Below are 56,147 nucleotides of genomic sequence, written 5' to 3'. Positions count from 1 at the left end.
CCGCGTCATGACCGACACCTTCGAGCCCGGCTCGACCTTGAAGCCGTTTACGGTCGCGCTGGCGCTCGACAGCGGCCGCGTCAAGCCGACCACGCTGATCGACACCGGCGCCGGCCGCTACACCATCGCCGACCGCACCATCACCGACACCAAGGCGCACGGCGTCATCAACGTCTCCGAGATCATCGAGCAGTCGTCCAACATCGGCACCTCGAAGATCGCGCTGAGCATGCCGTCGCAGGAAATGTGGGAAATGTTTACCAAGGTCGGCTTCGGCCAGCAGCCGAAGTTCGGTTTTCCCGGCGCCGTCGCCGGCCGCGTGCGCCCGTATAAATCCTGGCGCCCGGTCGAACAGGCCACCATGAGCTACGGCAACGGCATCTCGGTTTCGCTGATCCAGCTGGCGCGCGGCTACATGATGTTCGCCCGCGACGGCGACACCATTCCACTGTCGTTCCAGAAGGTCAGCGAGCTGCCGGCCGGGCAGCAGCTGATCAAGCCGAAGACCGCCGCCGACATGCGCGCCATGCTGGAACTGGTGGTGTCGGGCGAGAAGGGCACCGCCAAGCAGGCCCAGGTCGCCGGTTACCGCGTCGGCGGCAAGACCGGCACCGCCTACAAGGTTGAAAACGGCCGCTACGCGATGCCGCGCAAATACATCGGTTCCTTCGTCGGCATGGTGCCGATGTCGGCGCCGCGCTTCATCATCGCCGTCATGATCGACGAACCGACCAGCGGCGGCCACTACGGCGGCCAGGTCGCCGCGCCGACCTTCGCGGCGGTGGCCACCAACGCGCTGCGCGCGATGAATATACCGCCGGACTCCTCCGTCACCGAAATCGTTATCCCGGCCAACGCCGGTCCGGAGTCAATGTAATGTCCGACATGACCATACCAGAAATCAGTTTGTGGATCGCCCAGGCGGCGCCCGGGGGCCAGCTGGCCTCCGATTCGCGCCGCATCAAGGCCGGCGACGTGTTCTTCGCCTATCCGGGCGACGCCGGCGACGGCCGCGGCTTCATCGCCGCCGCCATCGCCCAGGGCGCCGCCGCCGTCGTCTACGAGGGCGCCGACTTCGCCTGGGACGCCGCCTGGGGCGTGCCGCACTTGGCGCTGGCCGGGCTGAAACGCCTGGCCGGTCCGATCGCGCACGCCCGCTACGGCATGCCCGACGCCGCCATGTTCAGCGTCGCCGTCACCGGCACCAACGGCAAGACCTCCAGCGCGGTCTGGCTGGGCCAGGCCCTGGCGCGCGTGGGCGTGGCCACCGCCGTCATCGGCACGCTCGGCGTCGGCCTGGCCAAGCCGCGCGGCGAAGTGGCCTTCGACGCCACCGGCTACACCACGCCGGACGCGGTGCTGCTGGCGCGCACCCTGGCCGAGATGCGCGACGCCGGCGCCGGCGCGGTGGCGATCGAGGCTTCCTCGATCGGCCTGGAGCAAGGCCGCACCGCCGGCATGCACTTCGACGTCGCGCTGTTTACCAATCTGACCCGCGACCATCTGGACTACCACGGCGACATGCCGTCCTACGAGGCCGCCAAGACCATCCTGTTCGACTGGCCCGGCCTGCAAACGGCGGTGCTGAACCTGGACGACGAGATGGGCCCGCGCCTGGTCGCACGCCTGCGCGGCAAGCCGGCCGGCGCGTTGCCGCTGATCGGCTACACCCTGCGCGACGCGGCGGCCCAGCCGGACCTGGACGGCGTGTGCATGCTGCGCGCCAGCCAGTTCCGTAGCCGCCACGCCGGCACCGATTTCCACCTCGACTGCCAATTCGGCTCGGCGCTGGTGAAAACCCGCCTGGTCGGCCATTTCAATATCAGCAACGCGCTCGGCGTGATGGGCGCGCTGCTGGCCAAGGGCGTCGGCCTGCGCGCCGCCATCGAGGCCATCGAAGCCTTGACGCCGGCGCCGGGACGCATGCAGCAGGTCGGCGGGCAGGACGCGCCGATGGTCGTGGTCGACTACGCCCACACCCCGGACGCGCTGGAAAAAACCCTGGCCGCGCTGCGCCAGGTGGCGCAGGAACGCGGCGGCCAGCTGTGGTGCGTGTTCGGCTGCGGCGGCGACCGCGATCCGGGCAAGCGGCCGCAGATGGGCGCCATCGCGCAAATGGCCGACCACGTCGTCGTCACCAGCGACAATCCGCGCAGCGAAGACCCGCACAGCATCATCGCGCAGATCGTCGCCGGCATGGACCCGCGGCATCCGGCTTCGGTCACGCAAGCCATCGAGAACCGCGCCAGCGCGATCCTCTCGGCGGTCAAGCACGCCGCCAAGGCCGACGTGATCCTGTTGGCCGGCAAAGGCCACGAGGCCTACCAGGAAATCAAGGGCAAGAAGCTGTCGTTCTCCGACACCGACCACGCCCAACTGGCGTTGTCGGCGCGGCTGACCATGATGAGGACCAACTGATGCGCGCGACACTGGCCCAGTTGGTGGCGGCGATTCCGGGCGCGGTACTGGCCCCGGGCCCGGCGGCGCAGTCCGAGCTGGCCTTCGACGGCGTCTCGACCGACAGCCGCAAGGTGCGGGCCGGCGCGCTGTTCGTCGCGCTGCGCGGCGACAGCTTCGACGCCCACGACTTCCTGGCCCAGGTGGCCGGGCAGGGCGCGGCCGCCGTGGTGGTCGAGCGGCTGCCGCGGGGCTGGACCCTGCCGGCCGTCGTCGTGCCGGACACGCTGGTGGCGCTGGGGCGCATCGCCAACCTGTGGCGGCGCCAGTTCGCGCTGCCGGTCATCGGCGTCACCGGCAGCAACGGCAAGACCACGGTCAAGGAAATGCTGGCCTCGATTCTGGCGGCGGCCTACGGCGAAGACGGCCGCCTGGCCACCCGTGGCAACCTGAACAATGAAATCGGCGTGCCGCTGACCCTGTTCCGCCTGGCGGCCGGGCAGCGCGCCGCCGTCGTCGAACTGGGCATGAACCACCCCGGCGAAATCGCCCGGCTGACGGCGATCGCCGAGCCGACGCTGGCGCTGGTCAACAACGCCCAGCGCGAACACCAGGAATTCATGCACACCGTGGAAGCGGTGGCGCGCGAAAACGGTGCGGTGCTGGCCGGCTTGCCGGCCGACGGCGTGGCGGTGTTCCCGCACGGCGACGAGTTTACCGAATTGTGGCGCGCCCTGGCCGGCGCGCGCCGCTGCATCACCTTCGGCCTGGGCAAAGACGCCGACGTCAGCTGCACGCACCGTCCGGCCGAGGACTTCGGCAGCGACATGTTCGTCAGCGTGCGCGCCGGCGCCGACCTGCCTATGCTGCAATTTTTCGTCGGCCTGCGGGCGGCCGGCGAGCACAACGTGCGCAACGCGCTGGCGGCGGCGGCCTGCGCCTTCGGCGCCGGCGTCGCGCCGGAGGCGATCCGGCGCGGCCTGGAGGCGTTCGCGCCGGTCAACGGCCGCCTGCAGAAAAAGCGCGCGGCCGGCGGCGCCACCGTCATCGACGACAGCTACAACGCCAACCCGGACTCGGTGCGCGCCGCCGTCGACGTGCTGGCGCAAGCCCGGGCGCCGCGCATCCTGGTGCTCGGCGACATGGGCGAAGTCGGCGGCCAGGGCCGGCAATTCCATGAAGAGATCGCCGACTACGCGCTCGCCAAGGGCATCGAGCACGTGCTGGCGACGGGCGAACTGGCGCGCCATCTGCGCGGCGCCAACGTGGAGCATTTTGAACTGTTCGACGATTTGCTGGCGGCGCTAGATGTACATCTTGCGCGTCTGGCGGCTGGTCCGGACGCAACGATATTGGTCAAGGGCTCCCGCTTCATGAAGATGGAACGGGCCGTGCAGCATTTGATTGGATCACAAAACAACAACAAGGAAGCCCACTAATCATGCTGCTCTGGCTCGCTCAATACTTTCAACAAGACCTAGGCCCGCTGCGGGTCTTCAACTTCATCACCTTCCGCGCCGTGTTCGCCACGATGACGGCGCTGGTGATCGGCCTGGGCGCCGGTCCGGCCGTGATCCGCATGCTCACGCGCATGAAGGTCGGCCAGGCGGTGCGCGCCGACGGCCCGCAAACGCATTTGATCAAGCACGGCACCCCGACAATGGGCGGCCTGCTGATCCTCATTTCCATCGGCGTCTCGACGCTGTTGTGGTGCGACCTGTCGAACCGCTTCATCTACCCGGTGCTGGTGGTGACGCTCGGCTTCGGCGCCATCGGCTGGGTCGACGACTACCGCAAGGTGGTGCGGCAGGACCCGAACGGCATGGCCTCGGGCGAAAAATACTTTTGGCAGTCGCTGATCGGCCTGGGCGCCGCCTTCTACCTGGCGTTCTCGGTCTCGGTCTCGGAGCCGAACGCGAGCAACGTGTGGAACCTGATCTACGCCTGGGTGCAGTCGGGCTTTTCGATGGACTTGCCGCCGAAGGCCGACTTGATCGTGCCCTTCTTTAAAACCGTCAGCTACCCGCTGGGCGTGTGGGGTTTCATCGCGCTGACCTATTGCGTCATCGTCGGCACCAGCAACGCCGTCAACCTGACCGACGGCCTGGACGGCCTGGCCATCATGCCGACCGTGATGGTCGGCACCGCGCTGGGCCTGTTCGCCTACCTGACCGGCAGCGCCACCTATTCGAAATACCTGTTCATCCCGCACATTCCGGGCGCCGGCGAGCTGATCATCTTTTGCGGCGCGATGGCCGGCGCCGGCCTGGCCTTCCTGTGGTTTAACACCCATCCGGCCCAGGTCTTCATGGGCGACGTCGGCGCGCTGGCGCTGGGCGGCGCGCTCGGCACGCTGGCCGTCATCGTGCGCCAGGAAATCGTCCTGTTCATCATGGGCGGCATCTTCGTGGTCGAGACCCTGTCGGTGATCGCCCAGGTGACCTGGTTCAAATTCACCAAAAAACGCTTCGGCACCGGTCGCCGGATTTTCCTGATGGCGCCCTTGCACCATCATTTTGAACAAAAAGGCTGGCGCGAAACCCAGGTCGTGGTGCGCTTCTGGATCATTACGATGATGCTGGTCCTGTTCGGTCTCTCCACTTTGAAATTACGCTAATGATCTATTCGGGCAAACACGCATTGGTTTTGGGGCTCGGCGAATCCGGGCTGGCGATGGCGCAATGGCTGGCGCGCAGCGGCGCCTCGGTGCGCGTGGCCGACACGCGCGAGCAGCCGGCCCGCCTGGCGGCGCTGCGCGCCGCGGTGCCGCGGGCCGAATTCGTCGGCGGCGCCTTCCACGCCGGCCTGGTCGAGGGCTTTGATTTCATCGCCGTCAGCCCCGGCCTGGCGCCCGGGGGCGAGCTGGCCGCCATCATTCCGGCGGCGGCCGCCAAAGCCATCCCGGTGTGGGGCGAGATCGAGCTGTTCGCCCAGGCCCTGGCGGCGCTGAAGGAAGAGCGCGGCTATGCGCCGAAGGTGATCGCCATCACCGGCACCAACGGCAAGACCACCGTCACCAGCCTGGTCGGCCTGCTGTGCCAGCGCGCCGGCCTGAGCGTGCGCGTGGCCGGCAACATCAGCCCGGCGGCGCTGGACGTGCTGCGCCAGGCGCTGGAACAGGACCAGCTGCCGCAGGCCTGGGTGCTCGAACTGTCCAGCTTCCAGTTACACACGACTTTTAGTTTGCAAGCCGACGCCGCGACGGTGCTGAACCTGTCGCAGGACCACCTCGACTGGCACGGCGACATGGCGTCGTACGCGCGCGACAAGCAGCGCATCTTCGGCGCCCACACGGTGCGCGTGCTCAACCGCGACGACGCCGCCGTGATGCGCATGGCCGATCCGGACGCCACCGTGGTCACCTTCGGCACCGGCGAGCCGACCGAGGTCGACAGCTTCGGCCTGGAGAACGCCCGCGGCGTGTTCTGGCTGACGGCCGCGGCCCCGGCCGAGGACCTGCCCGAGCGCAAGCGCAAGAAAAACGAGCCGCCGGCGCCGATTCCCTTCATCGCCAAGCACATGATGCCGGCCGACGCGCTGAAAATCCGCGGCCAGCACAACGCCGCCAACGCGCTGGCCGCGCTGGCGCTGTGCCGCGCCATCGGGCTGCCGTTCGCGCCGCTGCTGTACGGCCTGCGCGAATACCAGGGCGAGCCGCACCGGGTCGAACTGGTGGCCGCCATCAACGCCGTCGAATACTACGACGACAGCAAGGGCACCAACGTCGGCGCCACGGCGGCGGCGCTGAACGGCCTGGGTAAAAGCTTCGGCGGCGCCGAGCAGCGCCTGCTGCTGATCGCCGGCGGCGAGGCCAAGGGCCAGGACTTCGCCCCGCTGGCCGAGCCGGTGGCGCGCTACGTGCGCGCGGTGCTGCTGATCGGCCGCGACGCGCCGGCCATCCGCGCCGCGCTGGCGCAGACCGGGGTCGAGCTGATCGACTGCGAAACGCTGCCGCTGGCGGTGCGCCGCGCGCGCGAGCTGGCGCAGGCCGGCGACGCCGTGCTGTTGTCGCCGGCCTGCGCCAGCTTCGACATGTTCAAGAACTACGGCCACCGGGCCGAGGTCTTCGTCGACGCCGTGCGCGAGATCGCGCTGGAACAGGGACAGGATATCTGATGCCCCTGCAACTGCCATTCAGCTTTTCTGGATCGTCGGCGAACAAGCCGATGGACAGTCACGCCCGGCAGTCGAAGATGATGGAGTACGACCAGCCGCTGGTGTGGGTGACCCTGCTGCTGATGCTGCTGGGCATGGTGATGGTGTATTCGGCGTCGATCTCGCTGCCCGATTCGCCCAAGTTCTCGAACTACAAGAACTCCTACTTCCTGACGCGCCAGGCCACCTTCATCGCCATTTCGCTGATGACCGGCTTGTTCGTGTTCCGCATCCGCATCGCCACCTGGCAGCGCGCCGCGCCCTACCTGTTCATCGGCACCCTGGTGCTGCTGGTGCTGGTGCTGGTGCCGGGCATCGGCGTGGCGGTCAACGGCGGGCGCCGCTGGTTGTCGCTGAAGGTGTTCAACGTGCAGCCGTCCGAGCTGATGAAGGTGGTGGCGGTGTTGTACGCCGCCGACTACACGGTGCGCAAGCAGGAGTACATGCACAAGCTGACCAAGGGCTTCATGCCGATGGCCGGCGCGGTCGGCCTGGTCGGCCTGCTGCTGCTGCTGGAACCCGACCTGGGCGCGTTCGGCGTGATCGTCTGCATCGCCATGGGCATCCTGTTCCTGGGCGGCATCAACGCGATCTGGTTCGGCGGCATCGGCGCGGTGCTGGTGTCGGTGTTCGTCGCCATCGTGGCGCTGTCGCCGTTCCGCCGCGAGCGCTTTTTCGCCTACCTGAACCCGTGGCAGGAGGACAACGCGCTGAACAAGGCCTACCAGCTGACCCATTCGCTGATCGCCTTCGGCCGCGGCGAACTGTTCGGCGTGGGGCTGGGCGGCAGCGTCGAGAAGCTGCACTACCTGCCGGAGGCGCACACCGACTTCCTGCTGGCGGTGATCGGCGAAGAGCTGGGCCTGGCCGGCGTGCTGGTGGTGATCGCCATGTTTTATTGGCTGGTCAAGCGCGCCTTCGACATCGGCCGCCAGGCCATCGCCATCGACCAGACCTTCGCCGGCCTGACGGCCAAGGGCATCGGCATCTGGGTCGGCGTGCAGACCTTTATTAATATGGGCGTCAACCTTGGCCTGCTGCCGACCAAGGGTCTGACCCTGCCGCTGATGAGCTATGGCGGTTCGGGCGTGTTGTTCAATTGCGTCGGCCTGGCGATCCTGCTCAGGATCGACTACGAGAACCGGGTGCTGATGCGTGGTGGCAGATTATGAAACGATTGATGATTATGGCGGCCGGCACCGGCGGCCACATTTTCCCCGGCCTGGCGATCGCCCAGACCATGCGCGCGCGCGGCTGGCAGGTAAGCTGGCTGGGCACTTCGCACGGCATGGAGCGCGAGCTGGTGCCGCGGCACGGCGTCGAGATGGACGCCATCGAGTTTTCCGGCATGCGCGGCAAGGGCTTGCGCCACACGTTGACCGGCGCCTTCAAGATGCTGGCCAGCTTCTTCGCCTGCTTCGGCTACATCGGCCGGCGCAAGCCGGACGTGGTGCTGGGCATGGGCGGCTACGTGACGGTGCCGGGCGGCCTGATGGCGCGCCTGCGCGGCGTGCCGCTGGTGCTGGTGAACGCCGACGCGGCCCTGCTGCTGTCGAACAAAACCCTGGTGCCGCTGGCGCAGCGGGTCTGCTTCGGCTTCCCCGCCGATTTCGGCAGCGCCGCCGGCAAGGCCAGCGTCACCGGCAACCCGGTGCGCCGCGAAATCCTCGACCTGGCCGGCCCGCAGGCGCGCTTCGAGGGCCGCACCGGTGCGCTGCGCATCCTGGTGGTCGGCGGCAGCCTGGGCGCCAAGGCGCTCAACGACAACCTGGCGCCGGCGCTGGCGCTGATCGCGCCGGAGCGGCGCCCGCTGGTGACGCACCAGTCGGGCAAGAAGAACATCGAGGCGCTGCGCGGCGCCTACGCGCAGGCCGGCGTGCGGGCCGAGGTGGTCGACTTCATCGACGACATGGCGGCGGCCTACGCCGGCGCCGACCTGGTGATTTGCCGCGCCGGCGCCATTACGCTGTCGGAACTGACGGCGGCCGGCGTGGCCAGCGTGCTGGTGCCGCTGGTGGCTTCGACCACCAGCCACCAGCGCGACAACGCGCAATGGATGGCGCAACAACACGCGGCGATCCACCTGCCGCAAACGGAAATGAACCCGGCCGCGCTGGCGGCGCTGCTGCAAAAGCTGACGCGCGGCGCCTGCCTGGAGATGGCGCTGGCGGCGCGCGCGGTCGGCAAGCGCGACGCCAACGACGCCATCGCCCTGGTATTGGAACAACTAGCATGAGACTCGATTCGTGAAACATAAAGTAAAAAACATCCATTTCGTCGGCATCGGCGGCAGCGGCATGAGCGGCATCGCCGAGGTGCTGGTCAACCTGGGCTATAACGTCTCCGGTTCCGACCTGGGCAGCAACGCCGCCACCCAGCGCCTGGCAAGCCTGGGCGCCAAGGTGCTGCTCGGCCACGCCGCCGAGAACGTCGGCAACGCCGACGCCGTCGTCACCTCCGGCGCGGTGCCGCAGGACAATCCGGAAGTCGCCGCCGCGCGCAGCCGCAAGATTCCGCTGGTGCCGCGCGCGGTCATGCTGGGCGAGTTGATGCGCCTCAAGCGCGGCATCGCCATCGCCGGCACGCACGGCAAGACCACCACCACCAGCCTGGTGGCGTCGGTGCTGGCGCAGGGCGGCATGGACCCGACCTTCGTCATCGGCGGGCGCCTTACCAGCGCCGGCGCCAACGCCAAGCTGGGCGCCGGCGACTACCTGGTGGCCGAGGCCGACGAGTCCGACGCCTCCTTCCTGAACCTGTCGCCGATGATCGAGGTGATCACCAACATCGACGCCGACCACATGGAAACCTACGAGCACGACTTCGAGAAATTGAAGGCGGCCTTCGTCCAGTTCACCCAGCGCCTGCCGTTCTACGGCCGCGCCATGTTGTGCATCGACGACCCGCACGTGCGCGACATCATTCCGATGATCTCGAAACCGATCACCACCTACGGCTTCCACGAGGACGCCGAGGTGCGCGCCGTGAACGCCCGCGCGGTCGGCCTGGAGATGCATTTCACGGTGATCCAGGAAGGCTATCCGGCGCTGGACGTGGTGTTGAACCAGCCCGGCATGCACAATGTGCAGAACGCCTGCTCGGCCATCGCCATCGCCCGCGAGATCGGCATCGACGATACGGCCACCCAGCAGGGCCTGGCCGAGTTCGCCGGCGTCGGGCGCCGCTTCACCCGCTACGGCGAGGTGGCGTTGGAAACCGGCGGCAGCTTCGCGCTGGTCGACGATTTCGGCCACCACCCGGTCGAGACCGCGGTGACGGTGGCCGCCGCGCGCGCCGCCTACCCGGGCCGCCGGCTGGTGCTGGCGTTCCAGCCGCACCGCTACACCCGCACCCGCGACCTGTTCGAGGACTTCGTCAAGGTGCTCGGCAGCGTCGACGTGCTGCTGCTGGCCGAGGTGTACGCGGCCGGCGAGGCGCCGATCGTCGCCGCCGACGGCCGCGCGCTGGCGCACGCGCTGCGCGCCCGCGGCAAGATCGAGCCGATCTTCGTCGAACTGATGTCCGACATGCCCGACACCATCATCAGCGTGGCGCGCGACGGCGACGTCGTCGTCACCATGGGCGCCGGCTCGATCAGCGGCGTACCGCACAAACTGACCACTTTTCCAAAGGCCGCTGAATTATGAGCCCTACATTGAGCCCTACATTGAGCCCTACCATGAGCCCGACCACAGCCATCGACGTGGGCGCCTTCGGCAAGGTCGGCGTGCTGTTCGGCGGCCGTTCGGCCGAGCGCGAAGTGTCGCTGATGTCCGGCGCCGGCGTGCTGAAAGCCCTGCTTAGCCGCGGCGTCGACGCGCACGCCTTCGACACGGGCGAGCGCGGCCTGGCCGAACTGGCCGGCGAAAAATTCGACCGCGTCTTCATCGCGCTGCACGGCCGCTTCGGCGAGGACGGCAGCCTGCAGGGCGCGCTCGAGCAGCTCGGCGTCGCCTACACCGGCAGCGGCGTGATGGCCTGCGCGATCGCCATGGACAAGGTCTACACCAAGATGATCTGGCTGGCGCACGGCCTGCCGACGCCGAAGTACGCGGTGCTCGACGCCGGCTCCGACCTCGACGCGGTGGCCGTCGAACTGGGCCTGCCGCTGATCGTCAAACCGCCGCACGAGGGTTCCAGCATCGGCATCACCAAGGTCGTCGAGGCCGGCGCCTTGCGCGCCGCCTACGACATCGCCGCCGCGCTGGACGACGCGGTGCTGGCCGAGGAGTTCGTGACCGGGCGCGAGTTCACCGTCGCCGTGTTGGGCCAGGGCGCCGGCGCGCGCGCGCTGCCGCCGATCGAGATCGTCGCCCAGGGTGGCAACTACGACTACCAGAACAAGTACTTCACCGACACCACCGAGTATTTCTGTCCGCCCGAGCTGGACCCGGCCGACCGCGCCGAGATGGAGCGCATCGCCGTGGAAGCCTACCGCGGCCTCGGCTGCGAGGGTTGGGGCCGCGTCGACGTGCTGCTGCGCGCCTCCGACAAGCAGCTGTTCCTGATCGAGGCGAACACCTCGCCCGGCATGACCAGCCACTCGCTGGTGCCGATGGCGGCGCGCGCGCTGGGCATCAGTTACGAGGACCTGTGCCTGGAAATCCTGGCGTCGGCGCGCCTGAAGATGGCCAAAGGGCGGGGCTGAGACGAGCATGTGGCAAGACGCTAAATCCCTGAACGCGACCGCCAGCGGCATTTTTGCCGTGGTGATGCTCGCGTGCGTGGCCGCCGGCGTCTGGTGGGTGTCGCAATGGCCGATGTTCACGCTGCAGGCGATCAGCGTGGAGAGCATCGACCAGGAGGAGCTGCGCCACGTCAACCACCTGACGCTGCGCAACGGCACCCGCGGCCGCATCAAAGGCAATTTTTTCACGGCCAACCTGGACGCGGTGCGGCTGGCCTTCGAGTCGGTGCCGTGGGTGCGCCGCGCAACGGTGCGGCGCGAGTGGCCGAACCAGCTGGTGGTGGCGCTGGAAGAGCACGACGCGCTCGGCACCTGGGGCGAGGACGGCCGCCTGCTGTCGGTCAAGGGCGACGTCTTCACCGCCAACCTGGCCGAGGCCGAGGACGACCACGAGCTGCCGCAGTTTTCCGGCCCCGACGGCAGCGAGAAGGAGGTGCTGGCCCGCTACGCCGAGCTGCACGCCTGGTTCGCGCCGATCGACCTGGTGCCGCAGGCGCTGTCGCTGTCGGGGCGTTACGCCTGGACCGTCAAGCTCGACAACGGCATGAGCGTGGCGCTGGGGCGCGAGCAAAGCAAGACCACATTGAAGGAGCGGGTCGACCGGCTGACCGGGATCTACCCGCAACTGGCGAGCCGGCTGCAGAACATCGACACGATCGACATGCGTTATCCGAACGGCCTGGCCCTGAGTTCCGCCGGCCTGGTGATCCCGCCCGAGGGGAAAAAACCGGGCACCGCAGCAAAGAAAAAACCGAATAATTCAACGCCCATCAGCAGGCTCACACAGTAGGCACAGAAATGACAAAAGACGCGAAAAACCTGATCGTCGGCCTCGACATCGGCACCTCGAAAGTGGTGGCGGTGGTGGCCGAGGTGATGCCCGACGGGCGCCACGAAGTGATCGGGCTGGGCCAGCACGAATCAAAGGGATTGAAGAAGGGCGTCGTCGTCAACATCGAGGCGACCGTCGAGTCGATCCAGCGCGCGCTCGAGGAAGCCGAGCTGATGGCCGACTGCAAGATCCGCAACGTCTACGCCGGCATCGCCGGCAGCCATATCCGCAGCTTCAATTCGAGCGGCATGGTGGCCATCAAGGACAAGGAAGTGACCGCCGCCGACGTGGCGCGCGTCATCGAAACGGCGAAAGCGGTTAACATACCGACCGACCAACAGTTACTCCACACGGTGCCGCAGGAATTCATCGTCGACAGCCAGGAGGACGTGCGCGAGCCGATCGGCATGAGCGGCATCCGCCTCGAGGTGAAGGTGCACATCGTCACCGGCGCGGTGTCGGCGGTGCAGAACATCGTCAAGTGCGTGCGCCGCTGCGGCCTGGAAGTGTCGGACCTGATTTTGCAGCCGATGGCCTCGGCCGACGCGGTCCTGACGCCGGACGAAAAGGAGCTGGGCGTGGTCCTGATCGACATCGGCGGCGGCACCACCGACGTGGCGGTGTTCTCGGACGGGGCGATCCGCCACACCGCCGTGATCCCGATCGCCGGCGACCAGATCACCAACGACATCGCGATGGCGCTGCGCACGCCGACGTCGGAAGCCGAGGAGATCAAGATCCGCTACGGCGTCGCCAAGCAGGTGCTGGCCGACCCGGGCGAGTCGCTCGAGGTGCCGGGGCTGGGCGACCGCGGCCCGCGCAACCTGTCGCGCCAGGCGCTGGCGGCGGTGATCGAGCCGCGCGTCGAGGAGCTGTTCGCGATGGTGCACCAGGTGGTGCGCGAATCCGGCTACGAGGGCGTGCTGTCGTCGGGCATCGTGCTCACCGGCGGCACCGCGATCATGCCGGGCATGGTGGAAATGGCCGAGGATATTTTTCTCAAGCCGGCCCGCCTGGGCACGCCCGAGTACCGCGGCCAGCTGGCCGACGTGGTGCGCAGCCCGCGCTACGCGACGGTGTTGGGCCTGCTGCTGGAAGCGAAAAAACAATACCTGCGCGGCCATATCGTGACGCGTCAGGACGGTTCTGTGAAGGCGGTCTGGCAGCGCATGAAGGAATGGTTTTTAGGGAATTTTTAAGGCGCTGGTTTGGCGCCGGCAGCGGAATAAGAATAAGCACAATAAGCACAACAAGCATTCAGGAACACACACGATATTTTATATTTAACCGCAGTTTTCAATCTCCAGCTCTCCTATTCGTATGAGGCCTGGCGCCTGGAAACGGCACACTGATAGGAGCACATCATGGAATTCGATATGGTCGATAACGCAGCTGTAGGCACGGTCATCAAGGTCGTCGGCGTCGGCGGAGCAGGTGGCAACGCGGTTCAACACATGATCAACAAGGGCATGTCGGGGGTCGAGTTCATCGCCGCCAACACCGACGCGCAGGCGCTGTCGACCTCGAAGGCCGACAACATCATCCAGATCGGCGAGACCGGCCTGGGCGCCGGGATGAAGCCGCAAGTGGGCCGCCAGCTGGCCGAAGAGTCGCGCGCGCGTATCGAAGACGCGCTGCGCGGCGCGCACATGGTCTTCATCGCCGCCGGCATGGGCGGCGGCACCGGCACCGGCGCCGCGCCGATCGTCGCGGAAATCGCCAAGTCGCTGGGCGCGCTGACGGTGGCCGTGGTGTCGAAGCCGTTCTCGTACGAAGGCCAGAAGTGCATGGACATCGCCGACGAGGGCCTGGAGCAGCTGTCGCTGCACGTCGACTCGCTGATCATCATCCTGAACGAAAAACTGGAAGAGATCTACGAGGACGAAAGCATGCTGGAGTGGATGCAACACGCCGACGACGTGCTCAACAACGCGGTCGCCGGTATCGCCGAGATCATCAACGTGCCGGGCCATATCAACGTCGACTTCAACGACGTCAAGACCATCATGGGCGAGCAGGGCAAGGCCATGATGGGCACGGCGACCGCGTCCGGCGTCGACCGCGCGCGCATCGCCGCCGAGCAGGCGGTGGCCTCGCCGCTGCTGGACGGTATCGACCTGTCGGGCGCGCGCGGCGTGCTGGTCAACGTCACCGCCAGCCGTGGCCTGAAGGGTAAGGAAATCAAGGAAGTCATGGCCGCCGTGCGCGCGTTCGCGGCGCCGGACGCCTCGATCGCCCAGGGTATCGCCTACGACGACAACATGGGCGACGACATCCGCGTCACCGTGGTGGCTACCGGCCTGGGCCGCGCCAAGAAGTCGATCCAACTGGTGCCGCAGCAGATGCTGCGCACCGGCACCCACAACGGTCCGCTGACGCCGTCGGCGGCTATGGGCGGCGTCGGCGGCGCCGGCAGCACCACGGTCGGCATGGCCGTGCCGGGGCAAGCGTTCGACGGCATGAAGGCGCCGGCGGTATGGCGTCGCGAATCGGCTTCCGAGCAGGTGCGCGCGATGGAAAAGAACGGCATGGAAACCTACGACATCCCGGCCTTCCTGCGCAAGCAGGCGGACTAAGCGGCGCAGGTTTTGTAGGCCGGCTTAGCCCATTGGGTGTAACCCGACAACCTTGGCCTGGAGCGGCGTGCCTCGCTTCGGCCAACGTTGTCGGATGACGCTTCGCGAATCCAACCTACATGACATTGGGTTCGGCGTGTTTCCTGCACAAACGAAAAGACTCAGGCATACTGCTGTCCAGTGCTTGGGTATGCCGCGCCCCGCGCGGCTTTTTTATGCCCCGGCCACCCCCATAACCCCCTATACAAGGAGTCAAGCATGACTATCAAAATCGGCGATGCCCTGCCAGAAGGCACCCTGTCGGAATTCATCGAATCCGAAACCGAAGGCTGCGCGCTGGGTCCAAACACGTTCAAGGTTGAAGAGCTGACCAAGGGCAAGAAGATCGCCATCTTCGGCCTGCCGGGCGCCTATACCCCGACCTGCTCCGCGCAACACGTGCCGGGCTACGTCCAGCACGCGGAAGAATTGAAAGCCAAGGGCGTCGATGAAATCTGGTGCATCTCGGTCAACGACGCCTTCGTCATGGGCGCCTGGGGCCGCGAACTGAAAGCCACCGGCATCGTGCGCATGATGGCTGACGGCAACGCCGCCTACAGCAAGCTGCTGGGCCTGGACGCCGACTTCAGCAAGTTCGGCATGGGTACGCGCTCGCAGCGCTACTCGCTGCTGGCCGAGAACGGCGTCGTGACGCAGTTGAACGTCGAGCAGGGCGGCAAGTTCGACGTGTCGAACGCGGAAACGCTGCTGGGCCAACTGGCTTAAGCTGCGCCCGTATCGGCAATGGAAAACGGCGCCGCGGCGCCGTTTTTGTTGCCCGCATGCGCCGTTTGGCAACGCGACGCCTTAGCTTTCCCGCTGACCCCGCATATCGTGCGACTCGACGTAGTCACGCAAGGCATCGTTGATGCGGGTTTGCCATCCTTGGCCAGTCATCTTGAACGCATTCAGGATATCCAGGTCAAGGCGAAGGCTGATGGCAACTTTGGTCACGTCTGAAGGGGGACGGCCGCGGCGCCGTGTGAATTGGGCCAACTCCTCCGGCGTTGACGGTAGCGCGTCCGGATCACTCAGGGCGGCCGCCGTGATTGCCGCCTGTTCTTCATCTGTGGAGCGGATGAATGGAGTCGAGCGGGGGTTGCGCTTCATACTGGCTTGCATATTCATCCTCCTCCGTTTGCGTTGCTTTGCGCAGGCTAATAATACGCAGGACATCACCGCGCTCGACATAGATGACCTTGTACAAATGGCTGCCTATCGTACCAATACCAGCTTCCCTGTCTTCGCCATAGTCTTCGCGGCGATCTAATTTCCACAGGAAGTCTTGCCAGTTGAAGTGCTCTGCCTCTGCCAGCGACACCCCATGCTTGTTACGGTTCAGTCTGTCTTTTTCCGGGTCAAATGTGATCTTCATTTAGTGTATGTACAAAAAAAAGAGAAGTCAATCGGGTTTGACACCGCGTCGCCGTCAACGCAGTGCGACTATCGCTTCGGTTCATTCTTTATAAAAGCGGCCGCGTCATCCCCCGATACTGTTTTTTGTCTAATTCTTGCCAGTTTTGATGGATCTCAAGACCGCGGCAATGCGCCGCTTTTCTCTTAGACGCGTCTCTTCACGGTGTGAAAATTGCCCGCCAAACACGGTTGGCAACGCCTTGCTATAATTCCCGCACAACATTGGTGCACATTCATCAAGCGGCTTTTGCTGGCTGGGGATATCTATCCCGCGCGCACCCCGCCGCGGGGACCACCAGCGAGGAGCCCGCTTTGACACCCCAAGCCCAAAACCTGCGCAGCATTTATGCGATGCTCATCGCCGTCGCCATGTTCTCGCTGATGGACACGGCGATGAAGCTGCTCTCGGCCACGTATCCGGCGATGCAGGTGACGGCGCTGCGGGCGCTGTCGTCGCTGCCGCTGGTGTGCATTTACGTCGCCTGGCGCGGCGCGTTCAAGGGCGTGCTCAAGGTGCGCTGGCCGCTGCACCTGCTGCGCGGCTTGCTCGGCATCGTGATGATTACCACCTTCGCCTACGGCCTCAAACTGCTGTCGCTGGCCGAGGCGTATTCGATCTTCTTCATCGCGCCGACGCTGATCACGGCCTTGTCGGTTTTCATCCTGAAGGAAAAAGTCGACGCGGCGCGCTGGTGCGCGGTCGCCGTCGGCATGGGCGGCGTGCTGGTGGTGCTGCGGCCGAACGGCGGCGATTTCTTTTCAATCGGCGGGCTGGCGGTGCTCGCTTCGGCGGCCTGCTACGCCGTCTCGGCCATCACCGGGCGCGTGCTCAGCCGCAGCGACGCCAGCGAAAGCATGGTGTTCTGGCTGATGCTGATGATGGCAATCGGCGGCGTGGCGCTGTCGGCGCACGAGTGGGTGGCGATCCGCGAGCAGGACTGGCTGTTGCTGGCCGGCCTGTCGCTGAGCGGTTTCCTGGGGCAGTTGGCGATCACCGAGGCGTTCCGGCTGGGCAAGGCGTCGAGCGTGGCGCCGTTCGAATATTCGGCGCTGGCCTGGGGCATGGGGCTGGACTGGATCCTGTGGCAGGTGCTGCCCGACCAGTACACCTTGCTGGGCGCGGCGATCATTATCGCCAGCGGCGTGTATCTGATCCGGCGCGAGGCGGTGCACGCCGAGTCCGAACATCCCTGAGCCGGCGACGCAGGCTTGCTGTTGCCAGCGGACGGGATCTGTGATGCCGCGGCGAAACGGTTTCGCCGCAAGTTGATATAATCTTCGGATGTTAAAACAACGCACCATCAAGAAACTGGTCCGCACCGTCGGTGTCGGCCTGCACTCCGGCACCAAGGTGGAGCTGACCCTGCATCCGGCCGCGCCGGACACCGGTATCGTGTTCCGCCGCGTCGATTTGCTGCCCATCGTCGAATTCCCCGCCAGCGCCGGCATCGTCGGCGACACCCGCATGGCCTCGGTCCTGGTCAAGGACGGCGCCCGCGTCTCCACCGTCGAGCATTTGATGTCGGCCGCCGCCGGCATGGGCATAGACAATATGGTGGTCGATATCAGCGCCGAGGAAATTCCGATCATGGACGGTTCCGCCTCGTCCTTCGTGTTTCTGCTGCAGCAGGCCGGCGTGCAGGAGCAGCCGGCGGCGAAGAAATTCATTCGCCTGCTGAAGCCGGTCGAAGTGCGCCAGGGCAAGGGCGATGCCGAGAAATGGGCCGGGCTGAGCCCGTACAACGGCTTCAAGCTCGATTTCTTCATTGAGTTCAACCATCCGGCGGTCGACGGCACCACCCAGCGCGCCTCGGTCGATTTCGGCGACGTGTCGTATGTGCACGACGTGGCGCGCGCCCGCACCTTCGGCTTCATGCAGGACGTCGAGAGCTTGCGCGGCATGGGCCTGGCCCGCGGCGGCTCGCTGGAAAACGCCATCGTGATGGACGAGTACCGTATTTTGAATTCGGACGGCTTGCGCTACGACGACGAGTTCGTGCGCCACAAGATCCTCGACGCGATCGGTGATTTGTATCTGATCGGCCATCCGCTGCTGGCCAGTTACACGGCGCACAAGTCGGGCCACGCGCTCAACAACCTGTTGCTGCTGGCGCTGCTGGAGCGGCCGGACGCGTACGAAATCGTCTCGTTCGACACCAACGCGGCGGCGCCGCCGTCGTATCTGCGCCAAATGGCCAGGGAGTGGGCGCTGACTTAAGGCGTCTATGCACCGGTCTTGCGTGCCGCCGGCCGCGTCGCGGCGACTTAGCCGCCCGGTTCGCGGCGCCGCTGCACCATCGCCCGCAGCGCGGCGATCAGGCCGTTGTTTTGTTTCGACTCGGGCAGGCTGTTGCTCAATTCGTCGAAGGCCGACACCGCCATGCTCGGCAGCAGCAGTTGGCGCGTGTGGACCACCGGCGCGATGCTTTTCGTCACCTGCACCTTGAGTTTGATGCCGCGCACCTGCCAGCCGCGCTTTTCCAATTCCGCCTGTAATTTCGGCAATTGCTGCTTCAGCTTGGCCGCCACCGCCGACGTCGGCGTCGCCAGCACCAACTGGCCGTCCTCGAACTGCAGGATATCGCAGTTGTGGAACATGGCCGGCAGCGCGCCGGCGCAATCCTTTTGCAGCGCCATCATGCGGTTCACCGCCGGCATCAGGGACGCCATCGTGGCGTTGCTGCGCAGGAAGTCCGTGGCGCCGGGCAGCGCCGGACCCGAGCGGGCGCGGCTTGCTTGGTAGAAGGTGTGGGATCGCATTTGCCGAAACATATCACAGCCGGGGCCGCGTGGCGAGTCCGGCGCGCGCGCGGGGAAATATTTGGCGGAAAGCCGCATCTGCGCCGGTTTTCGCGACATTGTTTATCATTTAGCTATTGTGATACAAGTCAATAACCCAATCTTCGCCACATCGCATGATAAAATCACCGTCTTTTGCCATATTCGAACTCCGTGCGGTAACGCGATGTAACCAACAGAGCTTTTTTTAACGGCGTTTTTTCAAGAATTCAAGCATGTCATTACTGACCCAGATTTTCGGTAGCCGCAACCAGCGGCTGCTCAAGCAATACCAAAAAACGGTACGCGAGATCAATGCGCTCGAGCCGTCCATCGAAAAGCTGTCGGATGCGGAGCTGCAAGCGAAAACCCCCGCCTTCAAGGAGCGCATCGCCAAGGGCGAAACGCTGGACGCGCTGCTGGTGGAGGCGTTCGCCGTGTGCCGCGAGGCCAGCCGGCGCGTGCTGCGCATGCGCCACTTCGACGTGCAGCTGATCGGCGGCATGGTACTGCATTACGGCAAGATCGCCGAAATGGGCACCGGCGAGGGCAAAACCCTGATGGCGACCCTGGCCGCCTATTTGAACGCGCTGTCGGACAAGGGCGTGCACATCGTCACCGTCAACGATTACCTGGCCCAGCGCGACGCCGACACCATGGGCCGCCTGTATGGCTGGCTGGGTCTGTCGACCGGCGTCAACCTGTCGCAGATGGAGCACGATACCAAGCAGCGCGCCTACGCCGCCGACATCACCTACGGCACCAACAACGAATTCGGTTTCGACTACCTGCGCGACAATATGGTGTTCGAGTCGCGCGAGCGGGTCCAGCGCGCGCTCAACTTCGGCATCGTCGATGAAGTCGACTCGATCCTGATCGACGAGGCGCGCACGCCGTTGATCATCTCGGGCCAGGCTGAAAACCATACCGACCTGTATCACAAGATCAACGAATTGCCGGGCATGCTGACCCTGCAAGTCGGCGAGGAAACGCCGGACGGCAAGGGCAAGATCGAGGTGCCGGGCGACTACACGAAGGACGAGAAGGCGCACCAGGTGCTGCTGACCGAAGCCGGCCATGAAAAGGCCGAGGGCATCCTTACCCAGATGGGCCTGCTGCCGGAAGGCGCCTCGCTGTACGACTCGGCCAACATCACGCTGGTGCACCACCTGTACGCGGCGCTGCGCGCGCACGCGCTGTACTTCAAGGACCAGCACTACGTGGTGCAGAACAACGAGGTGGTGATCGTCGACGAATTCACCGGCCGCCTGATGACGGGCCGGCGCTGGTCGGACGGCCTGCACCAGGCGGTCGAGGCGAAGGAGGGTGTGAAAATCCAGAACGAGAACCAGACGCTGGCCTCGATCACCTTCCAGAACTATTTCCGCATGTACGGCAAGCTGGCCGGCATGACCGGCACCGCCGACACCGAGGCCTACGAGTTCCAGGAAATCTACGGCCTGGAAACGGTCGTGATTCCGCAAAACCGGCCCTTGCAGCGCAAGGACCGCCAGGACCAGGTCTACAAATCGGCCGAGGAAAAGTATGGCGCGATGCTCAAGGATATCGCCGACTGCTGCGAACGCGGCCAGCCGGTGCTGGTCGGTACCACCTCGATCGAGAATTCCGAGCTGTTGTCGGGCATCCTGACCAAGGCCAAGCTGCCGCATAACGTGCTGAACGCCAAACAGCATGCGCGCGAGGCGGAAATCATCGCCCAGGCCGGCCGTCCGAAAGCCATCACCATCGCCACCAACATGGCCGGCCGCGGCACCGACATCGTTTTGGGCGGCAACGTCGAAAACCAGATCAAGGTCATCGACGCCAACGCCGCGCTGTCGGACGCCGACAAGGCGGCCCAGGCGCAGACCCTGCACGACGAATGGCAGTCGCTGCACGACCACGTCGTCAACGCCGGCGGCCTGCACATCATCGGCACCGAACGCCACGAATCGCGCCGCGTCGACAACCAGTTGCGCGGCCGCGCCGGCCGCCAGGGCGATCCGGGTTCGTCGCGCTTCTACCTGTCGCTCGACGACGCGCTGCTGCGCATCTTCGCCGGCGACCGCGTGCGCGCCATCATGGACCGGCTGAAAATGCCGGAAGGCGAACCGATCGAGGCGGGCATCGTGTCGCGCTCGATCGAATCGGCCCAGCGCAAGGTCGAGGCGCGCAACTTCGACATCCGCAAGCAACTGCTCGAATACGACGACGTCGCCAACGACCAGCGCAAGGTGATCTACCAGCAGCGCAACGAGCTGCTGGAGACGACCGACGTTTCCGAGCTGATCGCCTCGCTGCGCCACGGCGTGTTCACCGACCTGGTGCGCGTCAACGTGCCGGAAGAATCGGTCGAGGAACAGTGGGACATCAAGGCGCTGGAGGCGACCCTGGCCGCCGAATGGCAAATCGACCTGCCGCTGCAGGCGATGATGGCGGCCGAGACCAACCTGACCGACGAGGACCTGCTCGAGCGCGTCATCGGCGCGGCCGACGCGGTCTACCAGTCGAAAATCGACATCGTCGGCAAGGAATCGTTCGGCGGCTTCGAACGCAACGTTATGCTGCAGGCGGTCGACAGCCATTGGCGCGAACACCTGGCGGCGCTGGACCATCTGCGCCAGGGTATCCACCTGCGCGGCTACGCCCAGAAGAATCCGAAGCAGGAATACAAGCGCGAAGCGTTTGAACTGTTCGGCCAGATGCTCGACATGATCAAGAACGAAGTGGTCAAGCTGGTCATGACGGTGCGCATCCAGTCGCGCGAGGAAATCGACGCGGCCGAGTTGGCGATGCAACAGTCGCACGTGGAAAACCTGCACTACGAGCACGCCGACTTCAACCCGAACGCGGCGCCGGAGGATTTGCTGGCGCCGAGCGCGGCGCCCGGCGAGGTGGCCGAGGGCATGCGCGTCGGCCGCAACGACCCTTGTCCTTGCGGCAGCGGCAAGAAGTACAAGGCTTGCCACGGCAAGCTGGCGTAAGCCGCGAGGCTGAATGGAAAAGGGCGGAGAATGCGAATTCTCCGCCCTTTTTTGCGTTAACAATGCGCGCCGCGACACCGAAAAAACCAGCGGCGAAGAGCCGGGGGCCGGCCCTCTCGCCTTGCCGCGGGGGGGGGGGGCTGGCCCCAGGGTTGCGCCCCTGGTCTTTGGATGCGCCGCCGCCTACACGGCCAGCGCCGCCGCCGTGCTCTTCTTGGCGCCGTCGCGCAGCGGCGCCGTGCGCGGCATGACGATGCGGATCGTCGTGCCCCGGTCCGGCGCGGTGGTGACGTTGATGCGCCCGCCCAGCACGCCGGTGACGATGTTGTAGACGATGTTCATGCCCAGGCCGGTGCCGCCCTGGCCCATCTTGGTGGTGAAGAAGGGGTCGAAGACGTGGCGCAGCACCTCGTCGCTCATGCCGTTGCCGTCGTCGCCGAACTGCAGCGCGATCTGGCCGTCGCCGATGTCGCAGGCCTGTATCGTGATGGCGCCCGAGGCGCGCCGGTCGAAGCCGTGCACCAGGGCGTTGTTGATCAGGTTGTTGAGTACCTGGTACAGGCTGCCCGGGTACGAGTCCATCGTCAGTCCCGGCGGAATCTCCAGGCGGGCCACGCAGTGGGCCCGGCGCAGGCGCGGCAGGTAGGTCGCCAGCGTATCCTGCAGCACCAGCAGCAGGTCGAAGCTGCGGCGCTGGTCGTTGGTCTGGTCGACCGCCACCTGCTTGAACGAGGAGATCAGGTTGGCGGCCTTTTGCAGCGAGCCGGAGATCAGGCCGGCGGCCTGCTTGACCTCGTCCAGGTGCGCCACCAGCGCCGAGCGCCGCAGCGCGCCGCCGGCGATCACCCGGTCGAATTCGACGACCCGGTCCGACAGCGTCGTCGAGGCCAGCAGGCTGTTGCCGATCGGCGTGTTGAGTTCGTGCGCGATGCCGGCCACCAGCGAGCCGAGCGAGGCCATTTTCTCGGCCGCCAGCAGGTCGTGCTGGGTGCGCTGCAGCGTGTCGAGGGCGTCGCTAAGGTCGCCGTTGGCGCGCTCCAGTTCGGCCGAGCGCTCGCGCACCCGGCTCTCCAGCGAGGTGTTGAGTTCCTTCAGTTCGCCCTTGGCGTTGAGTTCCTCGGTCAGGTCGAGCAGCGCCCAGATGATGGCGGTGGCGCCGTCCAGCGACAGCGACGAGGTCCAGATCGCCACGCTGCCGGCGCGGCCGTCGGCCAGCCGCACCCGGGCGATTTCACCGTCGACGGCGCCGTCGCGGGCCTGGATCGCCATCACCCGGCGCGGTTCGGCGGCGTCTTCCCAAAACGAGATGTCGGTGGCGTTCTTGCCGACGATGGCGCCGGCGCCGGCGTTGAAGGTGCGTTCCAGCGCCAGGTTGGCGGCGATGATGGTGCCGTCGCGGTCGGTCACGCTGAGCGGCACCGGCGCCACGTCGAACAGGATCTTGAAGCGCGCCTCCGACTCCGACAGGCGCCGCTCGGCCTGCTCGAGCTGGGCGATGCGGGCGCGCAGCGCCAGGTTCATCGTGTTCAGCGAGCGCGACACCACTTCGATCTCGTCGCCGCCGTGCTCGGGCAGCAGGGCGCCGTAGTCGCCCTGCACCAGGCGCTGCGACTGCGCGTTCAAGCCGTCCAGGCGCCGGCCGATGCCGCGCGTGAAGGCGTAGAACAGCAGCAGGCCGATGCCGAAGCCGACGATCGAGATCACGCTGCCCTGGCTGAGCACCTCGTCGCGCGCCTGCGCCAGGTCCGAGGTCGACAGGCCGAAGTGCAGCGAGCCGACCTGGTTGTCCTTCAACAGCAGCGGCGCGCGCGCGTGCAGCATGGCGTCCACCAGCAGCGTTTTCAAGCCCTGGTTGGTGCGCACGCCGGGCCGTTGCAGCAGCGCCGGCAGCTTCGGCGGCACGCTGCCGGCGACGATGATGGGCAGCTCGTCGCGGTCGAGCACGACGATGTAGCGCACGAAGCTGTCGGCCGGATCGGCCAGCATTTCGTTGAGGTAGGAGCGCAGTTCGGGCAGCCGGCCCTTGCTGGCATAGGCGCCCAGCGACAGGTTCAGCGTGACCGCGTATTCGTGGGCGACGCGGTCGGCGTTGTTGCTGACGGCCTGGTCCATGATGCGCATATTGTTCCAGATCAGCAGGCCGACCACCAGCGCCTGCACCACCGCGCTGAGTATCAGGAATTTCGCCCGTAGCGACAGGTTCACGCTGCTCTCCCCACTGTCCGGCCGACGCCGGTGTACCAATCGGATGCCTTCGGCCGCGGCCGCAGGCGCTGTGTCGCCGTCGCCGCCACGGCGGCTCAATGCACGATCAGGACCACCCTGACGGTATCGTCGACGGCGGCCTTGTCGATGTAGCCGATCGCGCCGCTGTCGGCGGCGACGGCTTTCTTGACGTCGGCCGGGCTATTGTATTCCTTGGGCGGAAAGCCGCGCCCGGTGAAGACGATCTTCGACCAGATCGCCTTCACCTGGTCCTGGTCCTTGCCGGCGATTTTTTGGTAGAAGTCGCTGCGGGTGGCCGAGTTGTCGGCCAGGTCGATCGGCGTCAGCTGGTTTGATTTGCCAAGGAAGATCTGGGCCGCCTGGTCGCTGACGATGCGGGTGGCGGTGTTGCGCGCGCTGACGATGATGGCGGTGGCGGCGCACGCCGGCGCCACCGGCGCGCTGAACAACAGCGCGAGCAACAGCGTGAGGGCGGACGGTGTTTTCATCGCGCCCCCTTAAAACACGGCGTCGAGCGCGAACGCCACGACCACCACAGGGTGCTTCAGGCCGTCCGCGGGGCCGTTGATCAGGCCGCCGGATTTGCGCGTCGGCCGGAGCCGGTCGATCTGCACCTTCAGCGCGCGCGCCTTGGCGAAATTCCAGCGCAGGCCGAGCAGGTCGGAGTGTTGCTCGGCCGCCGTCAGGTAGCCGAAGTCGACGCGCCGCGCCAGCGCCCCGCCGGCGGGGAAGTTGGCCGGCAGCGTCACCGAGCGGCCCTTCTGCCACACCGCCGCGTGGGCGTAGTAGGGCAGCAGCGCGCCGACCCGGTAGCCGGCCATCACATAGTAGGCGTCGTTGTCGGGAATGTAGACCGGCTCGTTGGCCTGGCGCCGGCCGTATTCGCCCTGCAACAGCAACTGCTGCCAGTCCATGGTCGCGCCGACCGAACTGAAGCTGATCTTCTTGCCGCCCACCAGCGTCAGCTCGCGCGCCAGCGCCGCGAAGCCGGCCTGCTGCAGGCGCGCCGTCAGGGTGTTGAGCATGCGGAAGTCGCGGCTTTCCAGCTCCGTCGTCAGGCGGCTCAGGCGCAGCGTGAACGGGCCGTTTTCCAGCGCCAGGTTGAGCGCGTAGAGCGGCGCGCGGATGGTGGCGATGGAACCGCCGCCGCCGGCGACGAACAGCTTGCCGTGGCTGACGCCGGCGGCCAGCTGGGCCGTCACGGTGCTGGCGCCGAAGGAGCGCTGGTACGTCAGGTCGGCGCCGTCGATGTGCTCAATCGCCGCCAGGCCGTACATCTCCAACGGCGGGCGCATCATCGTGTTGGCGTAGCCCACGTTCTGGTAGTCGGACATCATGAAGCTGGGCACCACCACCCGGCCCGCGCGCAGGCTCAGCTCGTCGCGCAGCTGATACTTTAGAAAGGCCCAGCTCAGTTCGGGGGCGTAATGGGTGCTGGTGTATTGGCGCGTGAGCACCTGCGCCGTGGCCGACAGCTCCGGCGTGAACTTGTAGCTCGCCTGCAAGCCCAGGTTGCTGTCGGTGCCGCTGTTAACGCCCGAATCGACGCCCTCGGCCTGGTTGTAGCGGACGAATTGGGCCTCGTCGCTGTTGGTGCGCGCCATGCCGAAGGTGGCGAAGCCGCTCAGGCTCAACTTGCCGTCGGCCGGCAGGCCGTCGGCGCAGGCGGGCGCGACGGGCAAGCCAGCCAGCAGCAGCGCCAGGATTCGTGGATTCATCGTGCTCTCGTCATGTGTTGTCTTTCATATGCGTAAGTTGTCACTCCGCAATTGATAGTTCCGTAACATAACGCGATTTGCTATGGAGGGGGAAGGAAATATGCCATTTCAGTGATATGAGGCCGATCTGTTGTTTTTTTGACTCGATTGCCATCGCCGCCGCCGCGTCGATCCCGCGCGCGATTCCAGCCGCCGGCGCTGCGCCGCGCCCGGAGGCATTACAATAGCGGCTCCCATTTCCCTACCAGAAAAACTCATATGGCCGTCAATTCCCCCAAGCCCGTCGCCGCAGACTTGAAAGCCGTCGCCGGCATCGACATCGGCGTTGCTGAAGCCGGTATCAAGAAACCGAACCGCAAGGATGTGCTGGTGTTGGCGCTGGCGCCGACGGCGTCGGTGTCGGGCGTGTTCACGCTGAACCGCTTCTGCGCCGCGCCGGTGCAGGTGTGCAAGGCCAACCTGGCGGCCGTGGCCGCCGGCGCCGCGCCGATCCGCGCGCTGCTGGTCAACACCGGCAACGCCAACGCCGGCACCGGTCCGTCCGGCCTGGCCGACGCCCACGCCAGTTGCGCCGCGCTGGCCGACCTGCTGGGCTGCGCGCCCGGCCAGATCCTGCCGTTTTCGACCGGCGTGATCCTTGAACCGCTGCCGCTGCAGCGCCTGGTCGCCGGCCTGCCGCGGGCCGTCGGCGCGCTGAGCAACGACAACTGGTTCAGCGCCGCCGAGGCCATCATGACCACCGACACCCAGCCCAAGGCGGCCTCGCGCAGCGTCGTCATCGACGGCCACACGGTCACGCTGACCGGCATCAGCAAGGGCGCCGGCATGATCAAACCGAACATGGCGACCATGCTCGGCTTCCTGGCGTTCGACGCCACCGTGGCCCAGCCGGTGCTGGACCAACTGGTCAAGCAGGCGGCCGACAAGTCGTTCAACTGCATCACCATCGACGGCGACACCTCGACCAACGATTCCTTCATCGTCGTGGCCACCGGCGCCGGCACGCTGAAGGTCGATTCGCTGGACACGCCGCAGTACGCCGCGCTGGCGGCCGCCGTGACCGAGCTGTCGACCTTCCTGGCGCAGGCCATCGTGCGCGACGGCGAGGGCGCCACCAAGTTCATGACGGTCACCGTGGAAGCCGGCCGCGACGCCGGGGAATGCCGCAAGATCGCCTACTCGATCGCCCATTCGCCGCTGGTGAAAACCGCCTTCTTCGCCTCCGACCCGAACCTGGGCCGCATCCTGGCGGCGATCGGCTACGCCGGCGTGGACGACCTCGACGTCGACACGCTGAACCTGTACCTCGACGACGTCTGGGTCGCCAAGAACGGCGGCCGCAATCCCGACTACCAGGAGCAGGACGGCCAGCGCGTGATGCAGCAAAGCGAGATCACCATCCGCGTCAACCTGGCCCGCGGCGACGCCACCGCCACGCTGTGGACCTGCGACCTGTCGCACGACTACGTCAGCATCAACGCCGATTACCGCTCATGACACCACTCGACCAATTCCTGCGCCGCGCCGAGGCGCTGATGCAGCGCGTCGAGGCGGCGCTGCCGCCGCCGCAGCGCGCCACCGACTGGAACCTGGGCCACGCCTACCGCTGGCGCAAGCGCGCCGGCGGCGCCAGCTACCTGCAGGCGGTTGCGCACGTGTCGCAGATCGGCCTGTCGGACCTGCACAACATCGGCACGCAAAAGAGCCAGATCGAGCAGAACACGCGCCAGTTCGTCAGCGGCCGGCCGGCCAACAACGTGCTGTTGACGGGCGCGCGCGGCACCGGCAAGTCGTCGCTGATCAAGGCCTGCCTGAACCAGTTCGCCAAGGACGGCCTGCGCCTGATCGAGGTCGACAAGGACGACCTGGCCGAGCTGCCCGACATCGTCGATCTGGTCGCCGGGCGCGCCGAGCGCTTCATCGTCTTCTGCGACGACCTGTCGTTCGAGGAGGGCGAGAGCGGCTACAAGGCGCTCAAGGTGGCGCTCGACGGCAGCATCTCGGCGCAGTCGGACAACGTGCTCATTTACGCCACCTCGAACCGGCGCCACCTGCTGCCGGAGCGCATGTCCGACAACAGCAGTTACCGCCAGACCGAGGACGGCGACCTGCATCCGGGCGAGACGGTGGAGGAGAAAATCTCGCTGTCGGAGCGCTTCGGCCTGTGGCTGTCGTTCTACCCGTTCAAGCAGGACGACTACCTCGACATCGTGGCGCACTGGCTGGGCACGTTCGGCTGCGACGCCGAGCAGATCGCCGCGGCGCGCGGCGACGCCTTGCGCTGGGCGCTGATGCGCGGCTCGCGCTCGGGCCGCGTGGCTTGGCAGTTCGCCAAGGACCACGCCGGCAAAATGCCGGACGGGCCAGCCGATGAGCCAGCTTAAGGCGGCGCCGGTCGACGTCGCCGTCGGCATTTTGATGAAGCCGAACGGCGACGTGCTGCTGGGCCAGCGGCCGGCCGGCAAACCCTACGACGGCTACTGGGAATTCCCGGGCGGCAAAGTGGAGGCGGGCGAGGCGATCCTCGACGCGCTGAAGCGCGAATTCGTCGAAGAGCTGGGTCTGCACATCGTCAGCGCCGAGCCGTGGTGCGGCGTCGAATACGTCTACCCGCACGCGCACGTGCGACTGCACTTCTACATCAGCCGCGAGTGGCGCGGCGAGCCGCAAAGCCTGGAGGGACAGGCGTTCGCGTGGCAGGGCGAAGTCGGCGTCGCGCCGCTGCTGCCGGCCACCATTCCGCTGCTGGAATGGCTGGACGTGGTGCGGCGCGACTGCCGCGAAGGCGCTTAAAGCCAAGGGCAAAGAGCCGGCGCCGTGGCGGCAAGGTCAGACCTGAAGGTCTGGCCCCGGAGTTGCGCCCTTGGTGTTGATTCTTTCAACGAACATCAGGTGGCGCTGTCGTCGTCCAGCACATCGTCGGGCGATTTCACCGCGGGGATGCTGTACTTTTCCTCGGCCCAGGCGCCCAGGTCGATCTGTTTGCAGCGCTCCGAGCAGAACGGGCGGAAGGTGTTTTTTTCAGTCCACTCGACTTTGGCGGAACAGGTAGGGCAGTTAACAACGGTCATGGCGTTCAACAAATCTAAAAATTACAGAGCGTAAGCTCGAAAGGGACGTCGTCTTCCAGCGGCTTCGGCTTCAAGTCGCCGCCCTGGGTGGTGAAACGCACCCACAGCATGTATTTATTGGCCGAAATCTCCGGGATCGCGCCGGTGGTTTCGTCCAGGCTCAGGCGCAGCATCTGGTACACCTTGCCTTGCAACATCTGCTGGTAGCTGCCGGCGCCGGCGATCATCTTGACCGGGCGGCCGGAGTCGCGCAGCAGGCGCAGCACCAGCGACAGCGCGTCGAACAACGGCGCCAGCGGCGCGAACCAGCCGCAAATATCGGCGAAGCGGTGTTCGGCGCTGCGCTTTTGCCAGGCGAAATACGACGGCAGGTCAAACTCGCAGGCGCCGCCCGGGATGATGGTGCGCCCGCGTATGCTCATCAGCCATTCGTTGTCGCGGATGTTTTGCCCGGTCTTGCCCTGCGACGCCACCAGCGCGCTGCTGACCGCGTCGAGTTCGGCCAGGATCGCGTCCAGCGTGTCGGCGGCGACGTTCGGGTTGGAGCGGTAGCCCAGCAGGCTTTGGCGCTGGCGTTCCAGCTCTTGCAGCAAATCGGACTTCAAATCGGCGCGGCCGGCCACCTCGAGCATGTCGAAGATGGTGGCGAGGGCGACGTGGTGTTGCATTGGATGTTCTTGGTGGACAAAGAACTTGAATTTGTCGTACAGGTCTTCCAGCCGCAACAAAGTACGTATGCGTTCGTTGAAAGGGTATTCGTAGACAATCAAAATAACATCCCTTTAAATATGGAACCGCAAAGAATCCCGTGATTCTGAACCAAGAGTCGACAAATTACAAACGTTGTGATGGTATTGTTGGCATTCTTTCCGCAAAAGCCAAGTATAGCCGGTGCAGGCGCTCCACTTGCGGCGCCAGGCGCTCCAAACCGGCGTCGTTGACGATGACGTCGTCGGCCGCCGCCAGCCGCTGCGCCCGCGTCGCCTGGGTCGCCATGATGGCTTGCACTTGCTCCTGCTGCAAGCCGTTGCGCGCCATCACCCGGGCAATTTGCAGGCTTTCAGGGCAGTCGATCGCCAGCACGCGCTCGACCCGCTCGCGCCAGCCGCCCGATTCGACCAGCAGCGGCACCGCGAAAATCACGTAACTGCCGCCGGCGACGGCCGCCGCGGCCATGGTGGCGGCGCGGATGCGCGGGTGCAAAATGGCTTCCAGGCGGACTTTGGCGCGCGGGTCGCCGAAGACCAGCTTGCGCATCTTGGCGCGCTCAAGCGCGCCGTCGGCGTCGGCGAAGGCGGCGCCGAACTCGGCCAGCAGGGCCGGCATGGCGGCGCCGCCGGCACCGGTCAGGCTATGGGCGATCAGGTCGGTGTCGACGATGCTGGCGCCGCGGACGGCGAACAGGTCGGCGACCGTGCTCTTGCCGCAGCCGATGCCGCCGGTCAGGCCGACGCTGAAGTAGGCTGCGTGTTGGACTTGTTCCATCGATATCCTGGTACTGGTGCTGGTGCTGGTTCGGAAGGCTCAGCCCAGCAGGCCGAGCGTGAAACGCGAAATGGGCGCGCCGTACAGCAGCGCGATCAAGCCGGCCGCCGCCAGATACGGGCCGAACGGAATCGGCTTGTCGCGGCCGCGCTTGGTGAAGACGATCAGGCCGATGCCGACCAGTGCGCCGACCACCGAGGACAGCAAAATAATCGTCGGCAGCATGGTCCAGCCCAGCCACGCGCCCAGCGCCGCCAGCAATTTGAAGTCACCATACCCCATTCCCTCCTTGCCTGTCGCCAGCTTGAAGGCCCAGTAAATGCTCCACAAAACCAGATAGCCGGCGGCGGCGCCGACCACGGCGTCGTGCAGCGGCACGAAGGTGCCGTTCAGGTTGACCAGCAGGCCGGCCCACAGCAGCGGGTAGGTCAGGTCGTCGGGCAGCAATTGGGTGTCGGCGTCGATGAAGGTCATGGCGACCAGCGAGCAGCCGAAAAACAGCGCCGCCAGGCCGGCCCAGCCGCTGCCGAAATGCCAGACCAGCGCGAAGAACAGCGCGCCGGTGAGCGTCTCGACGGCCGGGTAGCGCGCCGAAATCGGCGCCTTGCAGGCGCTGCACTTGCCGCGCAGCGCCAGGTAGCTGGCGACCGGGATGTTTTCCAGTGCCGTGATCTGGTGGCCGCAGTGCGGGCAGCACGAGCGCGGCAGCATCAGGTTGAACTGGTCGGTGTGGGGCTCTTCCTTGCCGCTTTCCGAGGCGACATAGTTGTCCGACTCGCGCTGCATCATCTTCGGCACGCGGTAGATCACGACGTTCAGGAAGCTGCCGATCAGCAGGCCGAACAGGGCCGCCACCAGGCTCACGACCAGGTTCGCGGGGGCGGCAAACAACAGCGTTTCTTCAGGCATCGTATTTTTCCCGGCGGGTCGGATTGGTCGGTGGGCGCGCTTTTTGTTGCTGTACGCCCGTATTAGACCGCATGAATGGGGCGGGTGGCAATGCCGCTCAGTGAAAGATTCTCGTGGGTCGGGTTAGCCCGCAGGGCGTAACCCGACAACGTTGGCCCGGAGCAGCGCGTCTCGCTTCGGCCAACATGGTCGGATTACGCTTCGCTCATCCGACCTACGACACGCCAACGCCATTCGCTACAAGCGCTCGTCCTTGAGCGCCGCCTCGATCCGCCGCAGAATCCGCAGCTGATACGACGCGTCGCCCGATGGATTGCCGTCGTCGAGTTTATTCATCATCACCGTGTAACTGACGCCCGACGGGAGTTGGCTGGCGCCGGGTCCGGGCGGACGCGGCTGCCGTTTCGTCGTGCGGATCGCCGCGCCGCCCGGGCCAGCTGCGCCGCCGCGCTAAACCACCGAGCCGAGCTTGAAGATCGGCAGGTACATGGCGATCACCAGGCCGCCGATCAGCACGCCCAGGATGACCATGATCAAGGGCTCCATCAGCGACGACAGCGCGGCGACGGCCTCGTCGAAGTCGGCGACCTTGCCGAGCATCGCGTCGAGCGAGCCGGACTCCTCGCCGATGGCCACCATCTGCGTGACCATGTTGGGGAAGACGTCGGCGTTCTGCATCGCCACCGTCAGGCTGGTGCCGGTGCTGACCTCGTTCTGGATGCGCCGGGTGGCGTCCAGGTAGACGGCGTTGCCGGCGGCGCCGCCGACCGAGTCGAGCGATTCGACCAGCGGCACGCCGGCGGCGAACATGGTGGCCAGCGTGCGGGTCCAGCGGGCGATGGTGGCCTTGCGGATCACCTCGCCGAAGATCGGCGCCTTGAGGATCAGCACGTCCATGAAGCTGATTTTCAGCGAGCTTGTCAATCAAATCCGTTTCGCTTCAGCCGCCGACCTTGAATCGACTCTGCGCAGCTATCTAAAAATTTACAACCACAACATTTCCCAGCATGCGTCAAATCATTAATCGCTGATTTAAGTGCTCAAGAAATGGAAGGATAGATTAATTATCATTTGTAAAATCTTATTCCAGTGATCTGTATTCTATTTTAAATATAATTCATTTTTAAATTGCTGAAGTTTGACTGGGAAATGTAAATTTCATGATGTTGAACGGCCAAATCCACCCGCATGCCTTACGATGTCAATGTAATTTCCAATGGATGGATAGGAGTTCGAATTGCAAGGATTTTCTTGTGATGTGAATGATAATAATAAGTTTGCTGGAAAATCAAGATTATTCACTTTTTCAATATATAAATCTCGAAGTTTCTTCCAGGCACTTCTTAAATAAAAATAGGCAACTTTCTCCGTTGAGGTATGTATAAATTCACTTTCTTGAACTGAGTTTCTATGATGATTTGAGGTTTTGTATCCATCGCCGTGATTTAAAGATTTAAGTAATTGAAATCCTGTAATATCTGTAAAGTTTTTTGCATTTACTACGCGTTCATATGTTGACGGGGATTTTTGGTAGAGCATAGCTAAAAATATTAAAAAATGAATATGTATTTGTTGTTGGTCAAGAGTAATTAATGCTGCTTCTATTATTCGCATAGCCTGTAATTGATCTCTTAGCGTGCAATCAAAAAGTCTAGCGTTTTTGTGGAAAATAAATGGCAACGCGGAGCGATCGGGGAAATTTAATATTTCAAGACCTGTGATAAATTTCCCTATTTCAGGCTGAGTTATTTCTTCGAAAAGCACAGCGGCAAATTTTAAACCATCTGGCTCTGGAAGTGAGTACTCAAGGTCGAAAAACCTTTTTAAATATAGATGGCCATCAAATTCATTTCCATATATTGCTTTTGTGGATTCTCCAAGCTGTTTTAGGTTGGTTGCGACAACAAAGAAAATTCCTGGAACACCGAAAAGGTGTTTAATTCCTTCTAAAAGCTCAATTGCATAATTTGGACGGCATCGATCAAGCTCATCAACAAAAATAAAAAGAGGTAGGTTCACATTTTCTGCCTCTGATAACACCGTAATGAGTTGACTTAGCTTAATCTTGAATCCCGAAATTGCTTGCTTCGTTGTTTTGTGTTCCTTCAGTGAGGCCGTAACTGCTTCTTCCATGCTTTTGGCGACATCAGTTGCACTTGCTCCTAACTCGATTGGTTTAGGAGAGGCTGCTTTCTCAGATCCGGTAGCGTCAACGATCAGGTCATTGACAAGATCTGCACCAATTCCCAATGCATGCTTGGCTACCGCATAACCAGCGGCCTTCAACATTGGCATAATAACTTGTTTTGCCTTGCTCATTACTTCAGTAAAAGCCGCTTCGGCGCTTGGTATTTCTTTGAAAAATGATTCCAGTCCATCATCAATTTCCGAAATGAATGCTACTAAAGGCTCTGGAGTGAAATCATTTTTCCATGCATCAAAATAGACAACAGGATGCCTTTTTGATGATAATTCATCCTTCCATCGTTTCAGCATAAAAGTTTTACCGAATCCCCATGCTGCATTTACAGCAATAACGAAACCAGGCTCGGTAGGCTTTGCCTTATAACGTGTTTTTAAATACCTTGTTAAATAATCAGCTGATGACCGACTTCCTAATTTATCTTCCGTCCAGATATCATCGGGAGATCGAGTTGCTTCTATCATTGGAAATAATCCTTTTTGTTCCGATATTGAAAAATGTGGATTTTTTAATAGATGGCGTTTAATTGGTTGAATAACTCAAGCGCCATAGTTAATGCGAGTGTAACTTCGTTGCTCAAATCAGACCACCGAGCCGAGCTTGAAGATCGGCAGGTACATGGCGATCACCAGGCCGCCGATCAGCACGCCCAGGATGACCATGATCAAGGGTTCCATCAGCGACGACAGCGCGGCGACGGCCTCGTCGACCTCCTCCTCGTAGAAGTCGGCGACCTTGCCGAGCATCGCGTCGAGCGAGCCGGACTCCTCGCCGATGGCCACCATCTGCGTGACCATGTTGGGGAAGACGTCGGCGTTCTGCATCGCCACCGTCAGGCTGGTGCCGGTGCTGACCTCGTTCTGGATGCGCCGGGTGGCGTCCAGGTAGACGGCGTTGCCGGCGGCGCCGCCGACCGAGTCGAGCGATTCGACCAGCGGCACGCCGGCGGCGAACATGGTGGCCAGCGTGCGGGTCCAGCGGGCGATGGTGGCCTTGCGGATCACCTCGCCGAAGATCGGCGCCTTGAGGATCAGCACGTCCATGAAGCGCTGCATTTTCAGCGAGCGCCGCCAGGACTGGAAGAAGAAGTAGATCGTGGCGAAGATGCCGCCGAAGATCAGATACCACCACTGCACGAAAAACTCCGACACCGCCATCACGAACAGGGTCGGCGCCGGCAGGTCGGCGCCGAAGCTCTGGAACACCTCCTTGAAGGCCGGCACCACCCAGATCATGATGACGGCGGTGACGATGAAGGCGATCGCCATGATCGAAATCGGGTACGTCAGCGCCGACTTGATCTTGCCCTTGATGGCGATGGTCTTTTCCTTGTAGATCGCCAGCCGGGTCAGCAGGTCCTCCAGGATGCCGGCCTGTTCGCCGGCGCCGACCAGGTTGCAAAACAGCGGGTCGAAGTACAGCGGGTATTTGCGGAACGCCTGGTTCAGGCTGGTACCGGTCTCGATGTCGGCGCGCAGGTCCATCACCAGCTTCGACACCGACGGGTTGGCGTGGCCCTTGCCGACGATGTCGAACGACTGCAACAGCGGCACGCCGGCCTTCATCATCGTCGCCAGCTGGCGCGTGAACAGCGAAATGTCCTTGTCGGTGATCTTCTTGCCGCTGCGGTAGGCCTTTTTCTTGACCTTGGTGACCATGATGCCCTGGCGCCGCAACGTCACGTTGACCACGGCTTCGCCGCCGGCGCGCAGCTCGCCGCGGACGGTCTTGCCGGACTTGTCCTTGCCCTCCCAGGCGTAGATCGATTCCTTCACCTGCATCCCCGCCGCGCTGCTTGATGTGGCCATGATGTGCGTCCTATTCGTTGGTACAGCCTAATACTTCCTCGAGGCTGGTCAGGCCCTGGCGCACCTTCATCAGGCCGGAGCGGCGCAGGGATTTGACGCCCTCGGACTCCGACTGGCGGGCGATTTCCAGCGAGTTGCCATGGTTCAGGATGATTTTCTCGATCGCCTCGGTGATCGGCATGATCTGGTAGATGCCGACCCGGCCCTTGTAGCCGCCGCCGTTGCAGCGCTCGCAGCCGACCGGGCCGTAGGGTTTCCAGCTGCCGTCGAGCTCGTCGGCCAGGAAGCCGGCCTTGAGCAGGATGGTGTCGAGGATGGCGACCGGCTGCTTGCAGGTGCACAGGCGCCGGGTCAGGCGCTGCGCGGTGATCAGGATCACCGAGGAGGCGATGTTGAACGGCGCCACGCCCATGTTCATCAGCCGCGTCAGCGTCGACGGCGCGTCGTTGGTGTGCAGCGTGGAAAACACCATGTGGCCGGTCTGCGCCGCCTTGATGGCGATGTCGGCCGTTTCCAGGTCGCGGATCTCGCCGACCATGATCACGTCCGGGTCCTGGCGCAGGAAGGACTTGAGCGCCACCGGGAAGGTCAGGCCGGCGCGGTCGTTGACGTTGACCTGGTTGACGCCCGGCAGATTGATTTCGGCCGGGTCCTCGGCCGTCGAGATGTTGATGCCGGGCTGGTTGATGACGTTCAGGCAGGTGTACAGCGACACCGTCTTGCCCGAGCCGGTCGGCCCGGTCACCAGCACCATGCCGTAGGGCCGGCCGATGGCCTCGAGCAGCGTGGCCTTCTGGTCCGGGTCGTAGCCGAGCGCGTCGATGCCCATCTGCGCCTGGGTGGCGTCGAGGATGCGCATCACGGTTTTCTCGCCGAACAGCGTCGGCAGCGTGCTGACGCGGAAATCGATGGTCTTCGTGGCCGACAGGATCAGGCGCATGCGCCCGTCCTGCGGCACGCGCTTTTCCGAGATGTCGAGCTTGGACAGCACCTTGATGCGCGAGACCAGCTTTTCCTTGATCGACACCGGCGGCTGGGCGTGCTCGCGCAGCACGCCGTCGACCCGCAGGCGGATGCGGTAGAACTTCTCGAACGGCTCGAAGTGGATGTCGGAGGCGCCCAGGTTGACCGCGTCCATCAGGATCTTGTTGAGGAACTTGACGATCGGCGCGTCTTCGATCTCGTTGGCGCCCGGCTCCGGCGCGGCCGTGGCCTCCTCGGCGAACTGGATTTCCTGTTCGTCGCCGATCATCTCGTGGATGCTTTGCTCGGCGCTCTTGTTGAGCCCGGCGAGAAACTGCAGCAGCACGTCGTGCTGGACGATCACCGGTTCGACCGAGGACTCGGTCTGGAACTTGATCTGGTCCAGCGCCTGGCTGTTGGTCGGGTCGGACATCGCCACCGACATCTTGTTGCCGCGGCGCGACAGGGCGATCACGCGCTGGCTTTGCATCAGCTTGCCGTCGATGACCTTCGGCGGCAGCGCCTCGACGTTGTAACTGCCCAGGTCCAGCAGCGGATAGCCGAAGGTTTCGGCGCAAAACAACGCCAGCGCGGCGGCGTCGATGGCGTCGCTGGCGAGCAGGGCGTCGATGAAGGGGAGTTTGTCGGCGCTGGCCTTCCTTTGCAGCGCCTCCGCCTGCGGCGCGCTCAGGCGGCCCGCTTGCAGCAGCGCCCGCGCCAGCCCCGACATGGACGTTGCGGCGGTCGAGTTGGGAAGGACTGCTGCCATGGGAGCGCTGTCAGGAAAACCACGTTGTGGAAAGGCGCGCCGGCGCAGAACGCGCAAGGCCCCCAGATCCATCGATCATGCCCCGCAGCATCATGTTTGTAAAGCGATTGTCGCGCCGGGGACGCGGTGGAACAACGCAATTGCCGAATCGGCAAGCAGACCGGCTAGTCCGTCCCGGCCGGCGCCGGGCGCGTCAGTTTGACCACCTTGATCGACTGGTTCTGGGTCTGGATCACCTCGATGACGCAGGCGCCGATCTTGACGCTGATGGGCGCCTCCGGTATGTCCTGTAGCAATTCGAGCAGCATGCCGTTGACGGTTTTCGGCCCGTCCAGCGGAAAATCGAGGTCCAGGCGCTTGTTGATGTCGCGCAAAGCGGTGGCGCCGTCGAGCAGGCACTCGCCCTGCGCGTCCCAGCCGAACGCGTCGGCGCGCGCCGCGCCCGGCATCGAGGTGGTGAATTCGCCGATCATTTCCTCGATGATGTCGTCGAGCGTGACCAGGCCCTGCAGCTCGCCGTACTCGTCGACGATGATGCCGAGCCGCTCGTGGTTTTCCTGGAAATATTGCAACTGGGTGAACACGCCGGTGTCCTGCGGAATGAAGTAAGGCTCGCTGAGCAGGGCGCGGAAATCGGCGGCCGTCAACGCCACGTCCTGGCCCAGCAGCGCCATCGCCTTGCGCACGTGCAAAATGCCGACGACGCGGTTGATCTCGCCCTCGTACACCGGCAGCTTGTTGTGGTAGCAGGTGGTCAGCTGGTGGCGGATCTCGTCGACCGGCGCGGCCAGGTTCAGCGCCTCGATTTGCGAGCGCGGCGTCATGATGTCCTCCACCGAGATGGTTTCCAGGTCGAACAGGTTGAGCAGGATGCTCTTGTGCTTTTGCGGGATGAAGTTGCCGCCCTCGAGCACCATCGAGCGCAATTCCTCCGGCGACAGGCGGGAATCGTGCAGGTTGCCGCCGCGGCGGATGCGCAACAGCTTGAGCAGCAGCGACACGAACAGGTTGACGAACCAGCTGACCGGTTTGGCGGCCGCCATCAGCGGCTTGAGCACGCCGCTGGCCAACAGCGCGATTTTTTCCGGATAGGTGGCGCCGATCACCTTCGGCGCGATCTCGGCGAAGACGATCAGCAGGAAGGCCACGACGCCGGCGGCGACCAGGATCACGTTCTCGTCGTAGCCGAAGGTAGCGATGGCGATCGCCGTGACCAGCGCGGTGGCCAGCGCGTTGACCAGCGTGTTGGCGATGAGCACCACCGACAACAAGGTGTCGGCGCGTTCGAGCAGCCACAGCGTGGTGGCGGCGCGGCGGCTGCCGCGCTTGGACAAGTGGCGCAGGCGGTGGCGGTTGGCCGACATCAGCGCGGTCTCGGCCATGGCGAAAAAGGCCGAGCACAATATCAGGAAGCCGAGCGCAAACAATTGCGCCCAAAACGGCACGGTATCCAAGGGGTCACCGTAAAGAAACTTGCGTGGGGAAACTGGTCGGCGGCATAGCTTGCGCCGGCCCAGAGCGGTTTGGCCGCGCTGCGCGCGGTCCAAGAGCTAGCGATTCTAAGGCAAGCGCAGTTTCCATGCAAGTTTGACACCTGCCGCGCGCGCGCCCGCGCGGCCGCTTCGCGCCCTTGCTTTGCGCCGCCACCCGATACCGCGGCGCCGGCCGGGTAGCTCGCGGGTATGCCTCGGGGCTAGGTTTTCCCGGCGCCGGCGCCTTTGCTGATGCTTTCGCCGTCTTCCGGACGCAGGCGCCAGTAGGTGACCGATGAGGCGATGGTCAGCGCCGCCAACGTCAGGAAGGCGTAATGCAGCGCGCCGGTCAGCGCCAGGCGTTCGCTTTGCGCCAGGCCGCCGAGGAACCAGCCGGTGATCAGGGAGCCGCACGCCAGCCCAAAGCTCATCGATAGTTGTTGCATCGAGCTGGCCATGGTGCTGGCCATGCTGGAGTCGGCGCCGTCGACGTCGGCGTAGGCCAGGCTGTTCATGCTGGAAAATTGCAGCGAGTTGAAGAAGCCCAGGCACAGGCTGAGCGCGACGATGGCCGCCAGCGGCGTGCCCGGCCCCACTTGCGAGTACATGGCGATGGTGGCGCCGATCAGGACGGTGTTGACGATCAGCACGCGGCGGTAGCCGCGGCGCGCCAGCACCCGCGCCGAAATGAATTTCATGCCCATCGCGGCGGCCGCCGACGGCATCATCATCAGCCCGGATTGCCAGGCCGGCAAGCCCAGGCCGAGCTGGTACAGCAGCGGCAGCAGGAAGGGCAGGCCGCCGACGCCGAGGCGGGTGACGAAGCCGCCCGCCACCGAGACGCGGAAGGTGCGGATGCGTAGCAGGCCCAGGCGCAATAGCGGGTGCGCCACCCGCCCGGCGTGCCAGACGTAGGCCGCCAGCATGGCGACGGCCAGCAGCAGCAGCGCCGCCGCCGGCGCCGGCCCCAACTGGTGTTCGCCGAACACTTCCAGCAGCCACGAGAGCAGGGCGGCGCCGCCGCCGAACAGCGCCAGGCCGACCAGGTCGGGCGGGCGCGGCTGTTCGGCCTGGTAGTCGGGCATGTAGCGCTGCGCCAGCAGCAGCGCCGCCAGGCCGACCGGCACGTTGACGAAGAAAATGTCGCGCCACGTCAGCCAGTGCACGATCAGGCCGCCGACGGTGGGGCCGAGCAGCGGCCCGATCAACGCCGGGATGATGACGAAGTTCATCGCCGCCAGCAGCTCGGACTTGGGGAAGGTGCGGATGATGCAGATGCGCCCGACCGGCATCATCATCGCCGCGCCCACGCCCTGCAACACGCGCGCGGCCACCAGCATCGGCGCGTTGACCGACAGGCCGCACAGGATCGAGGCCAGCGTGAAGATCGCCACCGCGCTCGAGAACACGCGGCGGGCGCCGAAGCGGTCGGCCATCCAGCCGCTGATCGGTATGCACACGGCCAGGCTGAGGATGTAGCTGCTGACCACCGCCTTCAGGCTCAGCGGCGTGACGTTCAGGCTGGCGGCCATGCTGGGGATGGCGGTGTTGACGATGGTCGAATCGAGCTGTTCCATGAACAGGGCGGTGGCGACCACCCAGGGCAGGTAGCGTTTTGTGGCGGAACTGCTCATCTGTGGCGTTGCCTGCGGGTTGGGGGTGCGGTAGCGCCCGATTGTCACATAGTTTCCCGCGCCGCCGCCGGCCTCGCCGCTCGCCTTGCCCTTGCTCTTTTTAGCGCGCGCTTGGCGCAGGTCATGCCGCGGTCATCAATCGGGCGTAAGTTTGCAGCCATCGGCGTGGCGAAGGAAGGTGGGTGCGTATGCAAACGTGGTTTCCCGAAGCGGCGCAGGCCGACGCCGCGGCGCAGCCGCCGCGGCGCCAGTTCATCCGCCAGTTGTGTTCGTCGGCCTTGCTCGGCGCCGGCGGCCTGGGCGCGGCCGGCTGCGGCAGCACCGCCGCCGGGCTGGCCGACGCCGGCGACGTGCATTTCCTGCACGGCGTGGCCAGCGGCGACCCGCTGGCCGACCGGGTGGTGCTGTGGACCCGCGTCACGCCGCGCGACGGCCACGACGGCGGCGACGTCGTGGTGCAGTGGCAGGTGGCGGCCGACGCCGAGATGCGCCAGCCGCTCGCCAGCGGCAGCGTCACCACCGGCGCGGCGCGCGACTACACGGTGAAGGTCGACGTCGACGGCCTGCTGCCCGGCCACGTGTATTTTTACCGCTTCGGCACGGCCAGCGTGAAGTCGCCGCTGGGCCGCACCAAGACCCTGCCCAGGCGCGACGTCAGGCAGGTGCGCCTGGCGGTATTCTCGTGCGCGAATTATCCGGCCGGCTATTTCAACGTCTATGCCGACGCCGCCAAGCGCGACGACCTCGACGCGGCGCTGCACATCGGCGACTACATCTACGAGTACGAGAGCACCGGCTACGCCTGCGAGCGCGCGGTGGCGCTGGGACGGGTGTCGGAGCCGGCGCAGCCGCTGATGGCGCTGGACGACTACCGCCGCCGCTACGCCCAGTACCGCTCCGACCCGGACCTGCAGGCGCTGCACGCCAGCCTGCCCTTTATCACCGTGTGGGACGACCACGAGATCGCCGACGACGCCTGGATGGACGGCGCCGCCGAGCACCAGGCCAGCCGCGCCGGCCCGTTTTCACTGCGCAAGGCGGCGGCGGTGCGGGCCTACCACGAGTGGCTGCCGATCCGCGCGCCCGAACCCGGGCGGCCGGAGCGCATCTACCGCTCCTTCGATTTCGGCAAACTGGTGTCGCTGCACATGCTCGACACCCGCGTCATCGGCCGCGGCCAGCAGTTGATGCTGTCTTCGTACTATGGCGAGGACGGCGCCTTCGACGCCGGCAAATACCGGCGCGACGTGGCCTCGCCGCAGCGCCAGCTGATGGGGCGCGAGCAGATCGACTGGCTGGAGCGGCAGGTCGGCGCCTCGCCGGCGCGCTGGCAGATGCTGGGGCAGCAGGTGCTGATGGCGCGCATGGAATTTCCGACGCCGGTCCTGATGGGGCAGATCAGCCGGGAAGACTATGTCGCCTTGAAGCGGCGCGCCGGCGGCGACCCGGCCGCCGTCAGCGCGGAGGAGCAAGCCTGCCTGGCGGCGCCGACGCTGCCCTGCTATCTGGATTCCTGGGACGGCTACCAGAACGACCGCGAGCTGCTGTTCGGGATCATGCGGCGCCAGCGCAAGAACCTGGTGGTGCTGGCCGGCGACACCCACAACGCCTGGGCCAGCGACCTGCGCGACGGCGACGGCAAGCAGGTCGGCGTGGAATTCGCCACCGCCTCGGTGTCCTCGCCCGGCCTGGAGCGCAGCTACCCGAAGCGCACGCCGGACCAGGTGGCGAGCATGATGGAGCAGTTGATCGAGCCGCTGTACTACGCGCAAACCAGCAAGCGCGGTTACATGGTCGTCACCGCAACCGACGACGAGGTGCGCTGCGACTGGCGCTTCGTCGACACGGTGCACAGCCGCCAGTTCAGCGCCGCCACCGAGCGCAGCCTGCGCACCCTGGCCGGCCCCGGCAACCGCAAAATCGTCGAGTGCTGAGGTCGGGTTAGCCCGCCAGGGCGTCAGCCGACTGGCGTCGGCATCGGCTCGGCGCCGGCTTACGCCCGCCTCGGCGCCTTCAAGCGCAGCAGCGCGTCCAGCAGCGGTTGGGTGGCGTCGGCGATGCGCTCCAGGCTGTCCTCGCGCAGTTGCGCGGTGTCGACGCGCACCTCGGAGTCCAGCCCGGCCCAGCGCAGCAGCGCGGCGCAGGCCGCCGGCGTGTCGAACAGCCCGTGCAGATAGGTGCCGAGGACCTGCCCGTCGGCTGAGCAGGCGCCCTCCGGCCGGCCGTCGATGCGGAACGCCGGCCGCTGCAGCGCCGCCCCGCTCGACGTTCCCATATGGATTTCGTAGCCGCTGACGGCGGCGCCGGCGCCGGAGTCGGAGTCGAACGCGCACACGCCGCTGGCCCGCACCAGGCGCTTGTCCAAGGTCAGCTCGGTGCGCATCTCCAGCAAGCCCAGCGCCGCCGAGGCGCCCGCCGCGCCCTCGACGCCGTGCGGGTCGTCGACGCCCTCGCCGAGCATCTGGAAGCCGCCGCAAATGCCGATGACCTTGCCGCCGTAGCGCAGGTGCCTGGCCAGCTTGCCGCGCCAGCCCTGGGCCAGCAGCCATTCCAGGTCGCCGCGGGTGTTTTTACTGCCGGGCAGGATCACCAGGTCGGCCGGCGGAATCGCCTGGCCCTGGCCGATGAATTGCAGGTCGACGTCCGGGTGCGCGCGCAGCGCGTCGAAGTCGGTGTGGTTGCTCATGCGTGGCAGCTTCGGCACCACCACGCGGAAGGCGCCGCGCGCCGCCTGGGTCGACTCGACCGCGTCCTCGGCGTCCAGGAACAGGCCCTGCAGATACGGCAGCACCGCCAGCACCGGCTTGCCGGTTTGTTGTTGCAGCCATTCCAGGCCCGAGTCGAGCAGCGTGATGTCGCCGCGGAAGCGGTTGATGACGAAGCCGACGATGCGCGCGCGCTCGCTCTCGGACAGGCAGGCCAGCGTGCCGATGATGTGGGCGAAGACGCCGCCGCGGTCGATGTCGGCCACCAGGATCACCGGGCAGTCGACCGCCTCGGCGAAGCCCATGTTGGCGATGTCGCGCTCGCGCAGGTTGATTTCGGCCGGGCTGCCGGCGCCTTCGACGATGATGGCCTGGTATTGCGCGCCCAGCCGGGCGTACGACTCCAGCACCGCCTTCATCGCCACGGTTTTGTAGTGCTGGTAGTCGCGCGCGTTCATCTCGGCCTGCACCTTGCCGTGGATGATCACTTGGGCGCCGGTGTTGGAGGACGGCTTCAACAGCACCGGGTTCATGTCGGTGTGCGCCTCCAGGCCGGCGGCGATGGCTTGCAGCGCCTGGGCGCGGCCGATCTCGCCGCCGTCGGCGGTGACGGCGCTGTTCAGGGCCATGTTCTGCGGCTTGAACGGCACCACCGCCACGCCGCGGCGTTTCAGCAGGCGGCACAGGGCGGCCACCACGGTGGTTTTGCCGGCGTCGGAGGTGGTGCCTTGCACCATCAGGGTCGGGTAGGGGAAGGACATGCTTAGGCTCTCAGTTTTTTCTGCGCTGGCGCGCCAAGTCGAGTTTTTCGCACAGGGCGGCGGCGCCGGCGATCATGCGCGGGCCGGCCCGGTTCAGCAGGTTGCCGTCCAGCGCGAACAGGTTGTCGTTGCGCACCGCCTTCATCGACGCGTATTGGCGCCACATGTTGACGCCGCCGGCCGACGGCTCCCTTTCGACGCTGCCGACGACCGCCTCCGGGTCCTCCTGCAGCACGCCTTCCGGGCTGACCTGCGGCGCCGTCACCTTGAGTTTGGCGAAGACGTTTTCGCCGCCGCACAGGCGGATCGCGTCGCTGACGATGTGCTCGCCGTTCAGGGTGTACAGCGGCTTGTCCCACACTTGGTAAAACACCCGCACCGGCGCACGCTTGCTATATTGCGTCGCCAGCCTGGCCAGGGTTTTGCGCAACTCGGCGGCGGCCGGCCCGGCGACGCCGTCGGTGCCCATCAACTGGCCCACCCGTTCCAGGTTGTCGGCGATACCGGCCAGCGTCGTCGGCTCGCTGTGGAACATCGGAATGCCGAGTTTGCGCAGCGTGTCGAGCTGCCGTTCGGAGCTGCCGTGCAACCACACCACCAGCAGGTCGGGCTTTAGCGCGGCGACGCGCTCAAGGTCGATCTGGCGGCTGTCGCCGATGCGCGGGATGCGCTTGGCCGCCTCCGGATAGTCGCTGTAGTTGACGGCGCCGACGACCAGGTCGCCGCCGCCGGCCGCGAACAGCAGCTCGGTCACGTGCGGCGCCAGCGCGACGATGCGCCGGGCCGGCTGTTGCAACGTGACGGTGTTGCCGTCGTCGTCGCGCACGGTGATGGCGGCGCTGGCCTGGCCGGCCAGGCCGGCCGCGGCGCAGGCCAGCGCGCATAAAAGTCGGTTCATTGCTTGTCCTTGCTCCATTCGTTCAATGCCAGTGTCAGGCGCCGCCAGCCGTCTTCGTCCGGCGGCAGACCCAGGCGGATGCCGCGCGCGGCGTGCTGGAACAGGCGCACCCAGATGCCGCGTTCGGCCATGTGCAGCCAGAAGGCGTCCGGTTTCGCTTCCGGCCACCATTGGAACAGCGCGCTGCCGCTGGCCTCGATGCCGTGCTGTTTTAATAGTTGGGACAGGCGCGCGCCGTCGGCCAGCAAGCGTTCGCGCGTGGCGTCCTGCCAGGCGCGGTCGAGCAGGGCGGCGTGGGCGATTTGCTGCGCCGGGCCGCTGACGGCCCACGGCCCCAGCAGGTCGGCCAGCGCGCCCAGCAGGTCCGCGTGCGCGGCGACGAAGCCCAGGCGCACGCCGGCCAGGCCGAAGAATTTTCCGACCGAGCGCAGCACGACCAGGCCGGGCCTGCCGCTGTGGGCGGCCACGCTGCCCAGCGGCGCGGTGTCGCCGAAGGCCTCGTCGACCACCAGCCAGCCGCCGCGCGCGGCGAGTTGGCCGGCCCAGTGCAGCAGGCGTTCGGCCGGCACGCTGGCGCCGGTCGGGTTGTTCGGATTGCAGACCACCATGACGTCGCAGTCGCCGACGGCGGCGTCGAGGTCGGCGTAGGCGATTTGGCGCATGTTGTGGCCATGCAGCGCCCAGTGGTGGGCGTGCTCGGCGTAGGACGGCGCGGCCACCACCACGCGCGAGGGCGGGCGCAGCCGCGGCAGCGCCTGGATCGCCGCCTGGGTGCCGGCCACCGGCAGCATCAGCGGCGCGCCGTAGAACGCGGCGGCGGCCCGCGCCAGCGCCGGGTCGGCCTCGGGCAGGCGGTGCCAGGCGTTGCCGGCCAGCGGCGGCGGCGGATACCAGCGCGGGTTGATGCCGGTCGACAGGTCGAGCCAGTCCTCGGCGGCGCGGCCGAAGCGTCGCGCGGCGTCGCGCAGGTTGCCACCGTGTTCAAGCATGGGTACTCCAGATCAGATAGTGGGCGAGGGCGGCCAGGCCGGCGCAGGCCAGCCACAGGGCGGTGGTGCGGGCCACCAGGCGCCAGGCGCGGGCGATGTCGGGCGCGGCGGCGCTGCGGCCGCTGCCCAGCGGCGGGCGTTGTTCCAGCACGCCGTCGTAGATGGCGGCGCCGCCCAGCGCCAGTCCCAGCGCGCCGGCGCCGGTCGACATCACCGGACCGGCGTTCGGGCTGCTCCAGTTGGGCGCCTGCGCGCGCCAGCAGCGCCAGGCGCGGCGCTTGTCGGCCAGCGTCGCGCCCAGCGCGATATAGGACAGCGCGGTGAGCCGCGCCGGCAGGTAGTTGAGGGCGTCGTCGATGCGCGCGGCGCAGCAGCCGAACCAGTCGAAGCGCTCGTTGCGATAGCCCCACATGGCGTCGAGCGTGTTCGCCAGCCGGAACAGCACGGCGCCGGGGCCGCCGGCGACGGCGAACCAGAACAGCGTGCCGAAGACGGCGTCGTTGCCGTTTTCCAGCAGCGACTCGGCGCTGGCCTTGGCCAGGTCGGCGGCGCTGGCGTCGCCCGTGTCGCGGCTGACGATGCGCGCCGTCAGCAGGCGCGCCTGCGCCAGGTCGCCCCGCGCCAGCGCCTGGGCGATCGGCAGGTTGTGCTCGCGCAGGCTGCGCAGGCCGATGCAGAAGTACAGCATGACGGCGTGCGCCGCCAGTCCCAGCGCGCCGCAGGTCCAGGCGCTCAGCGCGGTCAGCGGCGCGACCGCCAGCAGCCAGGCCAGCGCGCCGCGGGCGAAGCGCCGGCGGCTGCGGTTGAGGCGGCGTTCGATGGCGTTGGCCAGGTTGCCGAAGCCGACCAGCGGGTGCCAGCGGCGCGTTTCGCCGAGCAGCAGGTCGAGCAGCACGCCGGCCAGCAGCAGCAGCGCGACGGCGGGCAGCGACAGGCCGCTCAGCATGGCGCGCCCTTCAACATCAGCGGCAGGCCGGCGGCGACGAAGGCAACGCGGTCGCAGGCCGCCGCCACCGCCTGGTTCAGGCGGCCCGATTCGTCGGTGAAGCTGCGCGAGATGGCGCCGTAGGGAACGATGCCCATGCCGACTTCGTTCGACACCAGCAGCAGGTCGCCGCCGACCCGCTCCAGGGCGCGCAGCAATTGCTGGCGCTGGTCGTGGAAGAGCGGCGGCAGTTCGATGTCGCCGACGTCGGGATACTCGGCGGCGCCGGAGAACATCAGGTTCGACAGCCACAGCGTCAGGCAGTCGACCAGCACCAGGCGCCCCGGCGTGCAGTGGCGCAGCACGGCGTCGGCCAGTGCCAGCGGTTCTTCCACCGTCAGCCATTCGGCCGGACGCTGGCGCCGGTGCTGGCGGATGCGGCTGGCCATTTCGCCGTCGCCGTCGCGCGCGGTGGCGATGTAGACGACTTCCTTGCCGGAGCCGATGGCGAGCCGTTCCGCGTAGGCGCTTTTGCCGGAGCGCGCGCCGCCGAATACCAGGGTGCTTGTCATGCCGCCTCGCCGCGCAGGAACAGGGACGCCGCGGCGGCCGGGTTGGACGGGAAGTAGGCGTGGAAGTAGGAGGCCGTCAACGAGCCGACCCGGTACAGCGCCTCGCCGGCGGCGCCGGACGGGTGCTTGACGGTGTGCGCGGCCGCGGCCACCTCGGTTTCCAGCCGCGAGTAGTGGAAGGTGTGGCCGCGCAGCGCGCCGTGCGGCGTCGCCAGCCCTTGCGAGCCGAGGCCGGCCAGGCGCGGCTGCATGACGATGCGCCCGCCCAGCAATCCGGCCATGCTCCAGGTTTCGCCTTTCTGATCGGTCAGCGATTCGGCCAGCGCCATCATGCCGCCGCATTCGGCGACGATCGGCACGCCGGCCGCGTGCGCCGCGCGGATCGAGGCGCTCCAGTTGTCGGCGCGCGACAGCGTTTGCGGATGCAGCTCCGGGTAACCGCCCGGCAGGTAGACGGCGTCGGCGCCGGCCGGCACCTCCTCGTCGGCCAGCGGCGAGAAAAATTGCAGCGTCGCGCCCAGTTGGCGCAGCGTGTCCAGGTTGGCCGGGTACAGGAAGGCGAAGGCGGCGTCGCGCGCGATGGCGACGGTTTTGCCCGCCAGCGTCGGCGCGGTTGCCGGCGCCGGCGCGGGAAGTTCGATGCGGGTGTTGCGCAGCTTGCCCCAGGCGGCGTCGTCGAAGGCCAGTTGTTCGGCCAGTTCGTCGAGCATGGCGTCGATGTCGTTGACCTCGCCCGGCAGCACCAGGCCGAGGTGGCGCTCGGGCATCGAGCGGGTCTGCCGCGGCAGCGTGGCGAACAGCGGAATGTCGCGCAGCGAGGCGGCCACCATGGCGGCGTGGTTCGGGCTGGCGACGCGGTTGGCGATGACGCCGGCCATCTCCACCGGGCCGTAGTCGCGCAGGCCGAGCACCAGCGCGCCGGCGGTTTGCGCCATCGCCGAGGCGTCGATCACGGCCATCACCGGGAAGCCGAAGGCGCGCGCCAGGTCGGCCGACGACGGCGTGCCGTCGTACAGGCCCATCACGCCCTCGATCAGGATCACGTCGGCGTCGCGCGCGGCGGCGGCCAGCTGGCTGCGGCAATGCTCGGCGCCGACCATCCACATGTCGAGCGACTTGACCGGCGCGCCGCTGGCGCGTTCCAGCAGCATCGGGTCGATGAAGTCGGGGCCGCACTTGAAAACGCGCACGCGCTGGCCGCGCTTGGCCAATTTGCGCGCCAGCGCCGCCGTCACCGTGGTCTTGCCCTGGCCCGACGACACCGCCGCCACCAGCAGCACGCGCACATCGACGTGGCCGTCGGCCGCCGGCGTCACCATTCGGTGCCGGCCTGGGCGGTGATGCCGGCCTGGAAGGCGTGCTTGACGACGTTCATCTCGGTGACGGTGTCGGCGATGGCGATCAGCTCCGCCGGCGCGCCGCGGCCGGTGACGACGACGTGCTGCATGTCGGGCCGTTCGAGCAGGTCGGCGATGACGGTGTGGACGTCGAGGTAGCGGTATTTGAGGGCGATGTTGAGTTCGTCGAGCAGCACCAGGCCGATGGCCGGGTCGGCCAGAAACAGCTTGGCCTGCTGCCACGCCAGCAGCGCCTTTTCGGTGTCGCGCGCGCGGTCCTGCGTGTCCCAGGTGTAGCCCTCGCCCATGGCGTGGAAGCTGACCTCGTCAGGGAAGCGGCGCAGGAAGGTTTCCTCGCCGGTCGACATGGCGCCCTTGATGAACTGCACCACGCCGACTTTCATGCCGTGGCCCATGGCGCGGATCGCCATGCCGAAGCCGCTCGAACTTTTGCCCTTGCCATTGCCGGTGTTGACGATGATGATGCCGATTTCCTTTTGCGCGCCGGCGATCTTGGCGTCGATGACGGCCTTCTTGCGCTCCATGCGCAGGCGGTGGCGCTCGTTGATGGCCAGGGTGTCGGCGTTGTTGTCGATGTTTTCGCTCATGCTATGTCCTCTTTTGGAATGAAGATGCGGCGTGTGCCGTGTTCGATGATGTCGATCGGATGGCCCAGGTATTCGCTGAGGATCTCGGCGCGCATGACCTGGGCCACCGGCCCGGCCAGCCAGCGGCCGTCGCCCATCAGCAGCAGCGCGTGGCTGGAGACGCTGTGCGCCAGGTTCAGGTCGTGGCCGACCATGACGGCGGTCTTGTTCTGTTCGCGGCACAGGCGCGCCAGCAGTCCCATCACGCTGACCTGGTGCGCCAGATCGAGCGCGTTGGCCGGTTCGTCGAGCAGCAGCAGCGGCGTGTCCTGCGCCAGCATGGCGGCGATGGCGACGCGCTGGCGCTCGCCGCCGGACAGGGTGCGCACGTCGCGCTCGGCCAGCTCGGCCACCTGCATCGAGGCCAGCGCGGCGTGGGCGATGCGGTAGTCGTCGCTGCCTTCCCAGTAGCGGTTGGCGTGGTAGGGGTGGCGCGCCGCCAGTACGGTTTCGATGGCGCGGTAGGAAAAGGCGTCGCTGCGCGACTGCGCCAGGAAGGCGCGTTCGCGCGCCAGCTGCTCCAGCGGCCAGTCGGCCAGCGCGCGGCCGTGGATGGCGACGCCGCCGGCGTCGGGCCGGCGCAGCCCGGCCAGGGTGCGCAGCAGGGTGCTCTTGCCGGCGCCGTTGCGGCCGATCACGCTCCAGCACTGGCCGGCTTCGATGTGCCAGTCGAGCCCTTCGACCAGGGTGCGCGCGCCGATGTTCAGGTGTAGTTGGCGGGTGCTGAGCATCACGCCCTCCGCAACCGGTGCAACTGGTACAGGAACACCGGCGCGCCGATCAGCGCGGTCAGCACGCCGACCGGCAACTGCTGCGGCGCCAGCACGGTGCGCGCCAGCGTGTCGGTCAGCACCAGGAAGGTGCCGCCGGCCAGCGCGGCGGCCGGCACCAGCAGACGGTGGTCGGGACCGCAGGCGAAGCGCAGCGCGTGCGGCACGATCAGGCCGACGAAGGCGATGCTGCCGGCGCTGGTGACGGCGCTGGCGGTCAACAGGCCGGAGCAGAAGAACAGGCCCTTGCGCAGGGCGCCGACGCGGATGCCGAGGGTGGCGGCGGCCTCCGCGTGCAGCGCCATCACGTTCAGGGCGCGCGCACTGCGCAGCGCGAACAGCAGCGCCGCCGCCAGCACCAGCCAGGGCGCGAGCCGCAGCGGCACGCCGGAGAGGTCGCCGATCATCCAGAACACCATGCTGCGCAGGCGGCTTTCCGGGGCGATCGACAGCATCAGCGTGACGGTGGCCATGCAGGCCGACGACAGCACCGCGCCGGTCAGCAGCAATACCGAGCTGCCGCCCTCGGCGGCGCCGCCGCCGCGCAGGTCGCCGCGGGCGAACAGATACAGTGTCATCGACACGGCGACGGCGCCGGCGAAGGCGGCGGCGTCGACCATCCATAGCGCGCCCATGAACAGCAGCGCGGCCAGCGCGCCCACCGAGGCGCCGGCCGAGATGCCCAGCACGTAGGGGTCGGCCAGCGGATTGCGCAGCAGCGCCTGCATCATCACGCCGGCCAGCGACAGCGCCGCGCCGGTGACGAAGGCGGTCAGCGCGCGGCCCAGGCGCAGTTCGAGCAGGGTGGCGGCGAGCGTGGCGCTGCCGCCGTGGGCGATCTCATTGAGGGCGGCGGGAATGTCGGCGAGCGGCAGCGCGATCGAGCCGGTCATGCCCGAGAAAACCAGGCTGGCAAGGGTGAGCGCGACCAGGGCGGCCAGGACGATGGCGGTGCGGTGGCGCATGGTGCGGAAAAAAGTGTGCATGCACAGCCTTGTGAGGGAATCGGGAAGCGCGTCCGCGGGAGCGGGCCGTGGTCGCGCTCCCGCAGGGTACAACAATTACTTCATGCCGTAGCGCAGGCCAAGGAAGACCGTGGCGCCGCCGGTTCCGTAGTGTTGCGCCAGTTCGTATTGCTTGTCGGTGGCGTTGTTCCAGCGCGCCAGCAGCGACCAGTCCGGCGCGACCTGGTAGGTGGCGAACAGGTTGATCAAGCCGTAGCCGGGCAGGCCGGCGTCGCCGTAGTCGGTGCGCTTGCCCGACACCAGCAGTTCGGCGCCCGCCACCAGCGCGCCGGCGCTGTATTCGGCGCTGAAGCTGGCGTGCCGTTTGGCGCGGCGCAGCAGGGCTTTGCCGGTGGTCTCGTCGCGCGGGTCTTGCAGGTCGAGGCTGCCGCTCAGGCTGAAGGCGCCGAGCTGGCGGCGGGCCGACAAGCTGACGCCTTCCAACAGCGCCTTGTTGACGTTGTAGACGCAGCCGTATGGATGGGTGTTCTGCTCGACCGGGCAGAAGTCGTTCGACACCAGCAGGTCGGTGATGCGGTTGTGGAAATACACGGCGCCCAATTGCGTGGTGCCGTCGTCGAAATGCAGGCCGACTTCGGCGTTGCGGCCTTTTTCCGGCTGGTTCGACGCGAGTCCGAAGCCCGGGTAGTACAGCTCGTTGAAGGTCGGCGCGCGGAAGCTGGTGCCGAAACTGGCGTTGGCGCGCAGCGCCGCGTTGATGCGGTAGCCGTAGCCGAGGGCGCCGGTGGTGGTCGAACCGTACTGCGTGCTGTCGTCGCCGCGCACGCTGACGCTGGCCAGATGGCGTTCGCGTTTCAGACTGTACGAGGCCGCCACCGACTTGGTGCTGCGCTGGTTGCTCAGCTCCTTCGGCGAATTCGACTCGACCTCTTCCTTGCGGTGCTCGAACAGGATTTGCAGCGTGTCGGCGCCGATCTTGAAATTGTTCTGCAAGGTAACGTCGGTCTGGACGGTGTCGAGCTGGGCCTTGCCGCCGGCCCTCGCGCTGGCGTCTGTGCCGGCCTTGTCGCGCGCCTCGGCGACCTGGAACTGGATCGTCCAGTTCGGCAGGATCTGATTCTTGGTGAAGACGGCGAGGTTGCCCAGTTTCTGGTGCGTGCGCGCGTCGTAGGCGCCGGTGCCGTTGTCGTATTGGCTGTCGAGCCGGCTTTGCAGGAACAGCAGGCCGATGTCGTGGCCCTTCGCCAGTTCCAGGCCGAATTGGCCGGTGGCGCTTTCCTTGTCGTAGCCGTCCTTGTCCGGGTTGTACGAGTAATTGCCCTTGTTGGTGGCCGAGAAGCCGTCCGATTTCTCCTTGCCGACGGTGAGCGCGTAGCTGAAGCTGTGCTCGCCGCCGCTGGCGCCGGCGACGCTGGCGTCGAACTGGCGGGTGGCGTCACTGCCAGCGCCGACGAAGGCGCCCACGTGCGGCGCGCGCTGGCCTTTTTTGGTGAAGATCTGGACCACGCCGCCGATGGCGTCGGCGCCGTACATCGTGCTCAGCGGACCGTAGACGATTTCGATGTGGTCGATCGCCGACAGCGGCAGCGCGCTCCAGTTGGCGGCGCCCGAGGTCGAGGAGCCGATGCGCACGCCGTCGACCAATACGATGTTCTGGTTGCTGTTTGCGCCGCGGATGAAGACCGAGGCGTTGGTGCCGGCGCCGCCGTTGCGTGCCACTTCCACGCCACGCTGTTTTTGCAGCAGGTCGACCACGGAAACGGCGCCGGAACGGGCGATTTGCTCGGCGCTGATCACCACGGTATCGCTGAGGACTTCGCTGGCCGGTTGCGCGCTGCGGCTCGCCGTGACGATCACTGCATCGATTTTTTCGGATGGGTTTTGTGCGAAGGCGCCGGGGGCGGCAATGGCTAGCGCCAGCGAGGTAATCGCCGCGTGGCGTGAAACAGGAGAAGTCATGACAATTTTCAGTAAGTGAGAAGCAACCAGCCGACGTCCCCGTTGGCCAGATTGAACAGAAGTGGGGGCGGGATACGGCGACCGAAGACGGCCGCTTTGGCCGATTCCTATCGCGGACATCCCGTCCCCACACTTCCACCTGTTCTGGCCGGTATCCGGGCTGACAAGTCAGACTGCCTCACCTTCCCATGCGACGCACAGTGGTTATCCGAGGCAGTTCGCCGCCCGAGGGCGACACTTGCTTACCGTTGCGGGGGCAGCACACGTTCGCTATGACAGCGGCATCGTGTTTCCCGTTTAACTGCGTCCATGGACATGGACGCGGGCACCAAAACCCGCACATTATACGGCTTCGCGCCGCGGCGGCAACCGCCCTGGCCGCCGCGAACCACCGCAAGCGGCGCAACAAACCCTAGGGTCAGGTCTAAGAATGGCGGTTTTATTGCCTTAAAAACCGCCATATCGAGACCTGACCCCAGGGTTGTTGCGCAATTTGGCGTTGACACGCCCGGGCCGCCCCCTCAGGAGTCGAGAACCAGGCACTGGCCGTAGCCGATCTGGTGCGGCGCGCAGGCGGCCTTCAGCGCCATCTCCTCCAATGACAGGCCGGCGTGGCGGGCCGCCAGCAGGCGCATGGTGCCGGCGTGGCACACCAGCAACGCGCCGGTGTACTGTTTGCGCAACAGCTGGTCGTGGAATGCGGCTACCCGGGCCGCCATCTGCAGCACGCTCTCGCCGCCGCCGGGCCGGTAGGCCGCCACGTCGGCGGCCCAGGCGTCGATGTCGGCGCGCGGAATGTCGTCCCAGCGGCGCATCTCCCACGCGCCGAAATCGATTTCGACCAGGCGGGCGTCGAACGCGAGCGAGGCGCAGGGCAGGGCGGCGGCCACCGCGGTGGCCAGCTCGGCGCAGCGGCGCAGCGGGCTGGAGAACAAGGGCAGGCCGGGCGGCAGGGTAGGGCCGAGTTCGGCCAGCACGCGCGCCAGCTCCTCCGGCGCGACGGCCAGGTCAGTGCTGCCGTAGCACAGGTCGGGCGCGACCAGCGGCCGGGGATGTCGGATGAGAGTCAGGCGCATGTTCAGTGCCAGGTGCCTTGCCCGACGGCGGCCAGCACGGCCAGGTACAGCACCACCTCGGTCAGTTGCTGCACCGCGCCGAGGCAGTCGCCGGTGTAGCCGCCCAGGCGCCGCGCGCATTTGCACGCCAGCCACAGCGTCGCCAGCGCGGCGGCCAGCGCACCGCCCAGCAGCGCGCTCCAGGGCAGATGCCCGCCCAGGCCGAGGAGGGCGGCGGGCAGGGCCGCGCCCAGCGCAGCAATCGCAAACTCCGGCGTCGTCATTTCCTGCGCCAACGGCTTGGCCTTGCCTTCGGCGCGGGCGTAGTCCATGCGCCAGATCAGCGCGCAGGCGGCTAGGCGCGACAGCGGGTGCGCGAGGAACAGCGCGCCGACCACGGCTGCCGGCGGCAGCATGGCCAGCACCGCGCATTTGAGCGCGAGCAGGCAGCCGATGCCGATCGCGCCGTACGCGCCGATGCGCGAATCCTTCATGATTTCGAGCACCCGCTCGCGCGTCATGCCGCCGCCGAAGCCGTCGCACATGTCGGCGAAGCCGTCCTCGTGGAAGGCGCCGGTGGCGTAGATGCCGGCCGCCGTCGCCAGCAGCACCGCCACCGGCGCCGGCCATAGCCAAGCGGCCAGCGCGTACACCGCGCTGGCGATGGCCGCCACGACGACGCCGACCAGCGGAAAGTAGCGCGCGGCGTGGTGCAGCCAGCCGGCCTCGAAGCCGACCCATTGCGGAATCGGCAGGCGCGTGAAAAACTGCAGCGCTATAAAGAACAGGCGGCATTGGTGCAGGGCGGCGGTGAGCGGGCGCGGCATGCGGCGCGCCTAAGCCGATTTTTCGCTGACCTGCGCCGACTCGAAGGTGGCCATCTCGCGCAGGAAGTTGACCGACGCGCGCAGCAGCGGCAGCGCCAGCGCCGAGCCGGTGCCTTCGCCCAGGCGCAGGTCGAGGCGCAGCAGCGGGCGCGCCGCCAGGTTGTCGAGCAGGCGCTGGTGGCCGTTTTCGTCGGAGCAGTGCGAGAACACGCAGTAGTCGAGTATCGCCGGTTGCAGGCGCGCCGCCACCAGCAGCGCGCTGGTGACGATGAAGCCGTCGATCAGCAGCACCATGCGGCGTTCGGCGGCTTTCAGCATCGCGCCGGCCATCATCGCGATTTCGAAACCGCCGAAGGTGGCCAGCACGTCCAGCGGCTCGCCGGCCGTCGCGTGGTGCCGCACGGCGGCCTCGATCACCCGCTGCTTGTGCAAAATGCCGTCAGCCGACAGGCCGGTGCCGGCGCCGACGCAGGCCGCCACCGGTATGCCGGTCAGCTTGTGCATCAGCGCGGCGGCGGCGGTGGTATTGCCGATGCCCATTTCGCCGAAGCCGACCACGTTGCCGTCCAGTTCGGCGACCAGGGCCATGCCGGCGGCGAGGGCGGCATTGCATTGCTCCGCCGTCATGGCCGGTTCGACCGCGAAATTGCGGGTACCCAGTCCGACTTTGCGGCTGAGCAGGCCGTCGCGCGGCCCGAAGTCGTGGTTTACGCCCGCATCCACTATATATAAGGCGCATTCGTTCTGGCGGGCAAACACGTTGATTGCCGCGCCCTTGGACAAGAAGTTCTCCACCATCTGCCAGGTGACGCTTTGCGGATAGGCGGAAATGCCCTCGGCCACCACGCCATGGTCGGCGGCGATTACCACGATGGCCGGATGATGCAATTCCACCTCTGTGGTTTTCTGGATCATGCCGACCTGTTTGGCGAGCGTTTCCAACACACCCAGGCTGCCGAGCGGCTTGGTCTTGTTGTTGATGGCCTTCTCCAGCAGGGTTGCTAGGGCGTCGTCGCGGGTCGATGTGATGTGTGGAATAGTCATATAGGGGATGAATATGGTGGGAGGGGGAGCCGTCGCTACGATAGCACACAGGTATATTTCAACCACCACCCAAAAATCCTTGCCAAGGCCGACAGCGCTTTGCTATAGTTCGCCTCCCCAATGAGGCGCACCTGATGCGAACCAGAAAGGGAGCCCGGAAACGGTGCTGCAAGGAAATTAGGGGGTTGACGAAACAAGCGAAACGCTGCATACTCTTCCTTCTCTGCTGACGACAAACAAAACGCTTTGTCGGTGACGCAGAAGGCACTACAAAACAAGTTCTTTAACAATTAACAGTCGATAAATGTGGGCATTTGATGAAGGTGCCGGCGGACTTCGGTCCGCCGCATACTTAAATTATCAAATGCTCACGAAGAAGAAATATAGGATGTTTCGCAAGAAGCAGCCTGTCAGTATTTTGAGTGAGCGAATTCATGCCAGTGGCATGAATTCGGAGGCCCTAAAAAGCCTTCGACCTGACAGCAATGTCATTAAACAGAGATTAAACTGAAGAGTTTGATCCTGGCTCAGATTGAACGCTGGCGGCATGCCTTACACATGCAAGTCGAAC

At 66.0% G+C, this 56,147-nt stretch carries 48 protein-coding genes, 1 rRNA gene, 1 pseudogene and 1 riboswitch (1 of these 51 running past the window's edge); of the genes and pseudogenes, 21 read left to right on the top strand and 29 right to left on the bottom strand.

What is annotated here, in order from left to right; genetic code table 11:
• The 13 genes from ACFDR9_RS01585 to ACFDR9_RS01525 all read left to right on the top strand — a co-directional run.
• A protein-coding gene (locus tag ACFDR9_RS01585; protein WP_017879200.1) for a penicillin-binding protein 2 crosses the window boundary here: on the top strand, nt 1–877 show its end. Its footprint begins 902 nt before the window's first position; 877 of the gene's 1,779 nt are visible here — the last part of the coding sequence; its start codon lies beyond the left edge, outside the window; the stop codon is at nt 875–877.
• Nucleotides 877–2,418 carry a UDP-N-acetylmuramoyl-L-alanyl-D-glutamate--2,6-diaminopimelate ligase gene (locus ACFDR9_RS01580; RefSeq protein WP_327075846.1) on the top strand — a complete coding sequence of 514 codons (1,542 nt, stop codon included), beginning with the start codon at nt 877–879 and terminating at the stop codon, nt 2,416–2,418. Before ACFDR9_RS01585 ends, ACFDR9_RS01580 begins: the two co-directional genes overlap by 1 nt.
• Entirely contained in the window at nt 2,418–3,836 is a 1,419-nt protein-coding gene (gene murF / locus ACFDR9_RS01575) for a UDP-N-acetylmuramoyl-tripeptide--D-alanyl-D-alanine ligase (protein WP_327075847.1), read from the top strand. Before ACFDR9_RS01580 ends, murF begins: the two co-directional genes overlap by 1 nt.
• A gap of 2 nt (nt 3,837–3,838) precedes the next feature.
• The gene (gene mraY / locus ACFDR9_RS01570; protein WP_017879197.1) at nt 3,839–5,014 is read left to right on the top strand and encodes a phospho-N-acetylmuramoyl-pentapeptide-transferase; all 1,176 of its coding nucleotides are present in this window, start codon (nt 3,839–3,841) and stop codon (nt 5,012–5,014) included.
• Entirely contained in the window at nt 5,014–6,513 is a 1,500-nt protein-coding gene (murD, locus tag ACFDR9_RS01565) for a UDP-N-acetylmuramoyl-L-alanine--D-glutamate ligase (RefSeq protein ID WP_327075848.1), read from the top strand. Before mraY ends, murD begins: the two co-directional genes overlap by 1 nt.
• A complete protein-coding gene (gene ftsW / locus ACFDR9_RS01560) occupies nt 6,513–7,724 on the top strand; it encodes a putative lipid II flippase FtsW (RefSeq protein ID WP_327075849.1) in 1,212 nt (403 codons plus the stop codon). The genes murD and ftsW overlap by 1 nt, the downstream gene beginning before the upstream one ends.
• Nucleotides 7,725–7,732: 8 nt before the next feature.
• Complete coding sequence (gene murG / locus ACFDR9_RS01555; protein ID WP_327075850.1) at nt 7,733–8,788, top strand: undecaprenyldiphospho-muramoylpentapeptide beta-N-acetylglucosaminyltransferase; 1,056 nt, start codon at nt 7,733–7,735, stop codon at nt 8,786–8,788.
• Nucleotides 8,789–8,798: 10 nt separating this feature from the next.
• The gene (murC, locus tag ACFDR9_RS01550; protein WP_327075851.1) at nt 8,799–10,199 is read left to right on the top strand and encodes a UDP-N-acetylmuramate--L-alanine ligase; all 1,401 of its coding nucleotides are present in this window, start codon (nt 8,799–8,801) and stop codon (nt 10,197–10,199) included.
• A 32-nt stretch (nt 10,200–10,231) separates the two neighbouring features.
• On the top strand, nt 10,232–11,200 hold the full coding sequence (locus tag ACFDR9_RS01545) for a D-alanine--D-alanine ligase (protein ID WP_327075852.1): 969 nt from the start codon (nt 10,232–10,234) through the stop codon (nt 11,198–11,200).
• A gap of 7 nt (nt 11,201–11,207) precedes the next feature.
• On the top strand, nt 11,208–12,029 hold the full coding sequence (locus ACFDR9_RS01540; protein WP_327075853.1) for a cell division protein FtsQ/DivIB: 822 nt from the start codon (nt 11,208–11,210) through the stop codon (nt 12,027–12,029).
• Between the two features lie 8 nt (nt 12,030–12,037).
• Complete coding sequence (gene ftsA / locus ACFDR9_RS01535; protein ID WP_327075854.1) at nt 12,038–13,270, top strand: cell division protein FtsA; 1,233 nt, start codon at nt 12,038–12,040, stop codon at nt 13,268–13,270.
• Nucleotides 13,271–13,435: 165 nt separating this feature from the next.
• A complete protein-coding gene (gene ftsZ / locus ACFDR9_RS01530; RefSeq protein WP_026133478.1) occupies nt 13,436–14,647 on the top strand; it encodes a cell division protein FtsZ in 1,212 nt (403 codons plus the stop codon).
• 258 nt (nt 14,648–14,905) lie between these two features.
• Complete coding sequence (locus tag ACFDR9_RS01525; RefSeq protein WP_017879188.1) at nt 14,906–15,412, top strand: peroxiredoxin; 507 nt, start codon at nt 14,906–14,908, stop codon at nt 15,410–15,412.
• 81 nt (nt 15,413–15,493) lie between these two features.
• Here the strand turns inward: ACFDR9_RS01525 and ACFDR9_RS01520 are convergent, their stop codons facing one another.
• Nucleotides 15,494–15,796 (bottom strand): BrnA antitoxin family protein, encoded by a 303-nt coding sequence (locus ACFDR9_RS01520; RefSeq protein ID WP_409029877.1) that lies wholly within the window; start codon nt 15,794–15,796, stop codon nt 15,494–15,496.
• Complete coding sequence (locus tag ACFDR9_RS01515; RefSeq protein ID WP_081612030.1) at nt 15,750–16,061, bottom strand: BrnT family toxin; 312 nt, start codon at nt 16,059–16,061, stop codon at nt 15,750–15,752. The genes ACFDR9_RS01520 and ACFDR9_RS01515 overlap by 47 nt, the downstream gene beginning before the upstream one ends.
• Nucleotides 16,062–16,453: 392 nt before the next feature.
• On the opposite strand from ACFDR9_RS01515, the gene ACFDR9_RS01510 reads away from it, so the two are divergent.
• Nucleotides 16,454–17,296 carry a DMT family transporter gene (locus ACFDR9_RS01510; RefSeq protein WP_327075860.1) on the top strand — a complete coding sequence of 281 codons (843 nt, stop codon included), beginning with the start codon at nt 16,454–16,456 and terminating at the stop codon, nt 17,294–17,296.
• Nucleotides 17,297–17,384: 88 nt separating this feature from the next.
• On the top strand, nt 17,385–18,320 hold the full coding sequence (gene lpxC, locus ACFDR9_RS01505) for a UDP-3-O-acyl-N-acetylglucosamine deacetylase (RefSeq protein ID WP_017879184.1): 936 nt from the start codon (nt 17,385–17,387) through the stop codon (nt 18,318–18,320).
• 47 nt (nt 18,321–18,367) lie between these two features.
• On the opposite strand, the gene ACFDR9_RS01500 is transcribed toward lpxC, so the two are convergent.
• The gene (locus ACFDR9_RS01500; RefSeq protein WP_017879183.1) at nt 18,368–18,862 is read right to left on the bottom strand and encodes a DciA family protein; all 495 of its coding nucleotides are present in this window, start codon (nt 18,860–18,862) and stop codon (nt 18,368–18,370) included.
• Nucleotides 18,863–19,116: 254 nt separating this feature from the next.
• Here ACFDR9_RS01500 and secA point away from each other — a divergent pair, with 254 nt between their 5' ends.
• A complete protein-coding gene (gene secA, locus ACFDR9_RS01495) occupies nt 19,117–21,864 on the top strand; it encodes a preprotein translocase subunit SecA (protein WP_017879182.1) in 2,748 nt (915 codons plus the stop codon).
• 183 nt (nt 21,865–22,047) lie between these two features.
• On the opposite strand, the gene ACFDR9_RS01490 is transcribed toward secA, so the two are convergent.
• From ACFDR9_RS01490 to ACFDR9_RS01480, 3 genes are all read right to left on the bottom strand, one after another.
• On the bottom strand, nt 22,048–24,069 hold the full coding sequence (locus ACFDR9_RS01490) for an ATP-binding protein (protein ID WP_327075856.1): 2,022 nt from the start codon (nt 24,067–24,069) through the stop codon (nt 22,048–22,050).
• Between the two features lie 95 nt (nt 24,070–24,164).
• Nucleotides 24,165–24,578 carry a hypothetical protein gene (locus tag ACFDR9_RS01485; protein WP_327075857.1) on the bottom strand — a complete coding sequence of 138 codons (414 nt, stop codon included), beginning with the start codon at nt 24,576–24,578 and terminating at the stop codon, nt 24,165–24,167.
• A gap of 9 nt (nt 24,579–24,587) precedes the next feature.
• Complete coding sequence (locus ACFDR9_RS01480) at nt 24,588–25,808, bottom strand: porin (protein WP_327075858.1); 1,221 nt, start codon at nt 25,806–25,808, stop codon at nt 24,588–24,590.
• 258 nt (nt 25,809–26,066) lie between these two features.
• Here ACFDR9_RS01480 and argJ point away from each other — a divergent pair, with 258 nt between their 5' ends.
• From argJ to ACFDR9_RS01465, 3 genes are read left to right on the top strand one after another with little or no spacing between them, the layout of a single operon-like run.
• A complete protein-coding gene (gene argJ / locus ACFDR9_RS01475; protein ID WP_017879178.1) occupies nt 26,067–27,305 on the top strand; it encodes a bifunctional glutamate N-acetyltransferase/amino-acid acetyltransferase ArgJ in 1,239 nt (412 codons plus the stop codon).
• Nucleotides 27,302–28,192, top strand: coding sequence for an ATP-binding protein (locus ACFDR9_RS01470; RefSeq protein WP_327075859.1), 891 nt, complete (start codon nt 27,302–27,304; stop codon nt 28,190–28,192). Before argJ ends, ACFDR9_RS01470 begins: the two co-directional genes overlap by 4 nt.
• Entirely contained in the window at nt 28,179–28,601 is a 423-nt protein-coding gene (locus ACFDR9_RS01465) for an NUDIX domain-containing protein (protein ID WP_409029836.1), read from the top strand. Before ACFDR9_RS01470 ends, ACFDR9_RS01465 begins: the two co-directional genes overlap by 14 nt.
• A gap of 95 nt (nt 28,602–28,696) precedes the next feature.
• On the opposite strand, the gene yacG is transcribed toward ACFDR9_RS01465, so the two are convergent.
• The 10 genes and pseudogenes from yacG to ACFDR9_RS01415 all read right to left on the bottom strand — a co-directional run bounded on the left by yacG (nt 28,697) and on the right by ACFDR9_RS01415 (nt 40,122).
• On the bottom strand, nt 28,697–28,879 hold the full coding sequence (gene yacG / locus ACFDR9_RS01460; protein ID WP_026133475.1) for a DNA gyrase inhibitor YacG: 183 nt from the start codon (nt 28,877–28,879) through the stop codon (nt 28,697–28,699).
• A 14-nt stretch (nt 28,880–28,893) separates the two neighbouring features.
• Nucleotides 28,894–29,649: a cell division protein ZapD gene (gene zapD, locus ACFDR9_RS01455; RefSeq protein WP_409029835.1), complete on the bottom strand. Its 756-nt coding sequence runs from the start codon at nt 29,647–29,649 to the stop codon at nt 28,894–28,896.
• Between the two features lie 64 nt (nt 29,650–29,713).
• Nucleotides 29,714–30,364: a dephospho-CoA kinase gene (gene coaE / locus ACFDR9_RS01450; protein ID WP_409029834.1), complete on the bottom strand. Its 651-nt coding sequence runs from the start codon at nt 30,362–30,364 to the stop codon at nt 29,714–29,716.
• 39 nt (nt 30,365–30,403) lie between these two features.
• Nucleotides 30,404–31,273, bottom strand: coding sequence for a prepilin peptidase (locus tag ACFDR9_RS01445; protein WP_409029833.1), 870 nt, complete (start codon nt 31,271–31,273; stop codon nt 30,404–30,406).
• A gap of 450 nt (nt 31,274–31,723) precedes the next feature.
• Nucleotides 31,724–32,170: pseudogene (locus ACFDR9_RS01440) on the bottom strand (type II secretion system F family protein); the annotation flags it as partial.
• Between the two features lie 261 nt (nt 32,171–32,431).
• Nucleotides 32,432–33,940: a P-loop NTPase fold protein gene (locus tag ACFDR9_RS01435; RefSeq protein ID WP_409029832.1), complete on the bottom strand. Its 1,509-nt coding sequence runs from the start codon at nt 33,938–33,940 to the stop codon at nt 32,432–32,434.
• A gap of 117 nt (nt 33,941–34,057) precedes the next feature.
• Nucleotides 34,058–35,284 (bottom strand): type II secretion system F family protein, encoded by a 1,227-nt coding sequence (locus tag ACFDR9_RS01430; protein ID WP_026133473.1) that lies wholly within the window; start codon nt 35,282–35,284, stop codon nt 34,058–34,060.
• Between the two features lie 10 nt (nt 35,285–35,294).
• A complete protein-coding gene (gene pilB, locus ACFDR9_RS01425; RefSeq protein WP_409029831.1) occupies nt 35,295–37,016 on the bottom strand; it encodes a type IV-A pilus assembly ATPase PilB in 1,722 nt (573 codons plus the stop codon).
• Between the two features lie 164 nt (nt 37,017–37,180).
• Nucleotides 37,181–38,470: an HlyC/CorC family transporter gene (locus ACFDR9_RS01420; RefSeq protein ID WP_017879168.1), complete on the bottom strand. Its 1,290-nt coding sequence runs from the start codon at nt 38,468–38,470 to the stop codon at nt 37,181–37,183.
• A gap of 239 nt (nt 38,471–38,709) precedes the next feature.
• The gene (locus ACFDR9_RS01415) at nt 38,710–40,122 is read right to left on the bottom strand and encodes an MFS transporter (protein WP_409029830.1); all 1,413 of its coding nucleotides are present in this window, start codon (nt 40,120–40,122) and stop codon (nt 38,710–38,712) included.
• A gap of 188 nt (nt 40,123–40,310) precedes the next feature.
• Here ACFDR9_RS01415 and ACFDR9_RS01410 point away from each other — a divergent pair, with 188 nt between their 5' ends.
• Nucleotides 40,311–42,056, top strand: coding sequence for an alkaline phosphatase D family protein (locus ACFDR9_RS01410; protein ID WP_409029876.1), 1,746 nt, complete (start codon nt 40,311–40,313; stop codon nt 42,054–42,056).
• A 59-nt stretch (nt 42,057–42,115) separates the two neighbouring features.
• Here ACFDR9_RS01410 and ACFDR9_RS01405 read toward each other — a convergent pair whose 3' ends face one another.
• From ACFDR9_RS01405 to cobT, 13 genes are all read right to left on the bottom strand, one after another.
• Nucleotides 42,116–43,588, bottom strand: coding sequence for a cobyric acid synthase (locus ACFDR9_RS01405; RefSeq protein WP_409029829.1), 1,473 nt, complete (start codon nt 43,586–43,588; stop codon nt 42,116–42,118).
• A 10-nt stretch (nt 43,589–43,598) separates the two neighbouring features.
• Nucleotides 43,599–44,486: a cobalamin-binding protein gene (locus ACFDR9_RS01400; RefSeq protein WP_409029828.1), complete on the bottom strand. Its 888-nt coding sequence runs from the start codon at nt 44,484–44,486 to the stop codon at nt 43,599–43,601.
• Nucleotides 44,483–45,475, bottom strand: coding sequence for a threonine-phosphate decarboxylase CobD (gene cobD / locus ACFDR9_RS01395; RefSeq protein WP_409029827.1), 993 nt, complete (start codon nt 45,473–45,475; stop codon nt 44,483–44,485). The genes ACFDR9_RS01400 and cobD overlap by 4 nt, the downstream gene beginning before the upstream one ends.
• On the bottom strand, nt 45,468–46,421 hold the full coding sequence (cbiB, locus tag ACFDR9_RS01390; RefSeq protein ID WP_409029826.1) for an adenosylcobinamide-phosphate synthase CbiB: 954 nt from the start codon (nt 46,419–46,421) through the stop codon (nt 45,468–45,470). The genes cobD and cbiB overlap by 8 nt, the downstream gene beginning before the upstream one ends.
• A complete protein-coding gene (cobU, locus tag ACFDR9_RS01385) occupies nt 46,415–46,972 on the bottom strand; it encodes a bifunctional adenosylcobinamide kinase/adenosylcobinamide-phosphate guanylyltransferase (RefSeq protein WP_409029825.1) in 558 nt (185 codons plus the stop codon). The genes cbiB and cobU overlap by 7 nt, the downstream gene beginning before the upstream one ends.
• On the bottom strand, nt 46,969–48,291 hold the full coding sequence (locus ACFDR9_RS01380; protein ID WP_409029824.1) for a cobyrinate a,c-diamide synthase: 1,323 nt from the start codon (nt 48,289–48,291) through the stop codon (nt 46,969–46,971). The genes cobU and ACFDR9_RS01380 overlap by 4 nt, the downstream gene beginning before the upstream one ends.
• A complete protein-coding gene (gene cobO, locus ACFDR9_RS01375; RefSeq protein ID WP_017879159.1) occupies nt 48,285–48,917 on the bottom strand; it encodes a cob(I)yrinic acid a,c-diamide adenosyltransferase in 633 nt (210 codons plus the stop codon). The genes ACFDR9_RS01380 and cobO overlap by 7 nt, the downstream gene beginning before the upstream one ends.
• Nucleotides 48,914–49,687: an ABC transporter ATP-binding protein gene (locus tag ACFDR9_RS01370; RefSeq protein ID WP_409029823.1), complete on the bottom strand. Its 774-nt coding sequence runs from the start codon at nt 49,685–49,687 to the stop codon at nt 48,914–48,916. Before ACFDR9_RS01370 ends, cobO begins: the two co-directional genes overlap by 4 nt.
• Nucleotides 49,687–50,712: a FecCD family ABC transporter permease gene (locus tag ACFDR9_RS01365; protein WP_409029822.1), complete on the bottom strand. Its 1,026-nt coding sequence runs from the start codon at nt 50,710–50,712 to the stop codon at nt 49,687–49,689. The genes ACFDR9_RS01370 and ACFDR9_RS01365 overlap by 1 nt, the downstream gene beginning before the upstream one ends.
• 75 nt (nt 50,713–50,787) lie before the next feature.
• Entirely contained in the window at nt 50,788–52,650 is a 1,863-nt protein-coding gene (locus tag ACFDR9_RS01360; protein WP_409029821.1) for a TonB-dependent receptor plug domain-containing protein, read from the bottom strand.
• Between the two features lie 128 nt (nt 52,651–52,778).
• Nucleotides 52,779–52,998, bottom strand: a riboswitch (cobalamin riboswitch).
• A gap of 173 nt (nt 52,999–53,171) precedes the next feature.
• Nucleotides 53,172–53,726, bottom strand: coding sequence for a histidine phosphatase family protein (locus ACFDR9_RS01355; RefSeq protein ID WP_409029820.1), 555 nt, complete (start codon nt 53,724–53,726; stop codon nt 53,172–53,174).
• Nucleotides 53,727–53,728: 2 nt separating this feature from the next.
• The gene (locus tag ACFDR9_RS01350) at nt 53,729–54,532 is read right to left on the bottom strand and encodes an adenosylcobinamide-GDP ribazoletransferase (RefSeq protein WP_409029819.1); all 804 of its coding nucleotides are present in this window, start codon (nt 54,530–54,532) and stop codon (nt 53,729–53,731) included.
• Between the two features lie 9 nt (nt 54,533–54,541).
• Nucleotides 54,542–55,576 carry a nicotinate-nucleotide--dimethylbenzimidazole phosphoribosyltransferase gene (gene cobT, locus ACFDR9_RS01345; RefSeq protein ID WP_409029818.1) on the bottom strand — a complete coding sequence of 345 codons (1,035 nt, stop codon included), beginning with the start codon at nt 55,574–55,576 and terminating at the stop codon, nt 54,542–54,544.
• 504 nt (nt 55,577–56,080) lie between these two features.
• Here cobT and ACFDR9_RS01340 point away from each other — a divergent pair.
• Nucleotides 56,081–56,147, top strand: a 16S ribosomal RNA gene (locus ACFDR9_RS01340); the annotation flags it as partial.

This window comes from Janthinobacterium sp. CG_23.3 (genome assembly GCF_046115965.1).
Taxonomy (GTDB): Bacteria; Pseudomonadota; Gammaproteobacteria; order Burkholderiales; family Burkholderiaceae_D; genus Janthinobacterium.
Note: the sequence above shows the minus strand (reverse complement) of the source record. Positions and strands in the feature narration are given on the sequence as shown.

What these genes read in the sequence shown, in the direction of transcription:
- ACFDR9_RS01580 (WP_327075846.1), top strand. Translation starts at nt 877, where the DNA reads ATGTCCGACATGACCATACCAGAAATCAGTTTGTGGATCGCCCAGGCG.
- murF (WP_327075847.1), top strand. Translation starts at nt 2,418, where the DNA reads ATGCGCGCGACACTGGCCCAGTTGGTGGCGGCGATTCCGGGCGCGGTA.
- mraY (WP_017879197.1), top strand. Translation starts at nt 3,839, where the DNA reads ATGCTGCTCTGGCTCGCTCAATACTTTCAACAAGACCTAGGCCCGCTG.
- murD (WP_327075848.1), top strand. Translation starts at nt 5,014, where the DNA reads ATGATCTATTCGGGCAAACACGCATTGGTTTTGGGGCTCGGCGAATCC.
- ftsW (WP_327075849.1), top strand. Translation starts at nt 6,513, where the DNA reads ATGCCCCTGCAACTGCCATTCAGCTTTTCTGGATCGTCGGCGAACAAG.
- murG (WP_327075850.1), top strand. Translation starts at nt 7,733, where the DNA reads ATGATTATGGCGGCCGGCACCGGCGGCCACATTTTCCCCGGCCTGGCG.
- ACFDR9_RS01545 (WP_327075852.1), top strand. Translation starts at nt 10,232, where the DNA reads ATGAGCCCGACCACAGCCATCGACGTGGGCGCCTTCGGCAAGGTCGGC.
- ACFDR9_RS01540 (WP_327075853.1), top strand. Translation starts at nt 11,208, where the DNA reads ATGTGGCAAGACGCTAAATCCCTGAACGCGACCGCCAGCGGCATTTTT.
- ftsA (WP_327075854.1), top strand. Translation starts at nt 12,038, where the DNA reads ATGACAAAAGACGCGAAAAACCTGATCGTCGGCCTCGACATCGGCACC.
- ftsZ (WP_026133478.1), top strand. Translation starts at nt 13,436, where the DNA reads ATGGAATTCGATATGGTCGATAACGCAGCTGTAGGCACGGTCATCAAG.
- ACFDR9_RS01525 (WP_017879188.1), top strand. Translation starts at nt 14,906, where the DNA reads ATGACTATCAAAATCGGCGATGCCCTGCCAGAAGGCACCCTGTCGGAA.
- ACFDR9_RS01520 (WP_409029877.1), bottom strand. Translation starts at nt 15,796, where the DNA reads ATGAAGCGCAACCCCCGCTCGACTCCATTCATCCGCTCCACAGATGAA.
- ACFDR9_RS01515 (WP_081612030.1), bottom strand. Translation starts at nt 16,061, where the DNA reads ATGAAGATCACATTTGACCCGGAAAAAGACAGACTGAACCGTAACAAG.
- ACFDR9_RS01510 (WP_327075860.1), top strand. Translation starts at nt 16,454, where the DNA reads ATGCTCATCGCCGTCGCCATGTTCTCGCTGATGGACACGGCGATGAAG.
- lpxC (WP_017879184.1), top strand. Translation starts at nt 17,385, where the DNA reads ATGTTAAAACAACGCACCATCAAGAAACTGGTCCGCACCGTCGGTGTC.
- ACFDR9_RS01500 (WP_017879183.1), bottom strand. Translation starts at nt 18,862, where the DNA reads ATGCGATCCCACACCTTCTACCAAGCAAGCCGCGCCCGCTCGGGTCCG.
- secA (WP_017879182.1), top strand. Translation starts at nt 19,117, where the DNA reads ATGTCATTACTGACCCAGATTTTCGGTAGCCGCAACCAGCGGCTGCTC.
- ACFDR9_RS01485 (WP_327075857.1), bottom strand. Translation starts at nt 24,578, where the DNA reads ATGAAAACACCGTCCGCCCTCACGCTGTTGCTCGCGCTGTTGTTCAGC.
- ACFDR9_RS01480 (WP_327075858.1), bottom strand. Translation starts at nt 25,808, where the DNA reads ATGAATCCACGAATCCTGGCGCTGCTGCTGGCTGGCTTGCCCGTCGCG.
- argJ (WP_017879178.1), top strand. Translation starts at nt 26,067, where the DNA reads ATGGCCGTCAATTCCCCCAAGCCCGTCGCCGCAGACTTGAAAGCCGTC.
- ACFDR9_RS01470 (WP_327075859.1), top strand. Translation starts at nt 27,302, where the DNA reads ATGACACCACTCGACCAATTCCTGCGCCGCGCCGAGGCGCTGATGCAG.
- ACFDR9_RS01465 (WP_409029836.1), top strand. Translation starts at nt 28,179, where the DNA reads ATGAGCCAGCTTAAGGCGGCGCCGGTCGACGTCGCCGTCGGCATTTTG.
- yacG (WP_026133475.1), bottom strand. Translation starts at nt 28,879, where the DNA reads ATGACCGTTGTTAACTGCCCTACCTGTTCCGCCAAAGTCGAGTGGACT.
- coaE (WP_409029834.1), bottom strand. Translation starts at nt 30,364, where the DNA reads ATGGAACAAGTCCAACACGCAGCCTACTTCAGCGTCGGCCTGACCGGC.
- ACFDR9_RS01445 (WP_409029833.1), bottom strand. Translation starts at nt 31,273, where the DNA reads ATGCCTGAAGAAACGCTGTTGTTTGCCGCCCCCGCGAACCTGGTCGTG.
- ACFDR9_RS01435 (WP_409029832.1), bottom strand. Translation starts at nt 33,940, where the DNA reads ATGATAGAAGCAACTCGATCTCCCGATGATATCTGGACGGAAGATAAA.
- ACFDR9_RS01430 (WP_026133473.1), bottom strand. Translation starts at nt 35,284, where the DNA reads ATGGCCACATCAAGCAGCGCGGCGGGGATGCAGGTGAAGGAATCGATC.
- pilB (WP_409029831.1), bottom strand. Translation starts at nt 37,016, where the DNA reads ATGGCAGCAGTCCTTCCCAACTCGACCGCCGCAACGTCCATGTCGGGG.
- ACFDR9_RS01415 (WP_409029830.1), bottom strand. Translation starts at nt 40,122, where the DNA reads ATGAGCAGTTCCGCCACAAAACGCTACCTGCCCTGGGTGGTCGCCACC.
- ACFDR9_RS01410 (WP_409029876.1), top strand. Translation starts at nt 40,311, where the DNA reads ATGCAAACGTGGTTTCCCGAAGCGGCGCAGGCCGACGCCGCGGCGCAG.
- ACFDR9_RS01405 (WP_409029829.1), bottom strand. Translation starts at nt 43,588, where the DNA reads ATGTCCTTCCCCTACCCGACCCTGATGGTGCAAGGCACCACCTCCGAC.
- ACFDR9_RS01400 (WP_409029828.1), bottom strand. Translation starts at nt 44,486, where the DNA reads ATGAACCGACTTTTATGCGCGCTGGCCTGCGCCGCGGCCGGCCTGGCC.
- cobD (WP_409029827.1), bottom strand. Translation starts at nt 45,475, where the DNA reads ATGCTTGAACACGGTGGCAACCTGCGCGACGCCGCGCGACGCTTCGGC.
- cbiB (WP_409029826.1), bottom strand. Translation starts at nt 46,421, where the DNA reads ATGCTGAGCGGCCTGTCGCTGCCCGCCGTCGCGCTGCTGCTGCTGGCC.
- cobU (WP_409029825.1), bottom strand. Translation starts at nt 46,972, where the DNA reads ATGACAAGCACCCTGGTATTCGGCGGCGCGCGCTCCGGCAAAAGCGCC.
- ACFDR9_RS01380 (WP_409029824.1), bottom strand. Translation starts at nt 48,291, where the DNA reads ATGGTGACGCCGGCGGCCGACGGCCACGTCGATGTGCGCGTGCTGCTG.
- cobO (WP_017879159.1), bottom strand. Translation starts at nt 48,917, where the DNA reads ATGAGCGAAAACATCGACAACAACGCCGACACCCTGGCCATCAACGAG.
- ACFDR9_RS01370 (WP_409029823.1), bottom strand. Translation starts at nt 49,687, where the DNA reads ATGCTCAGCACCCGCCAACTACACCTGAACATCGGCGCGCGCACCCTG.
- ACFDR9_RS01365 (WP_409029822.1), bottom strand. Translation starts at nt 50,712, where the DNA reads ATGCACACTTTTTTCCGCACCATGCGCCACCGCACCGCCATCGTCCTG.
- ACFDR9_RS01360 (WP_409029821.1), bottom strand. Translation starts at nt 52,650, where the DNA reads ATGACTTCTCCTGTTTCACGCCACGCGGCGATTACCTCGCTGGCGCTA.
- ACFDR9_RS01355 (WP_409029820.1), bottom strand. Translation starts at nt 53,726, where the DNA reads ATGCGCCTGACTCTCATCCGACATCCCCGGCCGCTGGTCGCGCCCGAC.
- ACFDR9_RS01350 (WP_409029819.1), bottom strand. Translation starts at nt 54,532, where the DNA reads ATGCCGCGCCCGCTCACCGCCGCCCTGCACCAATGCCGCCTGTTCTTT.
- cobT (WP_409029818.1), bottom strand. Translation starts at nt 55,576, where the DNA reads ATGACTATTCCACACATCACATCGACCCGCGACGACGCCCTAGCAACC.